Below are 57671 nucleotides of genomic sequence, written 5' to 3' on the forward strand. Positions count from 1 at the left end.
TGACATTCTCGGAGCTATATTCGGTAATGTGGAATACCTCTAGAACAGAACCCCCTGTGGAGGAAACAACACCAAAAACAGGTGGGAATCACGACACCAGATGGACAGTGAAACGGGTCCTACCAGCTGATCCGGCCGAAATCTGCCCGGAGCCTGGCCCCACGGGGAGGGTGGACACACGCAACCCACGTGATGCGCCCCAGCAGCTGCGCCCGGAAATCAGGGTGCCCCTCCCGATTTTGGCTCTCGGGTCCGTGGACGGCGCAGTTGCGCAGCACCGCCTTCAAAAGGTCGAACTCTGATCGGGTGATATTCGTCCGCTCGTTGACCACCACGCCGGTCACGCTCTGCCGCACCCCGGCCGGGTGAATCCTTGTCTTCAAGCCGTTCAGCGCATGGCCCTCGTCCGCCACAATCCGGGCCGCGCCGCGCACAAAGGCATCCGCGCGACGGGCCAGTTCAGCACTCCCGCTGAAGGCAAGGTCGTCTGCATAACGGGTGTACACGGCGTCGAACGCGCCGGCCCAGCCGGAGAGCCGCGAATCCAGTCGGCGCAGCGTCAGGTTGGCCAGCATGGGCGAGGTGGGCGCGCCCTATGAGCAGTGCTGGGTTATGTGCAGTGCTGGTGCGTCAGCGTTGGTGGGGGTGGTGGCTCTCCACAGTCACTGCTCATAATCCTGGTGGATTCTGGTTATGCGGGCCCGGCACCGTGCCGGGCCTTCGTCATTGGAGGTGCTGTGATGGTTGCCGTATCGGAACTGGTTTCTGGCCTGGATGCCGAGCTGGTTCGTCTGGGCTACAAGGATTCAACGATGAAGTGGTATCGGGGCAACTGGGGCCGGCTGGAACGATTTTTCGTGTCCCGCGGGGAGCAGGAATTCTCGCTGGAGACGGCGATGGCCTGGGTCGATGAGAGCTGCGGGGGCTTTTTCATGAAGGAACAGGCTGGCACGCTCAAGGAGACGGAGGTGTACTTGTTCCGGGTCGCGCAGATGCTCGATGATTTCTCGGTGCACGGGGCGGTGCTGCGCCGCTATTCCCGCACCGTGAGCAAACTGTCGGCCGGTGACGCCGATGTCGTTGCCCGGTTCCAACAGTGGCTGCAGGCTCGTGGTTGCGCTGTATCGACGGTGCGTGCCTATGCGACGGTGGCCGTCGAGTTCTGCGGATTCATTGGCACGCGGGGCGCCCTGGCTTCTCTGGATGGCATGTTGGTTGACGCGTTCGTGGCCACACTGGCCGGATATCAAGCCAAGACCGTGGAGCACAAGCTCTGCGCGGTGCGGTCCTTTCTTCGCTTCGCCCAAGGCGCCGGACTGGTCGGTTCGGCGGTGCTGGAGGCAGTTCCCGCTGCCAAGTCAGTCAAAGGGGCCAGGGTTCCCTCGGTGTGGGATCCGGGGGATGTGAGGAAAATCTTGGAGGCGATCGACCGGGACAACCCCTGCGGCAAGCGGGATTATGCAATCATCTTGCTCATCACTCGTCTGGGGCTGCGTGGCATCGACGTGAAGAGACTTGAGTTCAAGGATCTTGACTGGCCGGGAAACAGCATCTCGGTGGTGCAAGCCAAGACCGGCCGCAGGGTGACGCTGCCTCTGCTCAAGGACGTCGGCTGGGCATTGATCGCGTACATTCGCTCCGGCCGGCCCATCACGGATTGCCCGCAGGTGTTCGTGCGGCACACAGCCCCGATAGTGCCGTTTTCCGATCAGGATCATCTGTATCAGATCCTGATCAAACACGCCCGGGTGGCGCATGTGCCGCTTGGGGAGAAACAACGCCATGGAATGCACTCACTGCGACATACCCTGGCCACCCGGCTTCTGGAAGAGGGCACACCCATCGAGGCGATTGCTGAGATTCTCGGTCACCAGTCGGTTGCATCGACCGGTGTGTATTTGAAATCCTCGCTGAAACTCTTGACGCAGTGTGCCCTTGACCCGGACGTACCGGTTAGGGCGGTGACACCATGAACGTCGGCAGCACACTAACCGAGGCGATGGCGGCCCTGGTGGGCCAGAAGCGTGCCGTTGGCTACAAATACCTCGCCGAGGCGCATACGCTGGCCCGGTTCGAGATATTTTCTCGAACCGAGTTTCCCGGGCTGGAGACGGTGAGCGAAGAATCCGTGCAGGCATGGATCGCCGCCGCCCGGCGGCGCGGTGTCAAGCCCTCCACGGTGCAGAGCCTGGCCGCACCCATCCGTGAACTGGCCCGCTGGCTGAACAGCCACGGCACCACAGCGTACGTGTTGCCCGCCGGCATGCTGCCCCAACCCACCCGCTACGTCCCGTATATTTACACCGACACGGAGCTGGCAGCTTTTTTCACACAAACAGACCGGTGCCATTACTGTTCGCAGGTTCCGCTGCGCCACCTCATCATGCCGGTGCTGTTCCGCACCATCTACGCCTGCGGCCTGCGCTGTTCCGAAGCCCGCCTGCTACGCGTCGAAGACGTCGAGTTGACTACGGGCGTGTTGCAAATCCGTGATGCGAAAGGCGGCAAAGACCGGCAGGTGCCGGTCTCCGAGGCGCTGCGCGTCAGACTCGCCGACTACCACGACCGGGCCTCGGCGCACCCAGCCTGGGAAGGTGAATGGTTCTTTCCCGGCCACTCAGGGCGCCCGCTCACGCTCGTCAACGTTTACCACAACTTTCGCCGGTTTCTGTGGCAGGCCCGCATCCCTCACCGCGGGCTGGGCCACGGCCCTCGAGTCCATGACCTGCGGCACGTTTTTGCGGTGAACAATCTTCGGGCATGGTTCGCCCAAGGCCAGGACGTCGCGGCATTGCTGCCGGTTCTGCAAACCTACATGGGTCATTCCTCCATAGCCGACACCGCCTACTACCTGACCCTGACCGCCGAGTCCTACCCGGACATCACCGCCCGGGTGCAGCAGGCCATCGGCGACGTGGTCCCACCTATCACGGAGGAGCAGGGCCATGGCCACTGACTTCGCGATCTATCTGCGCCGTTTCCTCACCGACTACCTGGCAGGAATACGCGGCTACTCGACCAACACGATCCTCTCCTACCGGGACACGTTCAAACTGCTGATCTGCTACCTCCGCGACCAGCGATCCATTCCGCCAGAGAAGCTGACCCTCGAGCAGATCGATGCCCGTGCCATCACCGGGTTCCTTGACTGGCTCGAAACCAGCCGGGGAAACAGCACCTCTACCCGCAACCAGCGCCGGGCGGCCATCGACTCGTTTTTCACCTGGATGCAAACACAAGACCCGACCCGCATGGCCTGCTGCCAGGACATCCTCGCCATCCCCGCCAAGAAAAAGGACCAGCCCGCTGTGGCTCACCTGACCGTCGAGCAAACCCGAGGACTGCTGGCGTTGCCCGACCGGTCCACCCGGCAGGGCAGGCGCGACGCGACACTGCTGGCCACGTTGTATGACACTGCAGCCAGAGTCCAGGAACTCGCCGATCTGAGCGTCGGCGACATCCGCCTGGACGCCCCTGCCATGGTCACACTGACTGGCAAGGGCCGCAAAACCCGCCATGTCCCGCTGACCGGCAACACGGTGGCGCTGCTGGCAGCGTACCTCGCCGAACACCACCTCAACAGTGCAGGCCATGACCAGCAACCCCTCTTTTTCAACCAACACCAGTTCAAACTCAGCCGCGGCGGAATCACATGGATCCTTCACAAATACCAGAGGCGAACAGATAACCCAGAGCTCACCAAAGCCCGCCTCAGTCCGCATATCCTTCGCCACAGCAAGGCCACCCACCTCTACGACGCCGGTGTTCCCCTGCCATATATTCGCGACATACTCGGCCACGCCGACCTCTCGACAACCGAGATTTACGCGCGTGTCTCGATCGAGGCCAAACGCAAAGCACTCGAAGCGGCCTACAGCGAAATCGTCACCACCGACCTACCCGAATGGAACCAGAACCCAGAACTGCTCACCTGGCTCGACAACCTCTAACCCGACAACCGAACATTATGAGCAGTGTCTGAACCGCGCCACCACCCCCACCAACGCTGACGCACCAGCACTGCACATAACCCAGCACTGCTCATAGGGCGGTTTATGCGCAGCTGCGCATAAACCGCCCTGCGGCAAGTGGGACGTGGCAAGGGCCCTGCGCAGGGCAAAGCGGTCCGCGGGGTCGCCGCCGGGCGGCATCTCGGCGATGACGCCCACGGGCACCGCGTGCGTGCACAGGCCGGTCAGCCGCTGGGCCACCGACTCGGTGAACCCGGCCTGCCGGAGCACGCCAAACACCTTGCCCGGGGTGACATGGGCAAAGAACGCGGCAAGGTCCAGGTTGACCACCATCTCGGAGCCGGTATGCAGTGCGGCCCCGCTCACGGCACTGCGGCCGGGCACAAAACCGTGGGCGCAATCATGAAGCGGGATCGGCGCGAGCAGTTCCCGCAGGACCTTTCGTTGGAGCGCACGCAGCCGCGGATGTGGAATCTCCAGCAGCCTCGGCACCCGCCCGGGCCGGCTCCTCCACTGATAGCGGTAGTGCTGCAGCCGCGTGCTCCTGGCAGTGCGGTTCCAGTGCCTGGGGTCGGCAAACCACTCCAGCTCGCCGACGGTCAGGCCAAGGGCATCCACCAGCTCGGCCAGCGTATCCAGCCGGGGGACCTTGGCCTCACGGGCCGTGGCAGGCGACGCTGCGTAATGCACCAGCGTGATTGGCCTGCGTTGCCTGGCGGCCTTTTCAACGGCTTCCCCGAAGGCCCCGCATTCAAGAACGACGGCGGCCAGCTCACGCGGTGCGTCGGCCGGGCATCGGTGGTAGCTGGCGAGAACGTGGGCGGCCAGCGGCCCCAGCCAACGCCGTCGTGCCCCCAAAACGCCAGCCCCGGCGGCGGTCAGGGCCGGTTTGGACCACTCCCCGGCCGCGAGGAAAGCGTGGGACAGGGCTGCGGCAAGCACGTCCGGAGTCGGCCGGGTGGTGCGGGCCAGCACGGCCGCACCGGGCGTGGGCGCCGACGATGTGGGCGGCGGGTGCGGCGGGGCCATGTGTGCAGGATTCATGGGTGCGACGGCTTCATGGATGACCTGTCAGTCTGTTCGGGCGCGCTGCTGCGCGGAGCGCAGAGCCGCGCCCGAGGCGCTTGCTGGAGGCCAGTCTTCGTCCCCCGGGGTATCCCCGGAGAGGGTGGTGCACCGGGGTGCCCGCCCGCCTCATCCCGAAGCCGTCGCATGCAGCCACCCTAACCCACCTGCAGGCGCGGGTGTCAGGGCACTCCGGCGCAAGGCCAAATTCGTGGCGGGTCCATTCGTGCGGGACGAAGCGGCGGGGCCAGCCTGCGGCGGCATGCCGCGCGCCGCAGCCGGGTGCGCCGGATTTCCATGGCAAACGCCAAGGTCGTCCGCGTACGCTGGATTCCGAACAGCCGTCTGGCAGGTTTTGGGTGCGTTCCGACGTGCTGACGGAGAGATAGCGGGCAGGGCAGGTGAATCGCTTGGCGGATGGCGGCCGCAAAATTGGTGGCGGGACGATCCTCGGGATGCTGGCCGTTGTGGCCATGCTGGTGCTGTCCGCCTGCCATGGTGTCCCGGCCGCCACCCCCGGCGCCGCTTCCACCGCCTCTTCTTCCGCGTCCCAGGCAGACAAACAGGTGCACAAGGTGGTGGTGGTTGGCGATTCGCTCAGCACCGGGATGGGGTCCTCGGTGGAGGACGCCTGGCCCAGCCTGCTAAGTGCCGCCCCCCTTGACCCCGAGGACAGTTTCGACGTCGTCAACGCCTCCCAAAACGGCAGCGGCTATGTGCAGGTAGGTTCCAATAATTCAACTTTCGGCAAGCAGGTGGAGCAGGCCGTCACCTCCGATACCGAACTCGTGGTGTTCTTTGGGTCCGAGAACGACATGGGGAATTCGACGGCGGACATCGGCGCCGCGGCAACGGCAGCCTTTGGGGCGGTCAAGGCCAAGTCTCCCCACGCCGTCGTACTGGCAGTTGGGCCCCCTGCGTACACGACCCAGCCGGAGGCCGCACGGCTCGCCGTCAGGGATGCGATCCGAAAGGCCGCCTCCGGAGCGGGCGCCCTGTTCGTGGACCCGATCGAACAGGGCTGGTTCATCGGCGAGGTGGCCGAGCTGGTGGGTCCCGACGGCGTGCACCCCACGGCAGCGGGCCAACGGTACCTGCAGGCGCAGCTGGAAAAGCTCATCAAGGAAGAGATTGTCCCCAATCCAACCGCCGCGGCACCGCCGCTGTCGGATCCTTCCGGCAGCGCCCGGGCGAAGTAGGTGGCGATGAGGGCCCAGGTCGGTCCGGGCACCGGGACCAGCAGCCAGAGGATCACGGTGGGCGGGCGCACCCGCACGTTTTCGATGGCCACGGCGACGGCTGGCCACGGAAATGAACCCGCCGCGCCGTCGGCGGTGCTGTTGGTGCTGCACGGTTCGAGCCAGACTGGGCTGAAGGTGCGGGCCTTTAGCGGGCGCAGCTTTGACTACCTCGCGGCTGGCGGCCGCGTGGCCGTGGTGTACCCGGACGGCCTGAAAAAGGCGTGGAACCATGCTGCCAGGGACGCCCATACCGTGGATGACGTCGCGTTCATGGCGGCGCTGGCTGACCACTTTCACGCGCTGTATGGACCGGTCCCGGTGATTGCGGCCGGCTACTCCAACGGCGGGCAGATGGTGATCCGGCTGATCCACGAGATCCCTGACAGGCTCGACGGCGCCGCCATCGTCAGTGCCACCCTGCCCCGGCCGGGCGGGTTGGCCTTTGCGGATAAGGCACTCCCGCTGCCCGTGCTGCTGATCCACGGCACCCGCGACCGGGTGGTGCCCTACCGCGGCGAAGGCAGGTTTTGGGGCCGGTGGGCCCGCAACCCGGGGCCGTCCGCGCCGGAGACGGCACAGTATTTTGCTGCTCGGAACGGGATCACCGATGCTCCCTCGGGGGCCGTCCTGCCGCACCGGCCCGAAAGCGGCCGAACCTCGGTCCGCGCCCGGCGGTACACGCAGGCGGGCTGCCCCCCGGTGACCCTGTATACCGTGGTGGGCGGCGGGCACGTGGTGCCGAACCGGCGCAAGCGGGCCATTTTTGTCCTGGGCCGGACCACGCAGGACCTCACAGCGGTGGAAGCCGTGGCGGACTTTTTCCCGGTGCTGCGGGGCTGAACCACACCGCGGCCAGCCTGCGAGTCCCGTTGTAAGCCGTGCTGCGGGCCTGAGGCATGGTGGCCGCCGTGATGCCCCTGGCCCTGTTCGGGACACTTCTGGCCGGGACTCCACCGGGGGAGTACGGTGAGGATCCACCGGCAAAACAGCGTTTCTTCCATCCTTACCGCATTTGGAGGCATCGAGGTCATGAAAACCCACAGCCAGGCAGGGGAATACCGCGCCGCCCTGGACAGTGCACATGGGCATGCAAGCGCCTGGCTCGAGTCCCTTCCGAGCCGTCCGGTCGGGCCCAAGGTGGACGCCGATGCGCTCCTGGCCAAGTTCTCGGCGCCCCTGCAGGAGCGGCCATTGGATGCCGCCTCAGTTGTCGACGAATTGGCGCGCCTGGCGGATCCCGGACTGATGGCGATGCCCTCGGGCCGATTCTTTGGCTGGGTCATTGGTGGCACGCTGCCTGCCGCGATGGCGGCGGACTGGCTCGTCAGCGCCTGGGACCAGAACGCTGCCATGCGCTACGCAACGCCGGCCACCGCGGCTGCGGAGGAGGCCGCCGGCAGCTGGCTTCTGGATCTGTTGGGACTGCCGGCCGGGGCCGACGTCGGATTCACCACCGGAGCCACAGGGTCCAACTTCGTCGGACTTGCCGCGGCCAGGGCGCATGTACTCGACGTAGCAGGCTGGGATCTCGCCGCCGACGGCCTGACGGGCGCGCCCAAGGTGAGGGTCTTTGTTGGCGGGGAGCGCCATGCATCCGTGGACCTCGCGCTGAAGTACCTCGGGCTCGGCAGGCCAACCGAAGTGGCCGTCGACGAGCAGGGACGCTTGGTCCCTGGTGCGCTCGCCGAGGCGCTGGAGGCCGGCCGCGGCCCGGCGATCGTCTGCCTCCAGGCCGGCAACCTGCATTCCGGCGCGTCGGACCCCATGGCCGAATCGGCCGAAATTGCCCACCGGCACGGGGCCTGGGTTCATGTTGACGGCGCCTTTGGGCTGTGGGCCGCCGCGAGTCCGACGCACCGCCACCAGCTCTCCGGGCTCGAGGACTGTGACTCGTGGGCCACGGATGCACACAAGACGCTCAATGTGCCCTACGACTGCGGCGTGGCCATTGTCTCGCGGCCCGAGGTGGTGCGCTCGGTTTTTGGCGTGCACACCAGCTACCTCGTGAACGACGACCGCGGCCCCGGCGACCCGTTCGAGAAAGTGCCGGAGTTTTCCCGCCGCGCCCGCGGCGTGCCGGTGTGGGCCGCACTGCGCTCGCTCGGCCGCTCCGGCGTCGCGGCCCTCGTCGACGGACTGGTTGCCCACGCGCAGGCCTTTGCGGAAGGATTGGCGCGCATGCCCGGCGTCGAAGTGCTCAACGACGTGGTCTTCACGCAGGTGTGCGTGAGCTTTGGCTCCGACGAGCGGACCCGGCGCATCACCGCACGGATCATCGCCGACGGCACGACCTGGATGTCTGGCTCGCGCTGGGCCGACAGGGACGTCCTGCGGATCTCGGTAAGCAACTGGGCCACGGACGACGACGACGTGGCGGCGTCACTGGCCGCCGTCGCGCAGGCCATTTCCGCCGAAGACGCGGGCTGAACGGCGCCGCGGCGGCTCTCAAAACCACAGCGGCAGCGACTTGGCCGGCGATCGGCCGGCCCTGACACCGTTGCCGCGACGGTCCTGATCCCGGGCTGACCGCCCGGCCGTAGTGTGCCCGACGCCCGCCGCGGTGCGAACCGCCGCGGGCCAAGGGCCTGGCGAAAACGGAACGCCGAAGATGGGGCAAGTGCCCCATGTGCCGCACACCCTTGCGGCCATAGGATCTCCCTAACAGCGGAGAAGGAGATCGAAATGGTTACGCGGACACCCCAGGAATATGTCGAGGCGGCAGTCTCCGGCGCGGTCTTGACCGCCGGCATGGCAGAACGTTTCGCGGGCTACGCCCTCATGGGCATGCCGTTCAGCTCCGGACACTACCTTGCATTCCGGCATTTTCCCGCCAGCTCAATCGGCCCGGGGTACCGGTCCGTCTGGCTGCGCAGGCCGGACGGCCAATGGACGATCTACGCCGACGCACCGCCGGAGCTGAGCTGCGCACGTTACTTCGGCTCCGCCCTCATCGCCGCACGGGTCGCCGGCGTCACCGAGTCTTGGAAAGGCCCGTATACCGCCGCCGTCACTGTGCCAGGGGTTCTGGAATGGCGGTTTGAGCTGGCGCAGTCATCGGCCACCAGGGCCGTCGGGGCAATGGTCGCGCGGATGCCCGAACGGCTCTGGGGCAGCGGTCCCGTGCTTCGCGGAATGGGAATGATGGCCGGCCCGGTACTCGACGCCGGGAAGCTGAGATTCTCCGGCACGGTCCCCAACGGCCAAACGTTCCGGGCGCAGCCACGGCGAGTGTGGATTGTCCGGTCTGCTTCGGCCACCATTGACGGCGCCGTTGCCGGCCGTCCCGGCCGCCTTCCACAACAGGAACACCTGCGCGATTTCTGGCTTCCGCAACGGGGCCTCTTCGTCGCCGACCTTGGTGTGGCATTCCCCTCCACCGCGGCGGCAGGCAACGGTGCAGCCCAGCCGGCGGAAAGCAATTCGGAAACGAGGACATCATGAACAAGCAACTGAACAAGGCAGTGATCAGCCTGACAACCGGGCTGGAAGATCCTGAGCGTGTCACCGTCGCGTTTCTGGTGGCCGTGGGGGCCGCGGAAAAGGGCAGGGAAACCAGGATGTTCCTGACTAAGGAGGCGGTTCGGCTGGTGCTTGAGGGGTTCGCGCACGTTGTGGCCTGCGATGGGTGCCCGCCACTGCCCGCACTTCTGGAACGGTATGAAAAAGCCGGCGGCCGATACCTGGTCTGTCCCATTTGCCTGGAGGCACGCAAGATCGATCGCTCCGGCTTCATGGCCAATGCCGAAGCGGGCGGCACCGTCCAACTGTGGGAGTGGATCGGCGAGGACCCGGCCGTGACCTTCAGCTACTAGCCCGCACGAGCTTTCATCCCACCTACAAGGTTTCCATTGAGAAGGGGAAGACCATCATGGGCATCGTCGAAACCATTCCCGAGACCCAGGCCACCGGAAAGACTGCCGAGATCTACGCGCAGGACCGGGACGCACTGGGCTACGTACCAAGCCACACCAAGGTCCTGAGCTTGAATCCCGAAGCATTTGCCGCGTGGCGGGCCTTGCAGGGAGCCATCGCCGGATCGATGGACATGCGCCGCTTCGAACTCGTGACCCTCGCCGCGGCCCTTGGCATCGGATCCAGGCATTGCCGACTGGCACACGGGAGCAAGGCAAAGAGATTCTTTGACGAAGGGGAACTGGTCCGGATCGCAAGGGACTACCACGATGCCGGGCTTTCCGAAGCTGAAGTCGCCATGATGGACTTCGCCCAAAAGCTCAGTTCAGATTCCGCTGCCATGACCGACGCCGACACCCTGCTCCTGCGCGGGGCCGGCTTCAGCGACAGGGAGATTGTCGACATCGCGCTCGCAGCCGCGGCCCGCAACTACCTCAGCCGGGCGTTGCAGGCGCTCGTTGTCGACGTGGACGTCCCGCCCGGCCTTAGCGAGACCCTGCGTCAGGCCTTGCTTGATCCACTGAACACCCGCGAGTCCGTAGCCGGCTGATCCGCGCCATGCCAGCCAAGCAGCCGCGGCCCGCCGCCTACCGGCGACTGTCCCGCCGTATACTGGAAGCTGTGACGGAAGCTACGTCGGGTTCAGCGAGTGCGGGCCGGCCTCCCGACGCGCTTGGCGCCGCAGGACCGGTCCCGGTGGGTCATGCGGGCGCCCCGCACCGGACCGAAATTCTGGCGGCACTGTCCCTGGCCATCGACCTGGGACTCGGACAGCCCATGGAGCACATGTTGCGGGCCACGTTGTTGGGGCTGCGCATCGCGGACCGGGCCGGCGTCGACCCGGCGGCCAGGGGGAGAATCTACTACGCAAACCTGCTGGCCTGGATTGGCTGCCACGCGGACTCTTTCGAACTGGCTGCGCTCTTCGGCGATGACATTGGTTTCCGGGCCGACTACTACATGGTCGATGCCCGCGGACTGCCGATGCTTTCGCTCATGCTGCGCCATGCGGGCTCAGGCCTGCCGCCCCTGAAGCGCACCGCCCGTCGGTCGCTGTTTGCGGCCACGGCGGCCACTGCGGTCCGGGCCTTGATCCGGTCCCATTGCACCTCGGCCGGCCACCTGGCATACAGGGTCGGCCTGGATGCGGGCATGCCCGCAATCCTGAGCCACACCTTCGAACGCTGGGACGGCAAGGGGCTCCCGGAAGGCAGGTCCGGCGTCGAAATCCCCCTGGAGATGCGCATTGCGCAACTGGCAGACGTGGCCGAGGTCTTCCTGCGGACCCGCGGACTCGACGCGGCCGTGGCTACCGTCAGGAATCGCCGGGGCACGCAATTTGATCCGGAACTCGCCGACCTCTTCTGCAAGTACGCCGGTGAACTGACGGAATCGCTGCTGGACATCGATCCGTGGCCCGCAGCGCTGGCGCAGGCCCCGGACAACCGCGCGTTGGCGGGGGAGGAACTGGATACTGTGCTCGCGGCCGTCGGCGATTTTGCCGATCTGAAGTCCCCTTACACAGCGGGGCATTCCAGGGCCGTGGCCACGCTCGCGGCTGAAACGGCGGCTGAGTACGGGTTGAAGGCCGCGGAGATAGAGGTGCTCCGGCGCGCCGGCTGGGTCCACGACCTTGGCCGGATGGGCGTCTCCAACGGTGTGTGGGACAAGAAATCCCCACTGTCGTCCATGGACTTGGAACGGATCCAGATGTACCCGTTTTTCGGGGAAAGGATTCTGGGCCGTGTGCCCGGCATGGGGCGTGTGGCCGAGGTTGCCGGGGCACATCACGAGCGCCTGGACGGATCCGGCTACCCGCGCGGGCGAGGGGGTGCGGACCTGGACCCCAGCCAGCGGATCCTGGCGGCCGCGGATGCCTACCAAACGTCCCTGGAACCGCGCCCGCACCGTCCGGAAATGTCGCCGCAGGCTGCCGGACAACGGCTTCGTGCGGAGGTCGGGGCCGGCCGGCTGGAGGAACGGGCAGTCGATGCCGTCCTGGTGGCCGCGGGCCAAAAGGAGCGACGGCGGCGGGTCTGGCCGAAGGGGTTGACCGAACGGGAGGCGGAGGTGCTCGGGCTCCTGTGCCACGGGATGAACAATCGTGAAATAGCCTCAGCCCTGGTCATTTCCCCGAAAACCGCACGCAATCATGTGGAGCACATTTATCTGAAGATCGGTGCGGGTAACCGGGTTTCCGCCACCCTTTTTGCATTGGACCAGGGGCTGTGGGACCGGGCGGCCGGGTAGCCCTGGACCTTTTCATTGTTGCACCGCGGCAGGTCAAGCGAACGAGGAGAAATTGAGGCGATGGCCATGAACGATTTGCGGACACTCCAGGAACCGCTGAAGCAGCGCTACATGGCCGATCCAGCCGCCGCGCTGGTGACCCTGCGGGCGGACGGTGACCTCGGCACCGGTGTGTCCTGTTCGGTGCAGACGGGGCATGCGATGGTGGAAGCAGGCCTGCACCCGGGAACCGGTGGCGACGGCCTGTCGATATGTTCCGGGGACATGCTGTTGCAGGCTCTCGTTGCTTGCGCAGGGGTGACGCTGGGCGCGGTTGCGTCATCGCTGGGCATCGATGTCTCGGGCACGGTGCATGCTGAAGGCGACCTGGATTTCCGAGGCACGCTCGCGGTCGAGAAATCGGTTCCGGTCGGCTTCCGTGAGATCAGGCTGCGCTTTGATCTGGTCTCCGACGCCGACGGGGAAAAGATGGCTGCATTGATTCGTCTGACCGAGCGGTACTGCGTGGTCTTTCAGACACTTGCGGCACCGCCGGCCCTGTCGGTCTCCCTGACACGGCGGCTATGAGGCGGCCGGCCGGGTAGCGAGCCGTGAAAGGTCAAGGCGGTTCGAGGTGCCTGTCTTCCGCAGAAGGTTGGAGATATGCGAGCTCACGGTCTTCTCGCTGATCACCAGGGATGCGGCAATCTCCGCGTAGGTGCGTCCGGCGATGACATATTCGAGGATCTCACGCTCCCGCGGGGTGAGCCCGGGCAGTGCGGCATGTGGCGCCGCCGGTTCGCCGGCGACTGGAAGGACAACCGTGATCCGGGCGCGCGCAGCAAGTTCGCGCAAGTGATCCCGGATCGGCCCGGCCTGGAGTTCTTCGGCAAGGGCGAGCCCGCGGCGCAGAAAGGAGACAGCCAGTCCGCGCTGCGTATGGCCATGCAACAGCAGTGACTCCGCGGCCCGCCAACAGCAGTAGGCCTCCTCCCAGCGTAGGGTTGCCTCATGGCAGGCATCTGCGGCCCGGATCCAGTCCTGCGCGTTGCCTGCACGGTCGCGGGCCCGGCCCACCTCGGCGGCATACATCAGGTCGAGCGCCGCCAGCTGCAAGGTGTACAGCTCGGTCGCTTCGCCCATGTCCCGCAGCGTGGCCGGGAACCGTTGCACCAGCTCGTCGGTGAGGGTTGTCAGCTCGACGGTGGGGCGCCCAGCGTCCTTGGCCAGCTGAATCAGGTCCGCGAGGGAACGGGCGGCAACAGGAACGAGCCATTCGCACATCGTGGGGGAGAGGCCCTCCCCGGTCGCCCCGGACATGGCCGCGGTGTAGGCCGCCTCGGGCCGTCCGACTGCCAGACAAACCTCGGAGCGGATGGCATCGAAGTCAAGGTTGAGGAACGCGGAATTCTGTGCGTACAATTCCTCGGCGCGCGCAAGGTGCGCCTCGGCCTCCCCCAGCCGGCCCTGCCAGGCTGCAAGCCGGGCAGCCGTCAGGCGGGCGGCGACGTCGCCCATCGTGCCGGGGTCCGAACCGAGCGCCACGCGCAGTGCCTGCCTGCATTCCCGCCAGAGGCCGACGGCGAGGTAGCTCTCAGCCTCCGAGGCGGCCATTTTGGCGATGTACACGTGCGGTGCACCAAGCCGCCCCAATTGCTGCCTCCCTGCGCGCATGAGATCGGCAAAAGCCTGGCTGGCCCACGTCTCGGTGGAGTTGCCAAGCCACATCGTGGCATGGACAAGTGCCCAGAATTCACGGGCCTGCGCCGCGGCAGAAATGGCCTCGGCGGCAAAGGCCCGGCCCTCCCGTCCCGACCCCCTGACCAAGGCGGACATCGCGCTCGCCGTCAGTGCATAGGACAGTGCGCGGGGATGGCCCGCCGTGCGGGCAACGTTCAGCGCCTGCGCGGCGTGGCTTTCCGCCCCGGCTTCGTCGTTCCACAGCTCGACATGCGCGAGTTCGGCCAACGCAAGTGCGTACTGCCAGCTTTGCGGCTCGACGTCGGCGAGCCGGACTGCATCGCGCATCTCGCCAATGTCCAGGAAGGAACGCCCCGTGGAAAAGCGCAGGTGCGCCCGCCGCACCAGCAGTTCGGCTGCGTCCAGTGGCCTGGCGCTGACGTCGGTCCCCGCCAACAGCGCCTCCACCGCCTCCAGTTCTTCTTCCATGGAGCCTGTCTCCTCTGCTGCGGCCCGCAGCCTGGACCACAACTCCTGCTCGCTCTCCGCCGCGTCCGGAAGGCTGCGGCGCAGGGCCACTGCACGTTGAAGCAGGCGCAGCATCTCGGCTGCCCCGCCTGCGTGCCCCGCGGCGGCGGAGGCACGCAGGGCCCAGCGGTAGGCGTCGGCAGTGTGGCCCGATGTGAAATGGTGGTCTGCCAGTGCCGCCAGCGACTCAAAGTCCGGGGCTTCCTGGTCGTCCAGCCGGTTCTCCCCGTGGGCGGCAAATGCGCCATGCCACCGCATCCGCACTTCAGCGTCCAACCGCTGCTCGAGGACCTCGGCGATCAGCGGATGGTGAAACCACCAGTGTGATCCTTCCTGGCTGCACTCCACGATACCCGCGTCGGCCGCCTCGTGCAGGAGTGCCAGGATGTCCTCTGGCCTGCCGTCCGGCCGTGCGACGGCGCCGAGGTCCTCCGGCCGCAGAGGGCGGCCACCCACTGCCATGAGCTGTGTGAGCCGCTGCGATGCGGCGGACAGGCTGCGCCAGGAGCGCAGGACCGCACCCTTCAGGTCGGCGGGCAGTTCGACCGGCAAATGGCGTGCCGCGGGTTCCAGGCCTGCCACTACCAGTTGGTTGAGGTACGCGTTTCCGGCAGTGTGGGCGAAGATTTCCTGCAGCAGCGACTGGTGCGGGGGAGCGCCCAGGAGGTGGGTCACCTGGGCCTCGGTGTCCAGGCGGTCCAAGGGTTCCAATCCCAGCCAGTCGATGCGGGGCAGGCGCCTGATGTCGGCCAACCAGCGCTGCAGCGGGTGGTCTTCGGCAACCTCGCCGGTGCGCAGGGTGGCGATGATGGCCAGACGCCGTTTGGGCGGGCCGGCGATGAGATACATCAGCACATCCAAGGTGCTTTGGTCAGCCCACTGCAGGTCGTCAATGACCATCACCACCGGCCGGCGCTGGCAGAGTTCTTCAAGCCAGATGTCAATCGCGACGGGCACATCGTTTGGCGGTTCGCCGGCTTTGGGTAGCATCGGGCGGGCATCGCCCTCGAAGCGGGGAGCGGCGCGGAAGGCCGATCGCAGTGCAAGGAACGGGACCGTCATCGACGCCAGCGGCAGGCAGGCGCCGGCGAAGATCCAGGCCGCGGGGCCGGGGGCATTGCAGGCGTGCTGCACCAAGGCGGTTTTCCCGACACCGGCATCCCCGGAAACCACGAGGGTGCCGGCCGTGCCTGCAGCCGCGCTGGCCAGAAATTGACCAAGGGTGCCCAATTCCGTTGCCCGCCCCACAATGTCCGCGCCGTCAGCGCCCGCGTGTTCACCCACCCTATAAGTTTCGCACCGCCACAGCCGGCGGGCGCGGAATCTCAGGGTTTTCCTTGAATCTCTGAGGGGCGGTTCCGGATGCTGTGCTGCGGGTTCGGGAGGAGTGTGGAGACATCATATCCACACTCCAATGAAAGGCAAGAGCATGTATGTTTTACATCCTGCACCGCGGTGGACGGGTCTTGCCGCCGCCCTGCTTCTGGCCTTCGTCGTCCCTGCCCCTGCCGATGCCAGGCAGGATCCGGTAACGTCGGGGGGAATGGTGCCGGTGGTGACTGGCCAGCAGTGCCCGTTGACACGGATCGACACTCAATTTGTCCGCTGTGACGCCCTCACTGGGGCCGGGGTACCCGCCCCGTCCTGGGTGCCCGAGAGCTGAAAGGGACCGCGCACGCCGCCCGGCAGGGTCGCGTGCGCGGACCCCGAAACGCGCCTGCATTCCATGAGGCCCGCGCGTAAAATTGATCCCACTCTTCACCGAGGCGATACCGAGGCGATGGTGGCAATGTTTCTTTCATCCAACCCGGCAACAACCATTCTTCCGGTCGCGGTCGCGGCCCGTGCCAGAACATATTATGAGGAGTCCCTCGGTTTGGAATTTCGCGGGCAATCGGCCGACGGCAACCTGTTTTTTAGCCTCGCGGGGTCTGCAACGCTCGCACTCATGAAGGACCCCGCCGCGAAGCCGTCCGGGCACGCGGCCCTCAGCTTCGAAGTGCCGGACATCACAGCGGCGATTGGCGACCTGGGCACCTGCGGCGTGATGTTTGAGGACTACGACCTGCCCGGGCTGAAAACCACGAACCACGTTTGCGTCCTCGGGACGGAAAGGCTGCCTGGTTCAAGGATCCGGACGGCAACAGCCTGTGCCTGCATCAAAACACGCCAACCGGGCCGTCCAGCTGGACCAGCCAGGCGGTGGCTTCGGCCGGAAGCAGCCCGTCAGCCAGCGGGACGCTGGTCAGCAAAACGGTTCCCGCCGGCAGCTCAACGGCGGAGGCGCCGAAGTTCGTCACCACGGTCCAGCCGTTGGGGCGCACAAATTCCAGTACGTCAGGGTTGGCATTCTTCACCCAGGAAAGTTCCTCGGCGGCCTGCAGCCGCGGGCGCAGCGCCAGGGCCTTCCTGTACAGCTCCAGCGTGGATGCCGGATCCTGGTCCTGGACCGAGACGGCGACACCGGCAAACCAGTCCGGCTGGGGAAGGTGCGCCGGGGCGTCGCCAAAGCCGAAGGAGACATCCGTGGCGGTCCAGGGCAGCGGCACGCGGCAGCCGTCGCGGCCAATTTCGACGCCGGCGTTGCGGAAGAACGTGGGGTCCTGGCGTTCGGCGTCGGAAATTCCGGCCACTTCGTGCAGGCCCAATTCCTCGCCCTGATACAGGTATGCGGAGCCGGGTAGTGCCAGCATGAACAAGGTGGCGGCCCGCGCGCGGCGCAGTCCGCGTGGGCGGTCCAGCTCTGTTTCGGGGCCGCCGGCCAGCAGCCAGGCCTTGCCGTCCTGGCCCGTGTATCCCTGGCCATCCTCCGCCGTGGAGCCACCAACGGCGCCCTCAACAGTGCCTCCAACGGTGCCCTGGGGCAGGCCGTAGCGCGTGGCGTGCCGGACGACGTCGTGGTTGGAGAAGACCCAGGTGGAGGACGCTCCGCTGGCAGCGGCCTCGGCGAGGTTCTTGGTGACGAGCGAGGCGAACTGGGCGGCGTCGAAGTCTGCCTGCAGCAGGTCGAAGTTGAACGCCTGGCCCAGACCCCCGGTGGTGGCGTAGCGGGCGCGGCGGGACTGGTCCACCCAGGCCTCGGCGACTGCCGTGCGCGGCGGGTTGTACTGGTTGAACAGGGTGCGCCACTCCGCGTAGATTTCGTGGACTTCGTCGCGGTCCCAGAACGGATGGGAGCCGTTGTGGAGCTTCTCCAGGGCGTCGATGGCCGCTTGGGACGGCAGCGGCTCGGTCAGGTCCTTCATGAGCGCGTGCGCCACGTCAATGCGGAAGCCGTCCACGCCGCGGTCCGACCAGAACTTCAGGGTGGCCAGGAAGTCGTCGCGGACCTCGCGGTTGTCCCAGTTGAAGTCGGGCTGTTCCGAAGCAAAGAGGTGCAGGTACCATTGCCCGTCCGGCACGCGCGTCCAGGCCGGTCCGCCAAAAACGGACGTCCAGTCCGACGGCGGGAGCTCGCCATTGGTGCCCAGGCCTTCGCGGAAGATGTAGCGGGCGCGGGCGGCGGATCCCTTTTCCGCCGCAAGCGCCTCCTGAAACCATGCGTGCCGGTTGGACGAGTGGTTCGGGACGATGTCCACGATCAGCTTCATGCCGGCGGCGTGGATGGCGGTTGCCATTTCGTCAAAGTCGTCCAGCGTGCCGAGGCGGGGGTCCACGTTGCGGTAATCGGCGACGTCGTAGCCGCCGTCGGCCAGCTCGGACGGGTAGAAGGGGCTCAGCCAGAGCGCGTCCACGCCCAGCTGCTGCAAGTAGGCAACCTTGGCTGTGATGCCCTTGATGTCTCCAAGGCCGTCGGCGTTGGCGTCGTAAAAGCTGCGGGGGTAGATCTGGTAGACAGCGGCCTGGCGCCACCAGTTGGGGTCGGTGGAGAGACCCCGGGGGCTGCTGGAAGGAAGCGTGGTGGCGGTGGGCGTGGAGGCAGGCATGGGGTCCTTTTCTGGTGCCGGCGGGCAGTGTGGATCTTTTATTTAGAATCTAAATTTATATACTGCTAATATTAGCCCGATTACACGGCGGCACGTCAAGGGGCAATTTTGGCAGCAACGGCAAGCACCCCCCAACAGCTGCGTCACACCAATATGGGCGCGGTGCTCGCCGTCATGCGCCGCAGCACCGCCGTTACGGGAACCGACCTCATCGAGGCGACGGGGCTGGCCCGGGCCACTGTCATTGCCGTGTGCGACGACCTCATCAATGCAGGGTGGGTCCGCGAGCTGCCGGCCCAGCGGACGGCCGTCCAAAAGGGGCGTCCCGCGCGGGTCTTTGAATTTGACGCCCGGGCCGGTGTGGTGGTTGGCCTTGACTTCGGCGTGGCCAAGGCCACCGCCCTTGTTGCGGACCTGCGCGGCGCCGTCCTGGGGAAGGCCACGGAGAGCTTTGGCGGGTTCGTGGAGCCCGTGGCCAAACGCCTGGCCACCATTGACCGGGCCATCCGGGCGGCACTGGCGGCGGCGGGAGTGGGCGCGGAAGCGGTGCTGGTGGCCGGCATCGGAATTGCGGCGCCCGTGGATCGCAACGGCAACATCCCCCACAGTCAGAGGTTTTGGGAACACTTTGACATTGGCATCCGGGAGGAGCTGCGGGGGCGGCATGGCTGGCCCGTGCTGTTGGGCAACGACGCCGATCTGGCCTCCATGGCAGAACATTGGATGGGCGTCGGCGCGGGCGTGGACGACCTCGCCGTCATGCTCGCTGGCGAACGCATCGGCTTTGGCCTGATCGAATCCGGGCGCCTGCTGCGCGGCGCGTCAGGGCGGGCCGGCGAGGTGGGCCAGCTGGACCTTGTTGAGGGCGTGGGGACGCCGGATGGCATTGCCCACCTGGCGCGTGCGCTGGCCGTCACGGACATGGCAGCCCCGAAGGATGTCACCGCAGAGGCCGTGTTTTCCGCGGCTGCCCGCGGCGACGCGGCCGCCGGGCAGGTCCTGGAGCGGATCGCCCGGCGGATGGCCCGTGTGATCGCGCTGCTCGCCACGTTCACTGACCCGGAGCTGGTGGTGATCGGCGGGGCCGTGGCACAGTCGGCGGCCGTGCTGCTCGGACCGCTGGGCGACGAGCTGGCCAAATTCATGCCCACGCCCCCGAGGGTAGCCGTGTCCACGCTGGGCGATGCCATCGTGACGCTCGGTGCCGTCCGCCTGGCCCTGGATTACGTGGAGCAGAACGTGCTGGAGCTGGTCCCACTCCGGTAAGTCCGACTCCTGTCCCGGCGCTGTGGCCGGTGCCCCAAACGCTGGCCCTCCCGTAACGGAGTGGTCATTTGGCATTAACCCACCGAGTGGATCAATCCGGTACCCTATACATGAGTGGCTCCCGTTGGGTTTTGATGAGGCCTCCAGTCGCACTGAGTTCAATGGTTCAGCACACCCAAGGTCAACGGGCAGCATTCGGCCGACCGTGCGGCCCGCCAACAGGTCTCGGCCAACGTGGCAGCGGGGGAGTCCTCCCCATTGCGGCATGGTGGCTGCCACTGAAGACTGGGAAGGCGGGAAGCCTGCCCTGCAGCTGCTGACAGGACGGTCACAGTTACGGCAGTTCACCGGCACGCACGTATAAGTTCACACCCGGCCGCCACCAGCCGGAACAGCAAGGGTCTCTCAATGGCATTGAACGATTTGTTCTCCCGTTCCAACGGCAGGGCGCGCTTCTTCACAGCATCTGCCGCAGTGGCGGTGTCCGCGGCGGTGGTGACCGGCGCCATTATTTACCCCGGCTTCAGCACCGCGGACGTTGACCTCAATGACGGCAGTGTCTGGGTGACCAACCGTTCGGCTGGCCTGGTGGGCCACCTCAACGACCAGTCCAAGGTGCTTGACGGCGGCTTCACGGCCACCACCACCAACTTTGACGTCACCCAAAACGCCAACAATGTGTTTATGGACAGCGACGCCGGCACCCTGCTGAACCCGGTCAACATCCCCATGATGGCCATGGCGTCGGAAACCACACTTGGCGGCGGAATTGACGTTTCGCAGGGCACCGGCATGGTGGCACTGACCGACTCCGGCCGCGGCAAGGTCTGGGCGCTGTCCAACGCGGACGTCCCCTCCTTCAGCGTCCAGGGCACCAAGCCCATCTTGTCCGGGCTGGGCGGCGCCGTCTCTGCCACGGCCCCCGACGACACCATCTACACGGCTGATCCCCAGGCCGGCGAACTGATCACCACCTCCATGGACGACGCCGGCAAGGTTGCCTCCCAGGAGCGGGCGAAAGTTGCGGGGCTGGCCGGGCTCACGGATGTCCAGCTCACCGTCGCCGCGAACCGGCCGGTGGCCTTTTCGCCCAAGGCGGGAAAGCTGTTCCTGCCCGGCGGCAAGCAGGTGGCCGTTGCCGATGCCGAGGGCGCATTGCTGCAGCAGCCTTCAGCGGATGCCGACTTTGTGGCCCTGGAAACGTCCAAGGGGCTGCTGACCCAGCCGCTGGACGGTTCGACGGGCAAGGTCCTGCCGCTGGGGACCACCGGCAAGGCCGTTGCACCGGTGGTGCAGGGCAATTGTGCGCACGCGGCCTGGTCCGGAGCGAACAAGTATGTCCGCGCCTGCGCAGGCAGCGGCAAGGTGGTGGACATCCCCAAGGCAGGGGGGCAATCACTGTTCGTCTTCCGCAAGAACCGGGATGTGGTGGTCCTCAATGACATTAACAGCGGCAATGTGTGGCTGGTCAACCAAAACATGATGCTCGTCAACAACTGGGACGACCTCAAGGCGGACCTGAAGAAGGCCGACAACGCGGACAAGGACTCCGCGGACCCCAACGTGGTCAACACGCTGCCGGACCGCACCAAACCGAACCGTCCCCCGGTGGCCGTTCCGGACACCTTTGGTGTTAGGGCAGGCAACACCACCATCCTGCCGGTGCTTTTCAACGATTCAGATCCCGACGGCGACGTCCTGACCGTCGAGGCCCCCGCTGTTGACCCGCCGGCCGGTTCCGTCCAGGCCATCTACGGCGGCACGGGCCTGCAGATCAATGTGCCGGATGGGAAAAAGGGAGCGGGCACCTTCCAATACCTGGCCAGCGATGGCCGGGGCGGAACTGCGCGCGCGGCCGTCAACATCCGGGTGGTGCCCGGCAGTGAAAATTCCGCGCCCAAGCCGCTGCGCGACACCACGCTCGTCGTTGAGCAGGGCCAGACAGTGAGCTTGAACGTGCTCTCCGACTGGCTGGATCCCGAGGGGGACGACATCTTCCTCACGGGTGCCAAGTCCGACGACGGCACGGCGGCCATCAAGACCAGTCCCGACGGGGTCCTCAAATACACCGACGACGGCGAAAAGCCCGGCATGAAGACCATGACCATCACCGTCTCCGACGGCCAGGCCAGCACCGACCATAAGATCAAGGTCAATGTGAAGCCCGGCGGCAGCGTCCCGCCCGTGGCCAACGCGGACTTTTACCGCGCCCAGGTGGGCGAACCAATCGTCCTGGCACCGCTAAAGAATGACCAGGATCCGGCTGGCGGCAAGCTCCGGCTCGCCAACGTGGCCAAGCCTGGCAACGCCACTGTCTCAAAAATAGCCGATGACGGCACCGTCACTTTCACCGGCACTGCTGCCGGCGCCGTCTATCTTGACTACCAGGTGACCAACGGTCCGCAGAGCGCCACGGGCCTTATCCGCGTTGACGTGATCGCTTCTAGGAACCCGGGCCCGCCCGTGGCGGTCAAGGACCTCGCCATGCTGCCCGCCGGTGGCTCCGCCCTGGTGGACGTGCTGGGCAATGACATGGATCCTGCCGGCGGTGTTTTGGTGGTTCAGTCCGTGACCTTGCCGGACGGTTCCCCGGTTTCCGCGACCATCATCGACCGCAACGTCGTCAAGCTCACCGACGTCCGCGGCCTCAGCGGCACTTTGAGCATCAAGTACACGATTTCCAACGGCACGGCCAGCGCGGTGGGCGAGATATCCGTCATTCGCATCCCGGCGCCGGACAAGGTGCTCCCTCCGCGCGTTGAGCCGGATTCCGCCACAGTCCGCGCCGGGGACGTGGTCAGCATTCCCGTCCTCGAGAACGACGTCGACCCCAACGGTGAGGTGCTCAAGTCCCCTGTCGTGGTGGAAGGGGTGGATAAGTCCATGGGTCAGCTGTTCACGGACCAAAACCAGCTGCGTTTCATTGCCGGGAAAACAGCCAAGACCGTCACGGGCGTCTACAAAGTGGCCAACAGTTCCGGCCAGTTTGCCTCCGCCCCCGTGAACATCACCATTGTTGCTGCGGATCCCGAACGCAATCAGCCGCCGGCACCCAAGAACCTGACCGGCCGCGTCATCGCCGGCGACAAGGTAAAAATTCCGGTGCCGCTGAACGGGATCGATCCGGAAGGCGATTCCGTGGAGGTGGTGGGACTGGACAAGGCCCCCACGCTGGGAACGGCCGAGATCGGCAACGGCTACATTTTTTACACGGCCGGCGGCAGCTCTACGGGTACCGACTCGTTTACCTACCGTGTGCGGGACAGGCTCGGCGCCGAGGCCGTTGCCCGCGTCGACGTCGGCGTGGCGCCGCCGCTGACCGTCAACCGGCCGCCGGTGACCGAGGATGACTTCATCACCATCCGCCCGGGCCGGAAGGTTGCCTTGGACGTGACGCTGAACGATTCGGACCCCGACGGAGGGCAGATCGGCGTGGTGAAGAACGGCTTCCAGGGTCCGTCCGTGATGAAACCGTCCGTTGACCGAACCGGCAACGTGGTGGTGACGAGCCCGCAGGAGCCGGGCACCGCCACCATGCTGTACACGGTCGCGGACAAGTTCGGTGCCAGGGCCACCGGCAACATCCGCATGACAGTTACCCCGGATGCGCCGCTGCGCGCCCCCATAGCCCGGGATGACAGGGTCACCGTAGCGCAAATGCTGGGCCGGAACACCGTGGACGTGCCCGTCCTGGACAACGACGCCGACCCCGACGGTGTGACGGAGACACTGAAGGTGGCCCTGGACACGGTGCCCGGCCAGCCGGCGTCGGACGCCACAGTGACCTCCAAGGGTGCGGTGCGCGTGCCGTTGATACCCACTGATCAGATGATCCCGTATACGGTGACAGATCAGGACGGACTCAAGGCCACAGCCGTCATTTGGGTGCCCGGGCTGGACAAGCAATATCCCATCCTGTCCAAGCACGACGTCATCCGAGTCACGGCCGGGCAGTCGGCAACGCTGAAGCTGGCCGACTACGTCAAGGTCCGCGCGGGGCACACCCCACGCCTGACCGAGGCGTCCAAAATCTCCTTGCTGGGCGCGCCCAGCAAGGACGTCATTACCAGCGACGGCGCCGGCATCAAATACGCCCCGGACCTGAAGTTCTTTGGTCCGGGGTCCATCACCTTCGAAGTGACGGACGGGACGGGCCCGGACGATCCCAACGGCCTGAAGTCGACCCTGACAGTCATGACGCTGGTGGATCCCGCGCCCAACGCCAAAACGCCCAAGGACAAACCAAAAAAGAACACCCCGCCCACGTTCACGGGATCAACGTTGGATGTCCCGCAACAGGAATCTGCCACCCTCGATGTTGCGCCGTTCGCCTTTGACGTTGACCCGGGGGACAAGGCCAAGTTCAAGTTCTCCCTGGCCGGCAACGGCCCGGCGGGGTTCAAGGTGAAACTGGACGGCAGCGTCCTGACCGTTTCCCAAGCCGACGGCACCAAGGTGGGAACAGCGGGCACGGCGCACGTGCAGGTCACGGACGGCACCAATCCTCCCGTGAGCGCCGACGTCGTACTGAAGGCGACGTCCTCCTCGAAACCGCTTCCCGTGGCCAATGACGACGTTGTCACCGACGCCCACGCAGGGCGCGCAGAGGTCGTCAAGGTGTTGGGCAACGACGTCAATCCGTTTCCTGACACGCCCTTGAAAGTGGTGGGAACGTCCGTGGAGACCGGCAGCGCCGGCATCACCGTCACCAACAATGACGATTCGGTGACAGTCAACACGAATGAGAACTATAAGGGCACCGTGGTGGTGCGCTACATAGTCCAGGACAAGACAAAGGACACGGACCGGTATGCCAACGGGCGGATCCGCATCACAGTCAAGGGCCGGCCGGACGCGCCCACCAAGCCGCGGATCTCGGAGGAAAAGGACAAAGCGGTGCTGCTGACGTGGGACACGCCCGCGGACAACGGCGCCCCCATTACGAAGTACGCCGTGGCCTGGCCGGGAGGCTCGCAGGACTGCGGGACCAACACCTGCACCATCACGGGCCTGACCAACGCGAAACCGTACAAGTTCACGGTCACGGCCACCAACGTGGTGGGCACCTCACCGGTTTCTCCGGCCTCGGCAACGGCCACACCGGACCGCAGGCCGGATGCGCCGGCCGCCCCGACAACTACCTTCGGGGACGGAAAGGTTGACCTGAAGTGGGTTGCCCCCGTGGGTGAGTTCTCGCCGGTGAAGACCTACAACGTGCAAATCTCCCCGGCCCCGGCGGGACAGAACGGCCAAAAAACAGCCGTTTCCGGCACGGCGCTCACCTGGCCCGGGCTGAGCAACGGAACTGAATACCAGTTCCGGGTGCAGGCCGTCAACAGTGCGCCCAAGCCGTCGGACTGGGGACCGTATTCGGCGTCTGTGGTCCCGGCGGGGCTGCCCGCCGCTCCGGCGACGCCCACGGTGCAGACGCAGCCGGCCGTCGGTTCCAACAGCCAGGTCAATGTGGCATGGAACGAGCCGTTCATCAATGGCGCCCCCATCACCCGCTATGACCTGGAAGTCTCCGGCGGCGGCAAGGCGAGCCGCATCATCCCGACGGCGGCACGGAACCAGGCGGTCTCCGTGGGCACCTCCACCGCCGGCTACCAGTACCGGGTTCGCGCCACCAACAAGGCCGGGACCAGTGCATGGGGGCCCAAGTCGGCACCCCAGCGGGCGCTCGGCAAGGTGGGGACGCCTTCGGCACCCAGCCTGGCGCTGGTGGGAACCACTGGGGCTGGCGGGGCGGTCAAGGTCACCTTCAACGCGCTCGGCGAAGGCCAGCTCAATGGGTATTCGGCCAGTGAAGTCACCTACTGCGTGAAGCTGTCCACCACGGGCGAGACGTGCAATGTGCAGTCCGGCGTGACGTTGTCATCGCCCAACGGGTCTCCCGTCTATGCCAACGTGGCGGTACGTCCCATCGGCGGCTCGGGCAGCCAAAACGGCGACTACTCCGGGGCGTCCAAAACCGACACGCCCTACGGCGCGCCGGGCACGGCCAACGTCACTGCTACCAATGGCGGCCAGGATGACACCTGGGTCAGCTATTCCTGGAGCACCCCGGGCGGCGTGGATGCCAAGGCCATCCAGGTCCGCATCAACAGCGGGGATTGGGTCACCAAGGCCGCGAATGGCAGCGGGACCTTCAACACCGGCGGCTTCAGCACCCCCGCCAAGTTCGAGGCAAGAACATTGAACTCGGTGGGCACCCCCGGACCCGTGGCCGCGGCATCAGCCACCAGCGGGGCCAAGACGCCCCCGCCGCCGCCGGTCACGCAGTGGAACATGACTCACAACGTTGGGGACAGGACCTGTATGGACGCGTTGGGCGGCACCCACTGGGTGAATGGCGACTGCTCCAGCTCCCAGTATTGGCTCAACCCAGGAAATACGATCGTCACCAACTGCTATGTCAACAGAAGCGGTTCGGTGCCGGGCAAGTGGTACAGGCAGCAAAGCGGCCCGAATGCAGCCAACGACAACTTGTTTGCCCGCTGGGATTCATTCAGCGCGGATCAGCGCAACCAGCCCATCCCGGAATGCCCCCAGCCTCATGGGTGGTAGCCGGCCCCGTCAATGCCCGAGTGCCCATCGCCCCACGGCTGGTGACTGCACCATGGTGCGATGGGGAGAAGTCTCCATTGCACCGGGTGCCGGTTTATTGGCACACTACGTAGGGTGGTCCGGGAGCCGGGTCGCAATTTTTTGCGTGAATCGACTTTCGCGTGAATCGGAAGGTTCGGCGGGTCTTTCGTCAACAGTATTTTCATGTCCGGTCCTGGGGATCGGGTGGGGGTAAGGGTATTCATGGCTTTGCAGCGCTTGTCCAACAGGAGCAGCAGGAAGCAGTTTCTTTCCGTTTCCGCGGCGCTTGCCGTCTCGGCAGCCGTGGTGGCGGGCGCCGTCATCTACCCCGGATTCAACACCGCGGACGTGGACCTGAACGACGGCAGCGTCTGGGTGACCAACCGCAGCATGAACTTGGTGGGTCACCTCAACGCCCAATCTAAGGTGCTCGACGGCGGCTTCACGGCCACCACGTCCGGTTTCGACGTGCTCCAGCAGGCCGGCACCGTGTTCATGGACAACGACTCCGGCACCCTCCTTAACCAGGTGGACGTTCCCTCCATGGCCCTGGGCGAGGACACGGCACTGGCAGGTTCCAAGCGCGTGTCCCTCGGCACGGACCTCGCCGTCATTGCGGACCCGGCCGCCGGCAAGGTGTGGGCCCTGCCCAACTCCGCGGTGCCCTCGTTTAACGACAAGACCAGCAAGCCCATGGTGGCGAAGAAAACCCACGTGCAGGCCGCCGTCGGGCTTAAGGACGACGACGGCGCCAGCGACGTTTTTGTCGTTGACGCGAAGACCGCCGTGCTGACCACCTCCCGGGTCGACGCCGACGGCAAGGTGCTCGACTCCCGGGACGCCACGATTGACGGGCTGCCGGACTCCGGCAATCTGCAGCTGAGCGTCGTGGGTGCCAAGCCCGTGGTGTTTGATCCCGGCAGCGGCACGCTGTTCCTGCCCGGCAACAAGAAGGCCACGGTGCCCAACGGCGCCGACGGCATGCTCCAGCAGCGCAGTGCCGACGGGGACGCCGTCGCCGTGGAGACGGGCCGCGGGCTGGTGGTCCAGCCGCTCGACGGCGGCCAGGGAACCACTGTTGCCTCCGGTGGAACCGGCAAGGCCATCGCCCCGATCCAGCAGGACGGGTGCGTGCACGCGGCGTGGAACGGTGCCAACAAATATTTGCTGTACTGCAAGGGCCAGGACCCCAAGCCCGTCGCCATTCCCAAGGCCTCCGGTCAGTCGCAGCTGGTGTTCCGGAAAAACCGGGACGTTGTGGTGCTCAACGACATGGCCGGCGGCGATGTGTGGCTGGTCAACCAAAACCTCATGCTGGTCAACAACTGGCAGGACCTCACCACGGCCCAAAAGAATGTTGAGAACGCGGACAAGGAGTCCGCGGACCCCAATGTGGTCAACACGCTGCCGGACAGGACCAAGCCCAACCGGCCGCCCGTCGCGGTGCCGGACAGCTTTGGCGTGCGCGCCGGCAGCACCACCCTGCTACCCGTGCTGTACAACGATTCAGACCCCGACGGCGACGTCCTCACCGTCCGCGACAGCGCCGCCGGCATCAAGTCCGGGACCGTGGAAAGGGTGTACGGGGGCACCGGCCTGCAGTTGGTGACTCCCGCGGATGCCCCGGCTGGCACGGAGTCGTTTGCCTACACCGCCGATGACGGCCGCGGAGGCACGGCCAAGGGCGCCGTCACCGTTCGCGTGGTGCCGGAGACCGAGAACGCCGAGCCCGTTTCGCTGCGGGCCACCACCATGGTGGTCGCCCAGGGCCAGTCGATCACCCAGAACGTGCTCTCGGACATGATCGACCCCGACGGCGACGACATCTTCCTCGTCGGCGCCACGGCAGGGGATGCCACCGCGGAGGTGAAATTCACGCCGGACGGCGAACTGACGTATCTGGACAACGGCCAGGAGAGCGGCATCAAGACCGTCACGGTCAAGGTCTCCGACACGCGCGCCATCGTGGAGAAAACCATCAAGGTCAGTGTGAAGCCGGCCGGTGCCGTCCCCCCGGTGGCCAACGCCGATTATCTGCGGGTCGTGGCCGGACAGACAGGGACGGTGGAGCCGCTAAAAAACGACCAGGACCCGGCCGGCGGCGAGCTGCGGCTGGCCAGCGTGGACAAGCCGGCCACCGGCACAGCCGGGCCCATCGCCGACAACGGAACGTTCTCCTTCACGTCCAAAACCGTGGGCGCCACCTACCTGACCTACCAGGTGACCAATGGGCCGCAAAGCGCCACCGGCCTGATCCGCGTGGACGTGGTCCCCGCCCAGGAGGACTCCGCCCCGGTCGCCGTCAAGGACACGGCGCTGCTCCCCGTCGGCGGCTCCACCCTGGTCGACGTGCTCGGCAACGACTCCGACCCGGCCGGGGGAGTGCTCGTGGTCAAGTCCGTCGACGCCCCGGCCGATGCCGGTGTCACCGCCAGCGTCCTGGACCACAACGTCGTCAAGCTCACCGACGTCAGCGATCCGGGCCAGCCCGTCACCATCCACTACACGGTCGCCAATGGCCAGGGCACTTCCACCGGCGCCATCTCCGTGGTGCGCATCCCCTCGGCCTCCACCCTTCAGCCTCCCGTGGCACACCCCGACACAGTCACTGTCCGTGCGGGCGACGTCGCCCGCATCCCGGTGCTCGCCAACGACACCGACCCCAACGGCGACCTCCTTAAGCACCCTGACATCACGCAGGGCCCCGACGCGGACGCCGGCAAGCTGTGGGTGGACCAGGACACGCTGCGTTTCCTGGCGGGCCCCACGGCCGGCAGTGTTTCCGCCGTCTACAAGGTCACGAACGATTCCGGCCAGTCCGACTCCGCCGCCGTGACCATCAACATCATCGCCGCCGACCCCGAACACAACCTGCCCCCCTCCCCGAAAGACGTGCAGGGGCGGGTTATCGCCGGCGGCCAGACGCGCATCCAGATCCCGCTGGACGGCATCGACCCCGACGGCGATTCGGTCCAGCTGGCAGGCATCGACACGGCGCCGTCCCTGGGCACGGCCGTCCAGGGCAACGGATTCATCCTCTATACCGCCGCCGGCAACTCCGCCGGAACGGACACCTTCACCTACAAGGTCCGCGACCGGCTCGGCGCCGAGGCCGTCGGCACGGTGGAAGTGGGCGTGGCCAAGGCCGACTCCACCAACCATCCGCCCCAAGCCGAGGATGACTTCATCTCCATGCGCCCCGGCCGACAGGTGGCGCTGGACGTGGCATTGAACGATTCGGACCCTGACGGCGACAGGCTCGCCGTCGTCAGGAACGGCTTCAACGGGCCCAAGGAGATGGCCGCGCACCTCAGTGACCAGGGCAGGGTCATCGTCACCTCGCCTAAAACGACCGGCGTCGCCACCATGGGCTACACCGTGGCCGACCCCTCCGGGGCAACGGACCAGGCCAGCATCCGCATGAATGTCACCCCCGACGCCCCGCTCCGGGCACCCATCGCCCGTGACGACACCGTCACGACGCAGGAGGCGCTGGGCAGGAACACCGTCAACGTGCCCGTGCTCAAAAACGACGAGGACCCGGACGGCGTGGCCGATGCCCTGAAGGTCACGCTGACGCGTCCGACGCCCACGGCGTCAGTGAACGCAGACGGCACCTTGTCGGTCCAGCATACGAAGGCCCCGCAAATGGTGCCCTACACCGTGACCGACCAGGACAAGCTCAGCTCCACCGCCATCATTTGGGTGCCCGGCCTGGGACAGCAGTACCCGGTGCTGGCCAAGAGCGACGTCATCAAGGTCCAGGCCGGGAACACGGCCAGCCTGAACATCAAGGACTACGTCAAGGTCCGCAGCGGCCACACCCCGCGGGTCACCCAGGCGGACAAGATTAAGCTGGTGGGCGCGTCCGGGAAGGACATGCTGTCCAAGGACGGCGGCACCATCAAGTACAAGGCCAACCTGGACTTTTACGGTCCCGGATCCATCACTTTTGAGGTCACCGACGGCACCGGGCCGGACGATCCCGCAGGCCTGAAGTCCACATTGACCGTCATGACCGACGTCGCTCCGGCACCCGCGAAGAACCTGCCGCCCAAGCTCTCCGGCACCGAGCTGGCGGTGGCCCAGCTCGAAAACACCGAGGCCAACCTGGCCCTGCTGGCCACCGATCCTGAAAAGGACGCCTTGAAGTTCAGCCTCGCCGGGGACACACCCAAGGGCTTGAAGGTGGGGCTCGACGGCGCGAAGCTGGACGTCTCTGCCGGCAGGGACGCGCCGCTGGGCTCCGTTCAAACGGTTGAGATCCAAGTGAGCGACGGGCACAACCCGCCGGTCAAGGCGGCAGTGACGGTGACGGTGACGTCGTCGAACAGGCCCAAGGCCGTGGCCAACAATGATTCAGTGCCGGACGCCCACGCAGGGCGTCTGGAAAGTGTGCCGGTGCTGGCCAATGACACCAACCCGTTCCCGGATACGCCGCTGAAAATTGTGGATGTGAAATTGGTGACCGGGCCCGCCAGTACAGCCCTGGCCGTTGCCGGCGACAAGGTCAACGTCACCGCGCCGGAGGACTTCACCGGCAATGTGGTTCTCACGTACACCGTTCAGGACAAGACGGGGGACCATGCGCGCTGGGTGGACGGCCGCGTTACCGTCAATGTCAAGGGCAAGCCGGGCGCTCCCGCCGCGCCGCGCGTAATGGAGGTCAAAAGCAAGCAGGTCATGCTCAAATGGGCCACTCCTGTGGACAACGGATCGCCCATCACCGGTTACACGGTACTGGGCAATGACGGCACCAAGCAGCAATGCGCCACCAACACCTGCCTGATCACCGGATTGACCAACAACAAAACGTACACGTTCACGGTCAGTGCCAAGAACGCGGTGGGCGAATCCAACTATTCGCCGGCCTCGGCCAAGGCCGTCCCGGACCAGCAGCCGGATGCCCCCGCCGCGCCGAAGGTGGTTCGCGGGGACACCAAGCTGGACGTCAGCTGGAGAACGCCCGTGGGCGAATACTCGCCGGTCAAGACGTTCAACGTTCAAATCTCACCCACGCCGGCCGGGCAGAACCCGCAAAAGACCGGGGTCAAGGGCAACCAGCTCACCTGGTCCGGGCTGACGAACGGGGTGGCTTACACCTTCCGGGTGCAGGCCGTGAACAGCGCCCCCAAGCCTTCGGCCTGGAGTCCTTACGCCGCCACGCCGGTGAAGCCGGCGGGCAAGCCGTTCACCCCTGCGGCTCCCACCACCACGCTGGTGGACACCGTGGGCAGCCAAAACCAGGTGCGCGTGGACTGGAAACAGCCCAACCTCAACGGCGGCGTCCTGAAGGACTACACACTGACCACCTACCTCAACGGGACGGCGCAAGGGTCCCTGACCACCACGGCGCCCACGGCCACGGTCCGCCTGGCCAACGGCACGGGCCGGTACACCTTCAAGGTCACGGCCACCACCGAAGTTGCCGCCTCAAATGCCAGCCCGCCGTCGGCGGCGAGGCGATCCGTCAGCAGGCCCGGCACGGTCGCGAACGTGAGCATCAAGGCTGCCAACACCGGGGCCGCAGGTGGCCGGATCACGGTCAACTTCAACCGGCTCTCCGGTACGGGCACGGGCGGGTCCACCGCGGGCGAACTCACGTACCACGCCCTGGTGTCGGCCACCGGTGCCGATGTGGTGGTGAACCCGGGGAGCCAGGTGGCGGCCCCCAACGGAAAGGCCACCAGGGTCACGGTGTATGCGAAATCCTCGGCGTTTGCGACGGCCGGCAACGCCTCGGCGCCGTCGAACGCGGTGACGCCGTACGGCGTGGCGGGAACGCCTGGGGTTTCCGCCAAGGGAAGCTCCAAGGGCGACAAGAACGCGTACTACAACTGGAGCGCGCCATCGGGGTCGGTGGACTCTGCCGGAGTCAGGATCAAGGAAGGCAGCGGCGGCTGGAGTGGTTGGAAGACGGCCGGTTCCGGCAGCGGCTCCGTTGGCACCGGAGGCTACTCAACTGGCATAGTCATCCAGGTCCAGTCCCGGAACTCGGTGGGCACCGCCGGTCCCATCAACAAAGTGACGGCCAGGAGCGGAGTCAAACCTGACCCGCCCAAACCCAAGAACGAGGTACGCGTCACGCAGTCCACCAACAGGTCGTGCACCCAGGCCACGAACCAGGGGGACATCTTCCGGCAGGGGCCCCCGAAGACGTGTGGCGGGAAGACATCCGGCGGCTCGTGGCTCTCCTACTCCGACGGATACGTTCCCGTCGGCAAGTGCGGCAGCCCGTGGGGGACCAGCGGCTGGTACCAGATGACCGGCGGACCGCAAAATAACCGTTGGGTGCGGGCGGATACCGTCAGCGTCAAGGGAAACCTGCACTGCTGATGGCCGGGAAATACCGGGTAACGCCACTTACTGGATAAACTAGTCCAGGTTTTCACGCAGTGAATTGCACGAACCAAACACGAATGAAAGAGGAAGCACATGTCCATGACGCCGGAACAGGCCGCTTGGTTCGCTGGAACCTTTGAAAAACTGGTTGCCAATGTGGGCCAGGCGGTCCTGGGCAAGTCGCACGTGATCAGTCTGACGCTCTCCGCCATGCTGGCCGAAGGCCATGTCCTGTTTGAGGACGCGCCCGGCACGGGCAAGACCATGCTGGCGCGTGCGCTCTCCGCCACGGTGAAGGGCACGCATTCGCGCATCCAGTTCACCCCGGACCTGCTGCCCTCCGACGTCACAGGCGTGACCATCTACGACCAGAAAACGCAGATCTTTGAGTTCCACAAGGGACCCATCTTCGCCACGATCGTGCTCGCCGATGAAATCAACCGCGCCTCCCCCAAGACACAGTCCGCGCTCCTGGAGGTCATGGAGGAGTCCCGGGTCACCGTGGACGGCACCACCTACGAGACCGGCCGCCCGTTCATGGTGCTGGCCACCCAGAACCCCATTGAGCAGGCGGGCACGTACCGCCTGCCCGAGGCGCAGCTGGACCGCTTCCTGATCAAGACCTCCATCGGCTACCCGGACCACGCCTCCACCGTGCAACTGCTCTCGGGGTCCAGCCAGCGGGACCGGACGTCCACGCTGCAGGCCATCATCACTCCGGCGGCCATCGCCGAAATGGCTGATTTGGCCGCGACAACGCATACCGACGCCGCGGTGCTCGAATACGTCTCGCGCCTGTGCGAGGAGACCCGCAACGCCCCGGAAACCCGGTTGGGAGTTTCCGTCCGCGGCGCCATTGCCATGGTCCGCATGGCCAAGGTGTGGGCTGCAGCCAAGGGGCGCAACTATGTGTTGCCCGATGACGTGAAGGAACTTGCCCCCTACGTCTGGACGCACCGCTTTGTCATGGACCCGGAAGCCGAATTTGCCGGTTCCACCCCGGAAGTGGTGCTCAGCCGCGTCCTCGCCGAGGTTGCCGCGCCGCAACAACGCGCCACGGCCTGACCATCACGCCGCGGCACACCACACCACGCGAGACGAAACGTCCGCCGGCCCCGCCACGGGCCGGCGCACCACGAGGGAGACCATGAGCATCAAATCCAGCGCAGGAAGGGCCGGTGCCGTCCTGGCACGGCCGTTCCACCGCGACGGAGCCCCCACCCGCCTGCACCCCACCTCCCTGTGGGCGGAAGGCAGCAAGGTGGCCACGCTCTATGTCGGCCCCGCAGCGGGGAAGGTCCGCGCCTGGCTGGACCGGTGGGTCCGGCCTGCCCTGGCCACTGTCAGTGCGCTGGGCGCCGTGGTGATTGGCGCCGTCGTGGTCCTGTGGATAACGGGCGCAGCCTTTGGCTGGCAGGAGGCCAAGGTCGCAGCGCTGCTGGCCACCCTGCTGGTGCTGATCGCCATCGCCTTCATCCTGGGCAACTCGATGTACGCCGTGAAGCTTGATCTCGCCCGCACGCGCGTGGCGGTGGGTGACAGCGCGGTGGGCAGCATTGCCGTGACGAACGCCTCGACCCGCCCCGTGCTGCCCTCCGCCCTCGAATTGCCGGTGGGTGCCGCCACGGCCTTGTTTCACCTGCCCCGCATGGGGCCCGGGCAGGTGCACGAGGACCTGTTCACCATTCCCACCACCCGCCGCGCCGTGATCACTGTGGGCCCGGTCCGGTCCGTGCGCGCCGACCCCCTGCACCTGCTGCGCCGCCAGCTGATGTGGACCGAGCCGACGGACCTGTTCGTCCACCCCAGGACGACGGCGCTGGATGGTCCCGCGGCCGGCTTCCTGAAGGACCTTGAGGGGCTGCCGACCACCGAGCTGTCCAGTGCGGACGTCGCCTTCCATGCCCTGCGCGAGTATGTTCCGGGCGACGACCGCCGCCACATCCACTGGAAGACGACAGCCCGCACGGGCAAGCTGATGGTGCGCCAGTTCGAGGAAACCCGCCGCGCCCACATGGCCGTGGCACTGTCAGTGAACACCGATGAGTACGAGCGCGAAGAGGACTTTGAGCTGGCCATTTCCGCCGCAGCGTCCCTGGCCCGCCAGGCCATCAAGGAGGCCCGTGAACTGAGCGTGGTGACCCAGCGCGGCCCCGTCCGCTGCGAGACCGGCAAGAACATGCTCGATGACATGACCAGGCTGGCCGGGCATAACCGGCGCGGCACCGCCGTCGACCTGGCCCGTTCGCTGTCCGACGCCGTGCCCAACGCCTCCGTCGTGTTTTTTGTGGTCGGCTCCAAGGTCACCCCGTCGCAGCTGCGCAGCGCGGCCGCTTCGGTGCCCCCGGGCGTTCGGGCCTTTGCCGTCCGTTGTTATTCCGGCGCGAAGTCCGCCCGGGCCAACATCGCCGAGCTGACCGTCTTGACCCTGGGTGACTTGACCGACCTGGCGGCAGTACTTCGAAAGGCAGTTGCATGAGCGGCCGTAGAAACGCGGCGGCACAGGCCCGCCCGGCGGGAAGCAGCCCGGTTGAGCCCCGCCCCGTGGCGCCCCGGAAGCCGTCCGCGTTCGCCGGCGGCCGGCCGTGGTGGCACTTTGCCATTGACGCCGGCGCGCTGGCCGTTTTGCTGGGCCTTGGCGTGCTCGGCTTTGGCCCCACGTTTGGGCACGACCCCCGGTATTTGATCGCCGGGTTCGGTGCCATCGTGATTGGCCTGGGCGTTGCCGCGGCCGGCGCGCACTGGCGCCTTGGCCTGGTCACCCTGGCCGGCCTGGCGCTGGCCGTGTACCTGCTGCTGGGCAGCGCCCTGGCAGCCCCGGGGGAGGCAATCCTGGGATTCATCCCCAGCCTGGCGTCCCTTCGCGGGCTGCTGCTGGGCATCATGCTGTCCTGGAAGCAGCTGCTGACCCTGGCGCCGCCGGTGGGCACCAGCGTCGAGGTCATGGTGGTCCCGTACCTGTCCGCCTTTGTCGCGGCCGTGATGGCCGGCACGCTGGCGTGGCGGCTGCGCCGCGCCTACTGGGCCGTGCTGCCGGTGCTGGCGCTGTTCGTCACCGGCATTGCCTTTGGCACGGCGGCAGTCTTCCTGCCCGTGCTGCGAGGTTCACTGCTGGCGGCGGGCGCCGTCGGCTGGCTGGCCTACCGGCATGAAATGCTGCGCCGCGAATCCGCGGGTGCCATTTCCGCCAACCAGCCGGTGCAGGACGTGGCGGCTGAGCGCACGTCCATCCTGCGCCGCATTGGCCTGGCCGCAGGTGTCGTCCTGGTCGCCGGCGCCGTCACCATGGCCGCCGCCCCCGCCCTGACCACCAGCTCCAGCCGCGATGTGCTGCGTGACTCCGTGGTCCCGCCGCCGGACCTGCACAACCTGCCCTCGCCGCTGACCAGGTTCCGCGACTATGTCAAGAATGAGAAGGACGAGGCCCTGTTCACCGTTGACGGGCTGCCGAAGAACGGACGCGTCCGCATCGCCGCCATGGACAGCTACGACGGCGTCGTGTTCAACGTCGACCCCAACAGCTCGGCGTCCTTTTCCCCGATCGGGGACCCCAAGGCATTGAACCAGGCGGCGGGAGGGGACTCGTCCGCCGTCGGCGTTGACATTGCCGGCTACACGGGGCCCTGGATCCCCAGCATGTCGGTGGCGCAGAGCCTGAGCTACCAAAGCCCCAGCGGCCCCAATCCCACGCTGTACCTGAACAAGGATTCCGGCACGGCGCTGAACCTGGCCGGCGTGGCAAAAAGCGACAAATACACGATGGACGTCACGGTGCCGCAGGTGGACGCCAAGAAGCTGGCCGGCTCCGACTTCGGCTCCGTGGCGCTGCCCAAGCTCGAAAACGTGCCGCAGGTGGTCACCACCAAGGCCAATGACATTGTGGGTGAGGCGGACACGCCGCTGAAAAAGGTGCAGGCACTGGAAGGGGCCCTGCAGCGCGAAGGAAAGTTCAGCAACGGCCTGGAGGGGCAGGTGCCCAGCACCTCCGGCCACAGTGCCGCCCGCATCACCAAGCTCCTTTCCGGCAAGCAAATGGTGGGCGACGACGAGCAGTACGCCACCGCCATGGTCCTCATGGCACGCCAGCTGGGCATCCCGGCCCGCGTGGTCATGGGCTTCTACCTCGATGAGAAGGATCCGGCCAACGGCGCCCAGTCCGTAACGATGAAGGGCGACGACGTCCACGCCTGGGTTGAGGTCAACTTCGCCGGGGCCGGCTGGGTGCCGTTCAACCCCACGCCGGACAAGGACCACGTGCCGAACCCGCCGGAGCCGCAAAACGCGTCCAAGCCGAAACCGCAGGTGCTCCAGCCCCCGCCGCCCCCGCAGGAACCGGCCGACCTTCCCCCGGACACCGCCCCCGATGCCCTGGACACCGACGGCAGGAAGAACAATCCGGCAGGCATCCTCGGCGCCATCTTGATGATCCTGGGGGTGGCCGCCATTCCGGTGCTGGTCATCGCCATCCCGCTGATCCTGATCGTGGTGCTGAAAACCCGGCGCCGGAACAGGCGCTTCACCACGGGCCTGCCGTCCGACCGGGTGGGCGGCGGCTGGTCCGAGGTGATGAGCCTGGCCACCGACCTCGGCGCGGGCGTGGATTCAAACGGCACGCGCCGGGAGACGGCCGCCGCGCTCTACGGCGAGTTCCCGGACAGCCAGGGCACGACGGCGGTGCTTGCCGAACGGGCCGACGCCGCCATCTTTGGCCCGGGCCAGCCGAGCGAGGAGGAAGTCGCCGAGTACTGGACGCATGTGGACCATTCTGTGACCGACATGAAAGGGTCGGTAGGATTCTTCAAGCGGCAGCGGGCAAAGTTCTCCCCGCGTTCGCTGCTGGTCGATGCGAGGGCACGGGCCAAGCGCAGGGCCGGCAGGGACCGGGCCGCGGGCGACCCGGCGAATCCCCAACAACGGTCCAGGCTGGCACAGATGATGAACAAGACCCGAAGGGGTGCAAAGTAAATGGCGCGTAAAGTGGCGGAAGCCTGCCGTAATTGTGGGGCGGAGCTGGCCCCCGGCTCGGCATTTTGCACCTTGTGCGGGACCGCGGTGGCGAACCGCGCAGCGGCCCCGGCGCCGGACTCCGTGCCCCTGGGAGGGCCGGGCGGGCCATCCCGATCCGGTGCAGGCAATGCTGCCGGCCATGCCGGCGGGTTGGGTGCCGGCCATGGTGCGGCGTCGCCGGTGAAGGCCGTTCCCGGGATCATTCCGGTGGGCGTGCAGCCCGGCGGGCCGCTGGTGGCGCCGGTCCGGGTCGGCGATGACCCGCGCCTGGCCGCCGCCATGGTGTTGGTGCCTGGGGGTGCCGGCCGGCGCCTCGTGGCCATGATCGTCGACGGCGTCCTCCCCGTCATTCTCCTGGGTGCGGCCGTGGGCGTGGGAGCCGCCCTGACCACCGTCAAGGTTTCCGGCGACTACAAAACCATTGATTTCACCTGGCTGGCAGTCCTTGCCAGCATCGCATCGGTGCTGTCCCTGGCCTACGGGCTGTGGCTGTGGTTCTGGGAAGCCAGGAGCGGCAAGACGCCCGGGAACATCCTGACAGGCCTGCGCACCACCAACATGGACGGACTGCCGTCCGGAGTGCTGGCCATCTTCCTGCGCAAGCTGATCATCGGACTTGGCTCGTTGGTGTTCTACGTAGGCGCGATCGTGGTGATCATCTCCAACTCCTGGGATCCCAACGGTAAAAGGCAGGGCTGGCACGACAAGCTGGCCCACACCCTGGTGTTCAACGTCAAGATGGGCCGCGACCCCCTGGAAACCGGCGGCATTGCGGGCCGTGAATCCTATGCCCCTGCCCAGATGCCGGCCATTTCACCGGTCAATTCCCCGATGCCCGCAGCTCCGGCGCAGGCGGCCGGCAACTCCGCAGTGACGGCGCAAACCGTTGTTCCGGGGCAGTCCGGCCAGTTCGAGAGTGCTCCGGCACAGTCAGCCCCGGCTCGGACAGTCCAGGTACAGGCTGCTCCGGTACAGACAGCTCCGCTTGGCCAGGGGGCGCCACCCCAGCAGGAGTGGACAGCCAGCCCCTTCGCCCCGCCGGCGGTTTCGCAACCGCCCCAGGGCGGCCAGGCCCCGGGACCCATCACCGGCGTGCCGACCCCGGCCCGGCCGCCGGCTCCGGTCAACAGCTTCGCCCCGCCCTCCCAGCAGCAGGCTCCCCAGCACGCGCCACAGCAGGCTGTGCAGCAAAACCAGGCCCAGTACAATCCTGGGCAGCACAATCCTGCCCAGCACAATCCTGGACAGCACAATCCTGCCCAGTACACGCCACAGGGCGGCGGGCCGCAAGGCGGTCCGGGCCCCGGCCCAGCCGCGGCTGGCGGCGAGGAGATGGGCGAAACCCGCGTCCGCCCGGCGGACGTGGCCACAGGGCTCCGCCTGACCTTCGACGACGGCAGCGCGGAAGACATCGCCACCGTGGCACTCATTGGCCGCAACCCCGCCGGATACGATGGGGAGATGATTGAACGCCTCGTTTCTGTCCGGGATTCCAGCCGGTCCGTCTCCAAGACCCACCTGCACGTCAGGGTTGCACGGGAGGGCCTGTGGGTGACGGATCGAAACTCCACAAACGGCAGCGCCATCGCCGTGGCCGGCGGCCGCAAGTCCGCGCTCCAGGGCGGCACGCCTGCGTTGGCCGAGGTTGGTGCCACGGTCCACTTTGGCGACCGCTACTTTCAAGTGGGCCGCGCATGAGTGTTGAGGCAGGGGCGGAAGGCTCCCACAACAATGAGCCGGACGGCCATCCGGGGGAGGAGCCGGCGTCGGACGGTCCGCTCGGGGTCACGCTTGCGTTTGGCTTCGGCTCGGACCGCGGCCTTCGTCGCGAGTTGAACGAGGATGCGTTCCTGGCCGCGGACCCCATCTTTGCGGTGGCCGACGGCATGGGCGGCCATGAGGCCGGTGAAGTGGCCAGCCGGGAATGCATCAGCGTGCTCAGCCAGCAGGCTGTGCTGGCCGCAGGCTCCCGCACAGCCACGGCCGTGGACCTGCAGCAGGCGCTGCGCCAGGCCGATGCCAGGATTCGAGAGATTTCCAACGCCCGCGCGGGCACCACCGTCACGGGCGTGGCGGTGGTGGAGGAACGCGGAGTGCCGTACTGGCTGGTGTTCAATGTCGGCGATTCCCGCACCTACCGCTTGAGCCAGGGCAGTTTCGGCCAGGTCAGCGTGGATCACTCCGAGGTCCAGGAACTGGTTGACGGCGGCTACATCACCCCCGCCGAGGCGCTGGTCCATCCGCGCCGCCACGTGGTGACGCGGGCGCTCGGCACCGGGACCGACACGGAAGCGGACTTTTGGCTGATCCCCGTCGAGGAGGGGGACCGGATGCTGGTCTGCTCCGACGGCCTGACCGGGGAGGTCAGCGACGACGGCATCCACCGTGCCCTGAGCACGCTGAGCCACCCGCAGGACGTGGTTGATTCGCTGATCCAGTCCGCGCTGCGCTCCGGCGGCCGCGACAACATCACCGTGGTGGTGGTCGACGCCAGCCACGTGGAGGGCTCCGATCCGGAAACCCGGACCAGGCCTTCGGCGGCGCCGGCCGAGGAAGACACGCTGCCGCGCCTGCCCGGGGAAGCCCCGGAAGCTTCCACGCAGGAGCCTGCCGCGACGACTGAACTGACTGCCCCCGACACCGCTAGTGAACCTTTCAACAGCAGTGAAACCGTGGAAGCCACCCCCAGTGAGGGCCCCGCGAATCCCGTCCCGCATGAGGAGAACCATGGTTAACACCACTTACCGCACCGGCCCCTGGATTGGCATTGTGCGATCCGGCTCCGTCATAGTGCTGGAGGCCTCCACCGACCCCGCCGTCGTGACTGCCCTGTGGGAGTACCTGGGCAGAGACACCCCCACCATCCACGGCGTGCTCAACGCCGTCACCTCACATTTCGGCACGGATCTGACGGGCATGCCGCAGTTTGGCATTCTGGTCCACTCCGACCGCCTGCACGTCATACTGCGCGGCGGAATTTCCCTGGCTGTGCAGACTGCCGGTGCGGCGGATACGGTTTCCGGGCGCGACGTCGCCACCTGGAGCGAGCGCTCCCTGGCACTAACGGATTCGCTCGTGCTGACCCTCGACGCCGAAGGGGCGGCGGAGGGCGCCTCTCCGGCGCTGCCCCTGGGGGAGGCCGTGGTGTTGCTGTCCGAGCTGAGCCAGGGACTTCCTGTTTCAGGTGGCGCGGTCTTCGGTGCTGCCGGGTCAGGTGACGCTGCCTCCCGTGGCACTGCCGCCGACGGCGCGGTCTTCGGTGCTGCCGGCTCAGTTGCTGCGCGTGCCGGGACTGCGGGTGCGTTCCTGGGATCGCACGACGCCGGTACCTCCCCGTCTCTTGGCACGGGCGGTTTGTCCGTGGCCGGGGACGTGTCCGCCGGAGCCTCCGGCACAGGCTTCGCGTCAGGCACGGGTTCCGACCCATCCATCGGGTCCGGGCACTTCGTGAATCCTGAATCGGGAACCAGCGTCGGAGATGGCCTGGAGTCGGGCAGCGCCGCCGAAACGGAGGGGGCCGGCCACGGTCGGGACACCCGCGACGACGGCACCGGCGAGGACAGTCAGAACGCCGGCGACGCCGTGGGGCTGGGCGGCGTGGGACACGGTGCGCCGGAAAATAAAGACACCGGTCTTCGCGGCTCGGGTTTTGAAAGTCGCGACTCCGCCAGCGCCGGTTTTGACAGCTCCCGCTCGGACAGCGCCGACTCGGACAGCGCCGACCAGCACAACTCCGACTCGGACAGCACCGACTCGGACAGCGCCGACCAGCACAACTCCGACTCTGACAGTGCCGACCACGACAGCGCCACACACGACGAGGCGGATCTTGGTGACACCATCCACGGCGGTGCCGCGGACGCCGCCGGGGACGAGGACGCCTATGCCGGCTTTGCCTTGGCCGCGGACGCGGAGTGGAACGCGGAGCTGGCCGAGGCCCCGGGCACCGACCCGGACTCCGGCGACGGATCCGCAGTGGAATCCGTCGATGGTGGGCCGCACTGGCAGTCTTCAGCTGATGAAGGCGACCTGGGGCAGACCATCTATCCGCATCTGGGCTTCGATGATGACGAGCCGGCCGTGTCCTCGTCCGGGGCCGGTGAATCCGGCGTTGGGGAGGAAATCGATGATTCTGCGGAAGCGGCCGGCTTCCATGGCATCACCGGCTCCGGCGCAGTTTCGGAACCGGACGGTGTGGACCCGGCCGAAGACGGCAATACCACCGACTACGACCACCTCTTTGGCGCCACGGAACTGCGCTCGGTGGAAGACGCCGCCATCCGCCTGGACGAGAACGGCCATGAACTTCCCAAGGAGGCCACCGGGCAGGTGGCCGCCAACATCCCGCCGCAGCCACCCATGCCACCCATCGCCGGCCAGCGCATCGACGGCGGGGATGGTGACGTTGCCGAGGGCGACTCGGCCAGTTCGGCCGAGGAGTCAGCACCGGCGCCCGCGTGGCAGCCGCCGTCGGGCCTGCTGATCGACTCGGTGCCCTGGGGCAACAGCAGCACCGGCGGACCCCCGGCCAGCCCACAGGTCACTGCTGATGCTGACACGGCCGGCGATCCGGACCACGACGGCCACACCGTGATGCGCAGCGCCCTGGCCGGGGAGGCCCCGGTCGCGGAGCCGCTGGAGTCGCGCCCGCCCACCGGACCCATGGTGCTGGCGCGGCTGTGCCCGGCGGGCCACGCCAACCCGCCGAGCCGTTCACAGTGCTCCGAATGCGGTGCCGCCATCGATTCCGAGCCCCGTGAAGTGGGGCGGCCGCGCCTGGGCCGCATGCACATCTCCACGGGCGATGTCCTGGACCTGGACCATTCCCTGGTCATCGGCCGCCAGCCGTCGGTCTCCCGGGTCATGGGCGGTGTCATGCCGCGGCTGGTCCAGGTGCACAGTGCCAGCGGGGACATTTCCCGCTCCCACGTGGAAGTCCGCCTGGACGGCTGGGATGTGCTGCTCGTGGACCTGAAGGCCACCAACGGCACCGTCCTGGTCCGCGAAGGGCAGGCCCCGCGCCGCCTGGGCCAGGGCGAGCAGGCCATCCTGCTCAACGGCGACATCGCCGAGCTCGGGGACGGCGTGTCGCTGCTCTTTGAAGGACTTCTGTGAGCAGCAGGCGACCCCCCGCGCCGCCACCGGACATCCCCGGGTACAACTTCCTCTCGGTCCTTGGATCCGGCGGCTTTTCGGATGTGTACCTGTACGAACAGGACAGGCCGCGCCGCAAGGTTGCCGTCAAGGTGCTGGTCGCAGACCTGAAGACCGACGGCGCCCGCCGCCGCTTCGAGTCCGAGGCCAACCTGATGGCCCAGCTGTCCACCCACCCCTATATCGTGACCATCTATGAAGCCGAGATCACCGACGCCGGGCACTCCTACCTGGCCATGGAATACTGCTCCCGGCCCAGCCTTGACGTGCGCTACCGGCGCGCCCGCTTCAGCGTCGACGAGGCGCTGAGCGTGGGCATCCAGGTTTCCTCGGCCGTGGAAACCGCCCACCGGGCAGGCATTGCGCACCGCGACATCAAGCCGGCCAACATCCTGGTCACCGACTACAACCGCCCCGCCCTGACAGACTTTGGCATCTCCGGCACCATGGATGCCGCGCAGGACGACGACGCCGGCATGTCCATTCCGTGGTCGCCGCCTGAATCCTTCACCGCCGGGGCCACGGACGGCGTCAAGGTCGATATTTGGGCGCTGGGCGCCACGCTCTACACGCTGCTGGCCGGCCATTCCCCCTTCGTCATCCCCGGCGCGGACAACTCCCAGCGCGAGCTGATCAACCGCATCAATTCCGCGCCCCTGCCGCGGCTGGGCCGCGCCGACGTGCCCGAGGCCCTGGACCTCGTGCTGGCCACGGCCATGTCCAAGTCTCCGGCCTCCCGCTACGCTTCCGCGAAGGCCTTCGCCCGCGCCCTGATGCGCATCCAGGCGGACCTGAACCTGTCCGTCACCCCGTTTGAAGTCCAGGAGGAGGTGCCGCTGGAGGAAGCGGACCCCGACGCCGGCTTTGAGGCGACCCGGGTGCGCAGCGTGCTCTCGATCGACCCGGACTCCCACCCGTCCGGCCCCACGTTCCCGTCGGTGTTCCGCCCCGACACGACCGGCCCGTTCACGCAAAGCCCGCGGATCAACAGCATCCCCGGCATCACCGGCAGGACGCAGGGGTCCACCACGGGGCTGACGCAAAATGGTTCCACCGTGCCCTCCGGCGACCTCGCCGCACCCGGGCAGGCCGGGCCGGACGCACCCGGCAACATCGACACCGCTGCCAGACCGGCGGCCCCCGGCCCGTCAGGCGGCGGCTATTCGTCCATGCTCTCCCCCACGCAATGGGCGGACCCGGTGCCGCGCAACGGTGCCGAGGCGCCCGAGGCACACCTGGCCTCCACGGTGCACCGCTCCGACATTGCATCCAAGGGGCCACACCAACTCGAACACTCCATGCCGGGGCCGGCCGGCCCGCCGCCGTCCAGGAAACGCCTGTGGCTGGGGCTGGGGGCGGGCGCAGTCCTGGCGGCCGCCGTCGTGGTCGGAATTGTGGTCTTCAACACCGCAGGGTCGCCGGACCCCGTCGACCCCGACCAGGCCGGGAACACCACGCCGCCGCCGGCGCTCATCGTCGGCGCCGACGTCCCGCCTGTGACCAAGCTGAAAGCCGCGGCGAGCAACGGCGGCGCGGTCTGGTCCTGGTCCAATCCGGCGCCGGAGGCCGGGGACGTGTACCTGTGGGCGGCCGTCAGTGCCGTCGACTCCGGCGAGTTCAAGCCCGTCAAAGAGGCCAGGGTGTTTGTCACGAACAACTCCAACGACCAGTCGTGCGTGTCCGTGAAACTCGTCCGCAAGAACGGCAGCACCTCGGCTGAAACCAAAAAATGCTTTCCCTGACGGGAAAATACCGCAGCAACACCGGGCTTTGTAAAACTGATCATTGGAAGGAAAGTGGGCACCATGGGGGAATTGGCCATCGATTTTTGTGGTGAATGGTACGAACCGTCGCCGGAATCCGTCTTCAGCATCGGGCGCGAAGGGGACCTGGAGATTGACGACAACCCGTACTTGCACCGCAAGTTCCTGGAAGTTAGCCGCTACGACGGAATTTGGTGGCTGACCAACGCCGGCACCATGCTCTCAGCCACCATTGCCGACGCGGCCGGCGGCATGCAAGCCTGGATGGCGCCCGGTTCCCGCATACCGCTGGTCTTTGCCCACACCAATGTCATCTTCACAGCCGGTCCCACCACCTACGAATTTTCCGTGCACCTGAAAGCACCTTCATTCATGGCGCAAAGCCGGGGCGAGGACTCCGCCGGGTCCACCACCATCGGCCCCGTCGTGTTTACCGACTCGCAAAAGGCCTTGATTGTGGCCCTGGCCGAACCCATGCTGCGCCGCGACGGCACCGGCTTCAGTTCCATCCCGTCCTCGGCGCAGGCCGCCAGGCGGCTGGGTTGGGCACTGACCCGGTTCAACCGCAAGCTGGACAATGTCTGCGACAAGCTGGACCGCGTCGGCGTGGTGGGGCTGCGCGGTGGCGGCGGAAAGCTGGCCACCAACCGCCGCACGCGCCTGGTGGAACACGCCGTCAGCTCACACCTGGTAACCGCCGATGACCTCCCCCTGCTGGACTCTCTGCCCGGAAAGGACGACGAGTGAGGATACGCCTTACCCTGCGGCGGTCTCCGCAGGAAGACAAGAACCTGGCCGTTACGGTTGATGGCCTTGCCACGGTGGGGGACATCGCCACCGAACTGTACCTCTCCGATCCCTCCCGCAAGGGTGCCGCGGCCCCGCCCAACCTCTCACTGACGGTGGAGGAATCCGTGGTGGGCGGCGTCCGGGGGCGGACACTGCCGCCGGACGGGAACCTGCTCGAATCCGGGCTGCGCCCCGGCGCCACGGTGTCCCTGACCCAGGTCAGCGACACCTTCCACCTGCCCCATCAGGACAGGGGGCCGGCCGCCGCCACCTTGCGCGTCATCGCCGGCCCGGACGCGGGCAGGGAATTCGCCCTGCCGCTGGGCACCAGCTATGTGGGCCGGAACTTTGACGCCGACGTGCGTCTGAGCGACCCCATGACCTCCAAGCGCCATGCCCGCATCACGGTCGGGGAGACCGTGGAAATTGCGGACACCGGCTCCGCCAACGGACTGATGATGGACGGGATCGCCATATCCCGCGCCGTTCTGGGCTCCTCGGACGAGGTCACGCTGGGCGAAACCACCATATCGGTGGTCAGCCTGGGCCGGGGCGCGCAGTCCGGGCCCACCAGCCCGCTGGTTGAATTCAACCGTTCCCCGCGCGTGGTGCCCCGCTTCAAGGTCGAGGAGCAGACCATCCCCAGCGGCCCGCAGCGGCCCAAGCGCCAACGCTTCCCGCTCGTGATGATGGTTGCCCCCATCATCATGGGTGCCGTCATGTTTGCCGTCACCAAGAGCCTGTTCAGCATCATGTTCATGGCCATGATGCCGATGATGATGCTGGGCAGCTACTACGATCAAAAGTCCCAGATGAAGAAGGACCTGCAGGAAAACATCGAGCACTTCCGCGCGGCCGTGGCGGAGTTCCGGCGCCAAATGACCGCCCGCCAGCAGGTGGAGCGGGCCGTGCGGCTGGCCGAAAGCCCGTCCGCCAGCGAGACGGTGGACGCCATCTACAAGCTGGGGCCGCTGCTGTGGACACACCGCCCCGAGCACAAGGCGTTCCTGTCGCTGCGGCTGGGTGTGGGCCGCCAGCCCTCGCGCACGCCGGTCAAGTCGTCAAACGAGAACAACACCCTGCCGGAATTCATGGCCGAGATCGATGACCTGAAAACCGAGTTCGGCGACATTGACGCCGTCCCCGTAGTGGCGCAGCTGCGCCACAGCGGCGCGCTGGGCGTGGCCGGACCGCGGGGCGTGGTGGACGACGTCGCCCGGGCGCTGGTGCTCCAGGCCGTCGGGCTGCATTCGCCCGCCGAACTGGCCGTGGCCGCCATGACCTCCATGGAATCCAAGGAGCGCTGGGAATGGCTGCAGTGGCTGCCCCACGCCGGTTCCGTGCACTCACCCCTGGCCTCCGGCCACCTCGCGGCCGGCACGGGCGCCGCCAGTGTGCTCCTGGCGGCGCTGGAAGACCTCATTGTCACGCGCGGGGCAAAGCTTGCCGCCAACTCCGCGGCCCACCGCGGGGCACTGGACGCGGACAACCCGGAGCTGCCGGCGCCCCTGGTGCCGGCACTGCTGGTCGTCGTGGAGGACGACGTCAAGGTGGACCGGGGCCGGCTGAGCCGGTTGACCGAACATGGGGCCGACGTCGGCGTGCACGTGCTCTGGGTGGCCGGCTCCATCGAAGCCCTTCCGGCGTCCTGCCGCGACTTCATTCGGGTTGAGGAGACAGCCACCACCGGGCAGGTCCGCCTCGGCGGCCTGACGTTTCCGGTCAGCTGCGAAAGCGTCGATGCCGACCTTGCCGCCACCCTGGCCCGCATGTTGGCGCCCGTGGTGGACATTGCCAAGCCCGTCGACGACGATTCGGACCTGCCCCGCAGCGTCTCCTATGTGACGCTGGCGGGGCACGACCTGGTGGAAGGCACCGCGGGCATTGCCGACCGCTGGCTGGAAAACAACTCGGTGTCCACACGCGCGGTGAAAAACCGCAAGTTCCAGGGCTCGCTGCGCGCCCTGGTGGGGTCCAAGGGTGTTGAGCCGATGTACCTTGACTTGAAGACCGAGGGGCCGCACGCACTGGTGGGCGGGACCACCGGTGCCGGAAAGTCCGAGTTCCTGCAGGCCTGGGTGCTCGGCATGGCCGCGGCCTACAGCCCGGACCGGCTCTCCTTCCTGTTCGTGGACTACAAGGGTGGCGCAGCTTTTGCCGACTGCGTGCAGCTGCCGCACACCGTGGGCCTGGTCACCGACCTCTCCCCGCACCTGGTGCGCCGCGCCCTGACCTCGCTGCGCGCCGAACTCCACTACCGGGAGCACCTGCTCAACCGCAAGAAGGCCAAGGACCTGCTGGCCCTGGAGCGGGAAGCCGATCCGGAGGCGCCGCCGTCGCTGGTCATTGTGGTGGACGAATTTGCCGCCCTGGCCAGGGAAGTGCCGGAATTTGTCGACGGCGTGGTGGATATTGCCGCCCGTGGACGCTCCCTGGGCCTGCACCTGATCCTGGCCACCCAGCGCCCCTCCGGCGTCATTAAGGACAATCTGCGCGCCAACACCAACATGCGCATCGCCCTTCGCATGGCCGACGTCGACGACTCCCAGGACATCCTCGGCGATGCGACGGCTGCGTACTTCAGCCCGTCCATCCCCGGGCGCGGTGCGGCCAAGACCGGCCCGGGCCGCATCCAGGGCTTCCAGACCGGCTATGCCGGCGGCTGGACCACCAAGACCCCGCAGCGTCCGCGCATTGACATCGTGGAGATGGACTTTGGCTCCGGCGCCGCCTGGGAGCAGGAGGTGGCGGCCGTGCCCGTGGAGGATTCCGCCGGGCCCAATGACATCGCCCGCGTCGTGGCCAATGTCTCGCTGGCCGCCGTCGAGCTGGGAGTCAAACCACCGCGCAAGCCGTGGCTGAGCGAACTGCCGGACAGCTACGACTTCTCCAAGCTGCCCAACCCCCGCACGGACGAAAAGCTCCTGCTGGGCGTCATGGACGACCCCGAGCACCAGGCCCAGCCCACCGTGTTCTTTGAACCGGACCGCGATGGAAACATGGCCATTCTCGGGGCCAGCGGTTCCGGCAAGTCGGCGGCGCTGCGCACCATCGCCATCGCCGCGGCCATCACCCCGCGCGGCGGTCCCGTGCAGGTCTACGGCATCGACGCCGCCTCCAACGGGCTGGCGATGCTTGAGGTGCTCCCGCACGTGGGCGGCATCATCAACGCCGAGGACAACGAACGCGTGGGCCGGCTGCTGCGCCACGTGCGTGGCGTCATTGAAGAACGGGCGGAGAGCTTTGCCGCCGTGAAGGCAGGCACCATCGCCGAATACCGGCGGCTGGCGAACAAGCCCAACGAGCCGCGCATCATCGTCATGGTGGACGGCCTGGCCACGTTCCGTGAGATCTACGAGTTCCGCGTGGGCATGTCACAGTTTGAAACCCTGCAGCAGATCGCCACCGACGGCCGACCCATGGGTGTGCACATTGTCATTGCCGGCGACAGCACCAAGTCCCTGCCGGCGTCGTTGGCGGCCTCCGTGCAGCGGATGCTGGTGCTGCGCATGGCCACGGTGGACGACTACTCCAACCTGGGAATCCCGCGCGATGTGCTCAACGCCGCGTCGCCCCCCGGCCGCGGGCTAATCGACGACGGCGAGGTGCAGCTGGCCATTTTTGGTGGCAATGCGAACCTGGCACTGCAGGCCCGGCAGGTGGAAAAGTTGGCCGAGGCCATGCGCCGCCAGGGCGTGCCGGAGGCGCCACGGATCGTGTCGCTGCCGGAAACCCTGGACCTGAACGTGCTGCCCGCAGCCGCCCCGGGACAGGCAATCATTGGCGTCGACGACTTCAATCTCGAGCCCGCCGGCCTGGCCGCCAACGGAGCGCTGATGCTTACCGGCCCGCCCGGGTCCGGGCGCACCACGGCCCTGGTCACCCTGGGGGAGGCACTGAAGCGTTCGACGCCGGCCACCCGGCGCGTGTACCTCGGCTCACGGAAGTCCGCGGTGGCCAGCATGCCGGTGTGGGACGAGGCGTTCACCACCAACAACGGGGTGGAGCCGGAACTGGCCCGGCTTCTTGAACTCGTGGAGTCCGAGACCCAGGAGGTGGCGCTGTTCATTGAGGGGGTCACCGAATTTGCCGATTCCATGCTGGAGATGGACCTGGTGAACCTGATCAAGGCTGCCGTCAAGCTCAACGCCCTGGTGGTGGGCGAGGCCGAATCCTCCACCTGGTCAGGGGCCTGGAACTTCGCCGGGCTGTTCAAGGCCGGCCGCCGCGGCCTGCTCATGAACCCGGGAGACCTGGAAGGGGACACCTTGATGAACACGCCGCTGGGGCGCACGTACAACAACAAGTTCATCCCGGGACGCGGGTACATTGTGGGCCGCGGCAAGGCCGTTAAGCTCCAGGTCGCCAGCACCATGGACCACGAACGGTAATGACACCCCTACGGCACTGAGGATGCCGATGTGGTTATTTGAGCATGAATTATCGGGTTCAAATCACCACGTCGACATCCTGGGCGGCCGTCATGACCCGCATCTTGCCCGTACGGTTTCAAGGCCGGGCCCGGTGAGCTCGCCGCAGTAGGCGCCGCGCCCTGCCATCACCATCGTCAACGCCAAGGTGGACCCCGAGACGAGCGCGCCGCCACCGCCTGCCACGAAGGGGCCGTCGGTGGCTTCGAGGCGCAAGCCTTCGATGGCCCCGCGGCTGTTCACCGTGAAGTTTCGGCGGGCATAAAAGGTGGCAACGGCGGTGACCACGTCGATGGGCACCGTGCGCTCAATCCCGAGAGGACGGCGGATGTCTTCGCCGTGGACAACCACTTCACCGAGCCATGCCTCCGTGGGCCCGGGAGGGGAGATGGAACTGTCCACGACGGCGCGAAACCGCGAGAGCGTTTCGGCGGGGGTGGCGCCGAGCTGCTCCGCCAGGCGCCGGTCATTATGCAGGTCGAAGTCGAATCTGGCACCGAAAACGCTGGAGAACCAGCGCAGGGGACCGAGGCTTGCGGCTGCGGTGAGATGGGCGGTGACTTCCTCGATGGTCCACCGGCTGCACAGGGAAGGCAGTGGCCACTGACCGCTGTCGAGCCTGGCAAGGTCGTGGGCGAGTGCGGCTCGCTCCACATGGGCGGCCCTCCAGAGGCTGCTGCGCGTGGAGTTCTGTGGCATGGCTTCTCCGGCGTTGATGGAGCGGCGGTGGTTGCAGGGACGGTGTTGTCGGGGGACGGGGAATCGAAGGCAACACGGCCCCCGCACTCTCAATTTATAACGTACAGGAGGGCTCGCCGCAAAGCCCCGGGTTTGGAACATAATGGGTGGCCGGCGTCAGGATCCACGGAACCTGGCGGCTGGCCGGGCGCATGGTGCCAACCGCTGCACCCACCCCGGAAAGGAGCTGAAGGCGTGCCCCTTGCCACCAGCGCATTCAACCTTCCGGACCACCTCACAACCATGTAAACTTGTCTTAGCCGTAGTGGGAAGGTGCAGCCATGACTATTTCGATTCGACTCACAGCCGAGGAAGAAGCCCGTCTTGACGGTCTTGCGCGGCGTACCGGCCGATCGAAGAGCTTTTACGTCAGGACCGCGCTTCATGCGTACCTGGCGGACCTCGAGGATGCGTTCGCGGCCGACTCTGCGATCGAGGATTTCGAATCAGGTGGCCGTCGCAGCCGCCCACTAGCTGCCTTGAAGGCCGAGACTGAGCGGTGACGCCCCGGCGCGGCAAGGGTCTTACCGCCAACCACGCAGGTGTCTGGCGCTACCGGGTAGGTGGCTACCGCCTCCTCACCCAAATCATTGACAGCACGCTCACCGTTCTGGCGGTTCGGGTGGGCCATCGTCGCGACATATATTGAAGGGCCGGATGAAGCACACACCGGGTCGATTTCGGTCCATCTCCCTGAGCCGGCAGGAAATTGCCTTGATCGCGATCACCACCGTCTGGGGCGGGACGTTTCTGGCAGTTCATGTTGCCATGCGGCATAGCGGGCCGATGTTCTTTGTGGGGCTTCGATTTGTGGTGGCGGGACTGCTGGCCTGCATCCTTTTTCGCCGGGTGTTGCGGGGCATGACGTGGAAGGATGTTTGTGCCGGGGCAGCAATCGGCGTCATGATCTTCTTCGGCTACGGACTGCAGACGTACGGCTTGCAAACGGTAAAAAGCAGCACTTCCGCGTTCCTGACCGCCCTGTATGTGCCGATGGTGCCGTTCCTTCAGTGGGCGGTTTTCAGGAAGCGGCCGGGTGCCATGACTTTCATCGGCGCCGCACTTGCGTTCGTCGGGCTGGTTCTGCTGGCCGGCCCCGCCGCGGTCCGTGTGGGTTTGGGGCCGGGGGAGATCGCCACCTTGGTCAGTACAGTGCCGATAGCCGGCGAGATCATTTTGATCAGCTTGTTTGCCGGCAAGGTCAACTTGGGCCGCGTTACGGTGGTGCAGTTGCTGGTCTGCGGCGTCATCGGATTCATTGCCGTGCCGGTGGTAGGCGAGGGCATTCCCAGCTTCTCGTGGGTCTGGGCCGCCACCGGGGTGGGCTTGGGAGCTGCGAGCTGCGTTATCCAGGCGACGATGAACTGGGCGCAAAAGTCCATTTCGCCCACCCGGGCCACGATCATTTACACGGGCGAGCCCGTCTGGGCTGGAATCTTCGGACGCCTCGCCGGGGACCGGCTCCCGGGTGTGGCGATCGTGGGCGCAGTGCTGATTGTGGTCAGCGTTCTGGTCAGTGAAATCAGGCCACGTTCAAACCCCCGTCCGCGAACCCCCAAGGACACCATGGCGGTGGCATTGCCGCGCACTGAGCAGGGGCTTCACGAATGAGTGGCCGCGGGGAGAACCTGATTCCGCACGGCTTGGGGCGAGAGTGTGACCGGCCAGGGGCGCTGCCTCTCTCGGCGATCACCAATCCGTCGACGCCCGGTCACGGTCAACGGTCCTTCACCTGAAGGTGCGCAAGTCGTTCCCCTTTGGGGAAGGCTCAGTCTCCCGCTGTTTCCAGGGCGCGGGCGGCCTTCTGGACTCGTTGAAACCGGAGCCCATGCGTGGCCGCGATGATCTTGTTCACGACTGCCTGATCAGCTTTTTCCGGGGATCCATTGTCGAAGGGTGGTGCGGGATCGTACTCGATGGCCAGCTGGATGCTCCTGGCAATTTCGTCGCCGAAGAGTTCGGCCGCCAGAACGAACGCAAAATCGATTCCCGAGGTGACACCGGCCCCGGTAATCCTGTTCCGGTCACGGACAACTCGATTACTGACTGGCAGCGCTCCGAACGTGTCGAGCATTTGCAGTGAAGCCCAATGGCTGGTCGCCCGGTAGCCGGTCAGGAGACCGGCGGCGGCCAGGGTGAAGGAGCCCGTGCAAACAGAGGTAACCCAGCGGGCCCCTTCGGCCTGGCGTCGCAGAAAGTCCAGCACCACAAGGTCGTCAAACACGTCGAACGCACCGTTGCCGCCAGGTACGAAGAGCACGTCCGCTCGTGGACAGTCGTCCAGGGTTACCGTCGGGACGATGCACCAACCCGCATCGGTCGGCACGGGGTCAAGGGTATGCCACGCCAGGTGAACTTCGGTGTTGGGGAACTTCGAGAAGACCTGGGCCGGGCCTGTGAAATCCAGCTGGGTGACGTTGGGGAACAACAGGACAACTATTTGCAATGGAGCATCAGCCATGCCATCACTTTACGGTGCTGACGCTCTCCGCAGGCTGGACCCAAATGGTCCTCCATCGGGATGACGCCAATCGGGGTGGTGCGCCATGACGACGGGGTCGCCGGGAATGCCGCCATGTAGTCGAGTTTTGCGAACGTCATCGGGCGGAATGGGAGTCGCGGGGTCCAGGTACATACCTTTCACGAAGGAACCGCGCTCAATTCGGAACGCGGGCGGCACGGTCTTGGCGGAGAGGTCTTAGTCGGGGCGGACGGCGGTAAGGCAAAAGGGGTGTCCGGCAGGGTCAGTAAGCACACGCCATTGCCCGGGGGCCGGCTGGTGTTCGGCGAGTGCAGCACCCAGTGCGACGGCGGACTTGGTTGAGTTCTCCAGTTCCTCCACGGCCACATCAAGGTGCATCTGCTGTTGTTGGGGACCACCGGGCCAAGCCGGAGGGACGTGGCCGTCGACGCGCATCAGCGTCAGCATTGGTCCGGCTCCTGCAAGGGCAATGACTGCCCGGTCTGGAGTGGCAAAAGCCTCTTCGAGGCCCAGAAGCCGGGTATAGAAGGCTGCCAGCAGATCGGGGTCGGGGCAATCGAGGGATATGGAGGCAAGGTGTCCAACGCGTTCTGTCATGCTCATAAAGCTACCAAGAGGGGCGGACAACCGTGGGCTGAACCGCACCGTTCCCTGACAACGGGCCCTACCGCCACTCCATTGGGGACATTATGGCGGGGAATGACTATGCACGGGGCGCGAACCCGAGCTTCAGGTTCGCGCGGATCGCGGGAAGGTTTTCGCGGTGGTGGAAGGTTCGGACGGCGGGGGCGCCCGCCGCACGTGCGAAGCGGAGCGCGAGAACCTTCATTGCCAGGGCGATGCCGCGCTTCCGGTACTCGGCCCGCACTCCGGTCATTTCCCCGAACATGTATCCCTCTGCGAGGTGGTCGGAGAGCGCGCACATGCCTACCCACTCATCGCCGTCGAGCGCGATGATGACGCCGTCGGGCATGAACGAGGGCACCTCAATGCGCTGTGCCACGTACTCCTGCAAGGTTTAGAACTCTCCGCGGTTCGGGATGTCTCGGGAACAGGCTTTGTTGAGTTCATGCAGCCTGCGTCGGTTTTCATTGCTGTCGCCGAGGTGGGTGAAGTCTTCGAAGCGGAGCCCGGCCGCCAGATGGCCTTCGAGGGTGGCCCGGAACGGCGTTTCATCAAAGGATTCGAGGTCCAGGCTGAGTTTGCACCAATCGTCGTCTGCCATGGGGTTATCGTCCCATGCCGCCGGTCCGGCGACCTCACTTCCGTCGGACGCCGGCGCGCTGGAGCCGCTCAGATGCTTGTTCAGTAACGGCGCTGAGGGCCACAGACTCGGAATGAAAAAGGGACTCGCCACGGGCGTTGTGGAGCGCCGGCCAGAGGCTCGCGGCCCAGGCAACTTCATGCTCGTCTTCGGAAAACAACCTCCCCCGTGCCTGTTCGTAGCAGGCAATGAATTCCTTCGAGTCCTCAACGGAAGCAAGCGACGGGAGGGCGGTGCTGGCAAAGGCACCGGCTGCTGCACCGACGATGGCCGCCTCCGGAAGGGCAACGAGGCTGTCCCAGTCGTGCACGGCCCAGGCGCGCTTGCCTTTCCAGCGAAGGTTCTGGCTCTCCCAGTCGCCGTGGCCGACAACTACCGGCAGCGCGGTTCGGCCGAGCCGCTCCGAGACGGCCCGGGCAATGGTGTGCACATGGCGGGGAACGAGATCCTGGTCCTTGTCATCGACTGCTCGGTTTGGCGGCCACAGGCCACCCGTTGGTGGATTCCAGTGCATCCACGGCGGCGGCGTGCCCAGTCCGGCAGGGGACTGGGATTGAAGAATTCCGGCAAGCTCCGCCAAAAGCCTTGCGGACCGTTCGGCAAAAGGCAGTCCGCCGCCGGTGTGCATTTCGCCGCCCGGGAGCCATTCTTCGGCACTGGCCACCCACCCCGGACCGAGCGGCTCAGCGTTGACAACGGGCCGGGCGCACGGAAACCCGGCGTCTTTTGCGATCTTGTGAATTTGAAGGCACCGGTTGATCCTGGCGGCCGACTCCGGGCGGACCTTGACGGCTACGGCTCCGTGTTCCTCGGAGTCGTAGCGGAACGGGGTGGACATCTGGCCACCGGCAACGGCCTGCAACGAGGTGAGGGATCCGGGACCGAGCGCGCGAACACACCATGCCTCGACACGAGCGGATAATTCGGCCGTCACCATCGTTCGATTCTACAAAGGGATCCTACTTCTCCTGCAGGTTTGCGGTGCCAAACGCCTCACGCGACTTGTTGCTGTAGATCGTGACACTGTGAATCTCGGGCAAGCCGTCAATCATGCGGGTCAGGTCATAATTTTGTGTTCCCGTACGGGACGCAAGCGGCGCCACCTGAAACTGGTTGGGATTTTCGACGACGTCGTCCCCGGCGGAGTTGCGCGTCATGGCTCCGGGATTCAGATTGATGTAAAGGTCGTCCCCGGCCCCCGTGGAGAAGTCCTTCAACGTCAGCACCAGGCTGCCGGGTTTTTCAGCGAGTGTCACCTCGCCGTTGGTTGGGGCGGCCTGGGAGACAAACGTGCCAGTGAGAATTCTCGACGGCGTCCCGGTGGCGGTAGCCAGGGAACTGGACGGCGCCGTCGTCGGGCTTGACCTGGATTCGGCGGGAGCCGTGGCGGTGCAGCCCGATACGGCCAGCGCTACAGCGGCCGCACCAACCAACAGGCGTGCAAAATTCATGATCCCCACTTCATATATCCGGCCATGGCAGACACCGGGGCCGTTGCTTGAGCAGTGCAGTTGTATCCTAACCCGGCAAAAATGGACCTGGATGGATTATCGGCTGACTACTCGGATAGTCAAGCCACCGGCCGCACTGAGGTGATGCTCGACGATCGGCCATCAGTGCCGTTCGGACAGCCCGGCCAGTCCCCGTTCAGCACTGAACCAGTCGCCATCCACTACTGGCTGAGCCTCGCCGGTGACCAGGTATACCGGCACGTGCGCCCACGGTGACGGGTACCCGAAGCCCGCATCGGGACTGGGGGCCACGTTGCGAATGAATCCAACACAACGGGTGGCCAGGTCGGTGCGCCCGAACACGTCGCGCATGAGGAACGAACCGCCGTCGGCCGGGCTCTCTTGGGCATCGTCAGCCCACAAATAGCGTGTCGGCAGGTTTGGCCCCTTGGACGTCGGACGGCAGACGAATTCCACTACGTCGCTTGGACTCCGCCGGACCAGCAGCAACCGTATGACAATCACCGATTCCGGGACTGTGCAATCTTGCCCAACCCAAGCCTCCGCGGAACTGCCCGGCGGCAGCCAAGGGGCATCGCGGGTAGTTGCAATTCGGTGTTCGCCGGCCGTCTGCCCATGCTGCGAGGGGACACTTCCGTCTGCCGGATCCGAGGGTGTCGGCGTCACTGTGCCATGGCGTTTCGGAGTACGACGGCGTCGTGGTCGTCCAGCGGTATGAGGCCGCGGCGCAGCTGGTAACCCCAGTTGGCTTCGGCGGTGAGGTGCAGCTGGTCCCGCACAGCCACCAGTGCGACGGGCGTTGCGTCCAGGTAGCGGACGCGCCGTCGGAAGGGTTTAAAGGTGCCCTCGTCCGCCTGCCAGATTTCGTCGTCGGCGATGTCCCCGATGGCAGTGAACTGTTGGAGTGGGGTGCGGTCTCCGGTTTTCTCGACGGGGGAGTAGTAAACGAGGGTGTCGCCGGTGCGCATGCGTGCCAAGCCCGGCCGTTTCCCGTGTCCGATCTGCCCGATGCCCAAAGCGACTCCACGGCGGACGTGTTCGGCGGATATGACGCCTAGCCATGCATTCACGTTGACTCCTGGATTTCCTGGGCAGCTGTGGCACGCATCCGGACGGCGACGCCCTCCCCGGGTTGTAGAACCAAATCGATCCGATTGGCATGAGCGCAAAGAGCGCCCTGTCCTTATCGGCAAACTACTGGTGAACACCGACCGGGCCGCATTGAGGATGGCCTGGCGCTTGGCTTCGCTTCTGCGATCGGCGGTGCCCTACTCGCGATGGGGTTGCATCCGATATCCTTCCGGTACTGAACGGTACCGTACCATTTTTTAAAGTGATGCCAGTCACCCGAATAAAATCCGAGTGCGAGGAGCTTGAACGATGTCATTCCAGGCGTATCTTGACACCATCGAAAACAAGGCAGGCCTCACCCCGAGGGAACTCCTCGCGTTGGCGCATGATCGTGGATTGGATGAGCCACCGGTCCAGGCCGGCGCCATCATTGACTGGCTGAAAGAGGAGTACGGACTCGGACGGGGCCATGCAATGGCCATGGTGCACATCGTGAAGAACGGGCCCACCATCAGCGAAAAGCATGTTGGCACCGACGGGACGCACCGGGATGAATCCACTGAACTGTGGCTTGATGGTAAGAGCAGCCGCCCCAAATAGCAGTCTTGGAAGACGGCGGAACGAAAGGTTACCGACGCGTGGCCAAAAAATGAGGAGTCGCAGCCTACGTGAATCTTGAAAGCGATCCAGATCGGGCGTCGCAACTTTGCTTCGAAGCGCAGGCACGTCTATTGGACCGAGTCGCAGAGTTGA

At 66.4% G+C, this 57671-nt stretch carries 41 protein-coding genes (1 of these 41 running past the window's edge); 28 read left to right on the forward strand and 13 right to left on the reverse strand.

The window, feature by feature from the left end; genetic code table 11:
* Nucleotides 1-119: 119 nt before the first annotated feature.
* The gene (locus tag CVV68_RS12725) at nt 120-575 is read right to left on the reverse strand and encodes an RNA-dependent RNA polymerase family protein (protein WP_110501390.1); all 456 of its coding nucleotides are present in this window, start codon (nt 573-575) and stop codon (nt 120-122) included.
* 165 nt (nt 576-740) lie between these two features.
* Here CVV68_RS12725 and CVV68_RS12730 point away from each other — a divergent pair, with 165 nt between their 5' ends.
* Genes CVV68_RS12730 through CVV68_RS12740 form a run of 3 tightly spaced genes read left to right on the forward strand, consistent with a single transcriptional unit; the run spans nt 741 to nt 3950 of the window.
* On the forward strand, nt 741-1973 hold the full coding sequence (locus CVV68_RS12730) for a site-specific integrase (protein WP_211320826.1): 1233 nt from the start codon (nt 741-743) through the stop codon (nt 1971-1973).
* A 26-nt stretch (nt 1974-1999) separates the two neighbouring features.
* Nucleotides 2000-2956, forward strand: a complete 957-nt coding sequence (locus tag CVV68_RS12735; protein ID WP_211320827.1) for a tyrosine-type recombinase/integrase — start codon at nt 2000-2002, stop codon at nt 2954-2956.
* Nucleotides 2946-3950 carry a tyrosine-type recombinase/integrase gene (locus tag CVV68_RS12740; RefSeq protein WP_110501392.1) on the forward strand — a complete coding sequence of 335 codons (1005 nt, stop codon included), beginning with the start codon at nt 2946-2948 and terminating at the stop codon, nt 3948-3950. The genes CVV68_RS12735 and CVV68_RS12740 overlap by 11 nt, the downstream gene beginning before the upstream one ends.
* A 15-nt stretch (nt 3951-3965) precedes the next feature.
* On the opposite strand, the gene CVV68_RS23885 is transcribed toward CVV68_RS12740, so the two are convergent.
* Nucleotides 3966-5000, reverse strand: a complete 1035-nt coding sequence (locus CVV68_RS23885; RefSeq protein WP_110501393.1) for an RNA-dependent RNA polymerase family protein — start codon at nt 4998-5000, stop codon at nt 3966-3968.
* A 491-nt stretch (nt 5001-5491) separates the two neighbouring features.
* Between CVV68_RS23885 and CVV68_RS12750 the strand changes: the two genes are divergently transcribed.
* From CVV68_RS12750 to CVV68_RS12785, 8 genes are all read left to right on the forward strand, one after another.
* On the forward strand, nt 5492-6235 hold the full coding sequence (locus CVV68_RS12750; protein ID WP_211320828.1) for an SGNH/GDSL hydrolase family protein: 744 nt from the start codon (nt 5492-5494) through the stop codon (nt 6233-6235).
* Nucleotides 6236-6241: 6 nt separating this feature from the next.
* Nucleotides 6242-7117, forward strand: a complete 876-nt coding sequence (locus CVV68_RS12755; protein ID WP_110501395.1) for a CE1 family esterase — start codon at nt 6242-6244, stop codon at nt 7115-7117.
* Between the two features lie 189 nt (nt 7118-7306).
* Complete coding sequence (locus CVV68_RS12760; RefSeq protein ID WP_110501396.1) at nt 7307-8704, forward strand: pyridoxal phosphate-dependent decarboxylase family protein; 1398 nt, start codon at nt 7307-7309, stop codon at nt 8702-8704.
* Nucleotides 8705-8959: 255 nt separating this feature from the next.
* Nucleotides 8960-9718 (forward strand): hypothetical protein, encoded by a 759-nt coding sequence (locus CVV68_RS12765; RefSeq protein WP_211320829.1) that lies wholly within the window; start codon nt 8960-8962, stop codon nt 9716-9718.
* Nucleotides 9715-10089, forward strand: coding sequence for a DsrE family protein (locus tag CVV68_RS12770; RefSeq protein ID WP_110501397.1), 375 nt, complete (start codon nt 9715-9717; stop codon nt 10087-10089). Before CVV68_RS12765 ends, CVV68_RS12770 begins: the two co-directional genes overlap by 4 nt.
* A gap of 56 nt (nt 10090-10145) precedes the next feature.
* A complete protein-coding gene (locus CVV68_RS12775) occupies nt 10146-10739 on the forward strand; it encodes a carboxymuconolactone decarboxylase family protein (RefSeq protein WP_110501398.1) in 594 nt (197 codons plus the stop codon).
* A 71-nt stretch (nt 10740-10810) separates the two neighbouring features.
* The gene (locus CVV68_RS24615) at nt 10811-12439 is read left to right on the forward strand and encodes an HD domain-containing phosphohydrolase (RefSeq protein WP_281268289.1); all 1629 of its coding nucleotides are present in this window, start codon (nt 10811-10813) and stop codon (nt 12437-12439) included.
* Between the two features lie 66 nt (nt 12440-12505).
* Nucleotides 12506-13006 (forward strand): OsmC family protein, encoded by a 501-nt coding sequence (locus CVV68_RS12785; protein WP_245933515.1) that lies wholly within the window; start codon nt 12506-12508, stop codon nt 13004-13006.
* On the opposite strand, the gene CVV68_RS24620 is transcribed toward CVV68_RS12785, so the two are convergent.
* Nucleotides 13001-15910 carry a helix-turn-helix transcriptional regulator gene (locus tag CVV68_RS24620; RefSeq protein ID WP_110501401.1) on the reverse strand — a complete coding sequence of 970 codons (2910 nt, stop codon included), beginning with the start codon at nt 15908-15910 and terminating at the stop codon, nt 13001-13003. The genes CVV68_RS12785 and CVV68_RS24620 overlap by 6 nt on opposite strands.
* Before the next feature lie 875 nt (nt 15911-16785).
* Nucleotides 16786-18552 carry a glycoside hydrolase family 13 protein gene (locus CVV68_RS12805; protein WP_110501403.1) on the reverse strand — a complete coding sequence of 589 codons (1767 nt, stop codon included), beginning with the start codon at nt 18550-18552 and terminating at the stop codon, nt 16786-16788.
* 108 nt (nt 18553-18660) lie between these two features.
* Here CVV68_RS12805 and CVV68_RS12810 point away from each other — a divergent pair, with 108 nt between their 5' ends.
* The 12 genes from CVV68_RS12810 (at nt 18661) to CVV68_RS12865 (ending at nt 49852) form a co-directional block, all read left to right on the forward strand.
* Nucleotides 18661-19818 carry an ROK family protein gene (locus tag CVV68_RS12810; RefSeq protein WP_306415693.1) on the forward strand — a complete coding sequence of 386 codons (1158 nt, stop codon included), beginning with the start codon at nt 18661-18663 and terminating at the stop codon, nt 19816-19818.
* 408 nt (nt 19819-20226) lie between these two features.
* A complete protein-coding gene (locus tag CVV68_RS12815; RefSeq protein WP_110501405.1) occupies nt 20227-26385 on the forward strand; it encodes an Ig-like domain-containing protein in 6159 nt (2052 codons plus the stop codon).
* Nucleotides 26386-26628: 243 nt separating this feature from the next.
* Entirely contained in the window at nt 26629-32742 is a 6114-nt protein-coding gene (locus CVV68_RS12820; RefSeq protein ID WP_110501406.1) for an Ig-like domain-containing protein, read from the forward strand.
* 99 nt (nt 32743-32841) lie between these two features.
* On the forward strand, nt 32842-33813 hold the full coding sequence (locus CVV68_RS12825) for an AAA family ATPase (RefSeq protein WP_110501407.1): 972 nt from the start codon (nt 32842-32844) through the stop codon (nt 33811-33813).
* 82 nt (nt 33814-33895) lie between these two features.
* Entirely contained in the window at nt 33896-35227 is a 1332-nt protein-coding gene (locus tag CVV68_RS12830; protein WP_110501483.1) for a DUF58 domain-containing protein, read from the forward strand.
* Nucleotides 35224-37713, forward strand: coding sequence for a transglutaminaseTgpA domain-containing protein (locus CVV68_RS12835; protein ID WP_110501408.1), 2490 nt, complete (start codon nt 35224-35226; stop codon nt 37711-37713). The genes CVV68_RS12830 and CVV68_RS12835 overlap by 4 nt, the downstream gene beginning before the upstream one ends.
* Nucleotides 37714-39453, forward strand: a complete 1740-nt coding sequence (locus CVV68_RS12840) for an RDD family protein (RefSeq protein WP_110501409.1) — start codon at nt 37714-37716, stop codon at nt 39451-39453.
* Entirely contained in the window at nt 39450-40490 is a 1041-nt protein-coding gene (locus CVV68_RS12845) for a PP2C family protein-serine/threonine phosphatase (protein WP_110501410.1), read from the forward strand. Before CVV68_RS12840 ends, CVV68_RS12845 begins: the two co-directional genes overlap by 4 nt.
* Entirely contained in the window at nt 40483-42870 is a 2388-nt protein-coding gene (locus tag CVV68_RS23890) for an FHA domain-containing protein (RefSeq protein WP_245933516.1), read from the forward strand. Before CVV68_RS12845 ends, CVV68_RS23890 begins: the two co-directional genes overlap by 8 nt.
* The gene (locus CVV68_RS12855) at nt 42867-44651 is read left to right on the forward strand and encodes a serine/threonine-protein kinase (RefSeq protein ID WP_110501411.1); all 1785 of its coding nucleotides are present in this window, start codon (nt 42867-42869) and stop codon (nt 44649-44651) included. Before CVV68_RS23890 ends, CVV68_RS12855 begins: the two co-directional genes overlap by 4 nt.
* A gap of 63 nt (nt 44652-44714) precedes the next feature.
* Complete coding sequence (locus CVV68_RS12860; RefSeq protein ID WP_110501412.1) at nt 44715-45419, forward strand: FHA domain-containing protein; 705 nt, start codon at nt 44715-44717, stop codon at nt 45417-45419.
* On the forward strand, nt 45416-49852 hold the full coding sequence (locus tag CVV68_RS12865; protein ID WP_110501413.1) for a type VII secretion EssC family protein: 4437 nt from the start codon (nt 45416-45418) through the stop codon (nt 49850-49852). The genes CVV68_RS12860 and CVV68_RS12865 overlap by 4 nt, the downstream gene beginning before the upstream one ends.
* Before the next feature lie 90 nt (nt 49853-49942).
* Here CVV68_RS12865 and CVV68_RS12870 read toward each other — a convergent pair whose 3' ends face one another.
* Nucleotides 49943-50590, reverse strand: coding sequence for a maleylpyruvate isomerase family mycothiol-dependent enzyme (locus CVV68_RS12870; protein ID WP_110501414.1), 648 nt, complete (start codon nt 50588-50590; stop codon nt 49943-49945).
* A gap of 320 nt (nt 50591-50910) precedes the next feature.
* Here CVV68_RS12870 and relB point away from each other — a divergent pair, with 320 nt between their 5' ends.
* Genes relB through CVV68_RS12885 form a run of 3 tightly spaced genes read left to right on the forward strand, consistent with a single transcriptional unit; the run spans nt 50911 to nt 52240 of the window.
* Nucleotides 50911-51132, forward strand: a complete 222-nt coding sequence (gene relB / locus CVV68_RS12875) for a type II toxin-antitoxin system RelB family antitoxin (protein ID WP_110501415.1) — start codon at nt 50911-50913, stop codon at nt 51130-51132.
* The gene (locus tag CVV68_RS12880) at nt 51129-51278 is read left to right on the forward strand and encodes a type II toxin-antitoxin system RelE family toxin (RefSeq protein WP_110501416.1); all 150 of its coding nucleotides are present in this window, start codon (nt 51129-51131) and stop codon (nt 51276-51278) included. Before relB ends, CVV68_RS12880 begins: the two co-directional genes overlap by 4 nt.
* 8 nt (nt 51279-51286) lie before the next feature.
* Nucleotides 51287-52240, forward strand: coding sequence for a DMT family transporter (locus CVV68_RS12885; RefSeq protein ID WP_110501417.1), 954 nt, complete (start codon nt 51287-51289; stop codon nt 52238-52240).
* Nucleotides 52241-52397: 157 nt separating this feature from the next.
* On the opposite strand, the gene CVV68_RS12890 is transcribed toward CVV68_RS12885, so the two are convergent.
* From CVV68_RS12890 to CVV68_RS12925, 8 genes are all read right to left on the reverse strand, one after another.
* On the reverse strand, nt 52398-53090 hold the full coding sequence (locus CVV68_RS12890; RefSeq protein WP_110501418.1) for a DJ-1/PfpI family protein: 693 nt from the start codon (nt 53088-53090) through the stop codon (nt 52398-52400).
* 237 nt (nt 53091-53327) lie between these two features.
* Nucleotides 53328-53708 carry a VOC family protein gene (locus CVV68_RS12895; RefSeq protein ID WP_211320830.1) on the reverse strand — a complete coding sequence of 127 codons (381 nt, stop codon included), beginning with the start codon at nt 53706-53708 and terminating at the stop codon, nt 53328-53330.
* Between the two features lie 106 nt (nt 53709-53814).
* The gene (locus tag CVV68_RS12900) at nt 53815-54114 is read right to left on the reverse strand and encodes a GNAT family N-acetyltransferase (protein WP_110501420.1); all 300 of its coding nucleotides are present in this window, start codon (nt 54112-54114) and stop codon (nt 53815-53817) included.
* Nucleotides 54115-54129: 15 nt separating this feature from the next.
* The gene (locus tag CVV68_RS12905; protein WP_110501421.1) at nt 54130-54336 is read right to left on the reverse strand and encodes a hypothetical protein; all 207 of its coding nucleotides are present in this window, start codon (nt 54334-54336) and stop codon (nt 54130-54132) included.
* A gap of 34 nt (nt 54337-54370) precedes the next feature.
* On the reverse strand, nt 54371-55312 hold the full coding sequence (locus tag CVV68_RS12910; protein WP_110501422.1) for a phosphotransferase: 942 nt from the start codon (nt 55310-55312) through the stop codon (nt 54371-54373).
* Between the two features lie 22 nt (nt 55313-55334).
* Entirely contained in the window at nt 55335-55826 is a 492-nt protein-coding gene (locus CVV68_RS12915) for a DM13 domain-containing protein (protein ID WP_110501423.1), read from the reverse strand.
* Nucleotides 55827-55988: 162 nt separating this feature from the next.
* On the reverse strand, nt 55989-56303 hold the full coding sequence (locus tag CVV68_RS12920) for a hypothetical protein (RefSeq protein ID WP_146238885.1): 315 nt from the start codon (nt 56301-56303) through the stop codon (nt 55989-55991).
* 206 nt (nt 56304-56509) lie between these two features.
* Complete coding sequence (locus CVV68_RS12925) at nt 56510-56917, reverse strand: EVE domain-containing protein (RefSeq protein WP_110501425.1); 408 nt, start codon at nt 56915-56917, stop codon at nt 56510-56512.
* Nucleotides 56918-57227: 310 nt separating this feature from the next.
* On the opposite strand from CVV68_RS12925, the gene CVV68_RS12930 reads away from it, so the two are divergent.
* Both CVV68_RS12930 and CVV68_RS12935 read left to right on the forward strand, forming a co-directional pair.
* Nucleotides 57228-57518, forward strand: coding sequence for a DUF4287 domain-containing protein (locus tag CVV68_RS12930; protein WP_110501426.1), 291 nt, complete (start codon nt 57228-57230; stop codon nt 57516-57518).
* A 68-nt stretch (nt 57519-57586) separates the two neighbouring features.
* Nucleotides 57587-57671: the beginning of a maleylpyruvate isomerase N-terminal domain-containing protein gene (locus tag CVV68_RS12935; protein ID WP_110501427.1), read on the forward strand. It continues 539 nt past the right edge of the window; 85 of the gene's 624 nt are visible here — the first part of the coding sequence; the start codon lies at nt 57587-57589; its stop codon lies off the right edge, out of view.

This window comes from Arthrobacter livingstonensis, assembly GCF_003219815.1.
GTDB classification, from domain to species: Bacteria; Actinomycetota; Actinomycetes; order Actinomycetales; family Micrococcaceae; genus Specibacter; species Specibacter livingstonensis.

What these genes read in the sequence shown, in the direction of transcription:
- CVV68_RS12725 (WP_110501390.1), bottom strand. Translation starts at nt 575, where the DNA reads ATGCTGGCCAACCTGACGCTGCGCCGACTGGATTCGCGGCTCTCCGGC.
- CVV68_RS12730 (WP_211320826.1), top strand. Translation starts at nt 741, where the DNA reads ATGGTTGCCGTATCGGAACTGGTTTCTGGCCTGGATGCCGAGCTGGTT.
- CVV68_RS12735 (WP_211320827.1), top strand. Translation starts at nt 2,000, where the DNA reads ATGGCGGCCCTGGTGGGCCAGAAGCGTGCCGTTGGCTACAAATACCTC.
- CVV68_RS12740 (WP_110501392.1), top strand. Translation starts at nt 2,946, where the DNA reads ATGGCCACTGACTTCGCGATCTATCTGCGCCGTTTCCTCACCGACTAC.
- CVV68_RS23885 (WP_110501393.1), bottom strand. Translation starts at nt 5,000, where the DNA reads ATGGCCCCGCCGCACCCGCCGCCCACATCGTCGGCGCCCACGCCCGGT.
- CVV68_RS12750 (WP_211320828.1), top strand. Translation starts at nt 5,492, where the DNA reads ATGCTGGCCGTTGTGGCCATGCTGGTGCTGTCCGCCTGCCATGGTGTC.
- CVV68_RS12755 (WP_110501395.1), top strand. Translation starts at nt 6,242, where the DNA reads ATGAGGGCCCAGGTCGGTCCGGGCACCGGGACCAGCAGCCAGAGGATC.
- CVV68_RS12760 (WP_110501396.1), top strand. Translation starts at nt 7,307, where the DNA reads ATGAAAACCCACAGCCAGGCAGGGGAATACCGCGCCGCCCTGGACAGT.
- CVV68_RS12765 (WP_211320829.1), top strand. Translation starts at nt 8,960, where the DNA reads ATGGTTACGCGGACACCCCAGGAATATGTCGAGGCGGCAGTCTCCGGC.
- CVV68_RS12770 (WP_110501397.1), top strand. Translation starts at nt 9,715, where the DNA reads ATGAACAAGCAACTGAACAAGGCAGTGATCAGCCTGACAACCGGGCTG.
- CVV68_RS12775 (WP_110501398.1), top strand. Translation starts at nt 10,146, where the DNA reads ATGGGCATCGTCGAAACCATTCCCGAGACCCAGGCCACCGGAAAGACT.
- CVV68_RS12785 (WP_245933515.1), top strand. Translation starts at nt 12,506, where the DNA reads ATGAACGATTTGCGGACACTCCAGGAACCGCTGAAGCAGCGCTACATG.
- CVV68_RS12805 (WP_110501403.1), bottom strand. Translation starts at nt 18,552, where the DNA reads ATGCCTGCCTCCACGCCCACCGCCACCACGCTTCCTTCCAGCAGCCCC.
- CVV68_RS12815 (WP_110501405.1), top strand. Translation starts at nt 20,227, where the DNA reads ATGGCATTGAACGATTTGTTCTCCCGTTCCAACGGCAGGGCGCGCTTC.
- CVV68_RS12820 (WP_110501406.1), top strand. Translation starts at nt 26,629, where the DNA reads ATGGCTTTGCAGCGCTTGTCCAACAGGAGCAGCAGGAAGCAGTTTCTT.
- CVV68_RS12825 (WP_110501407.1), top strand. Translation starts at nt 32,842, where the DNA reads ATGTCCATGACGCCGGAACAGGCCGCTTGGTTCGCTGGAACCTTTGAA.
- CVV68_RS12830 (WP_110501483.1), top strand. Translation starts at nt 33,896, where the DNA reads ATGAGCATCAAATCCAGCGCAGGAAGGGCCGGTGCCGTCCTGGCACGG.
- CVV68_RS12835 (WP_110501408.1), top strand. Translation starts at nt 35,224, where the DNA reads ATGAGCGGCCGTAGAAACGCGGCGGCACAGGCCCGCCCGGCGGGAAGC.
- CVV68_RS12840 (WP_110501409.1), top strand. Translation starts at nt 37,714, where the DNA reads ATGGCGCGTAAAGTGGCGGAAGCCTGCCGTAATTGTGGGGCGGAGCTG.
- CVV68_RS12845 (WP_110501410.1), top strand. Translation starts at nt 39,450, where the DNA reads ATGAGTGTTGAGGCAGGGGCGGAAGGCTCCCACAACAATGAGCCGGAC.
- CVV68_RS23890 (WP_245933516.1), top strand. Translation starts at nt 40,483, where the DNA reads ATGGTTAACACCACTTACCGCACCGGCCCCTGGATTGGCATTGTGCGA.
- CVV68_RS12860 (WP_110501412.1), top strand. Translation starts at nt 44,715, where the DNA reads ATGGGGGAATTGGCCATCGATTTTTGTGGTGAATGGTACGAACCGTCG.
- CVV68_RS12870 (WP_110501414.1), bottom strand. Translation starts at nt 50,590, where the DNA reads ATGCCACAGAACTCCACGCGCAGCAGCCTCTGGAGGGCCGCCCATGTG.
- relB (WP_110501415.1), top strand. Translation starts at nt 50,911, where the DNA reads ATGACTATTTCGATTCGACTCACAGCCGAGGAAGAAGCCCGTCTTGAC.
- CVV68_RS12885 (WP_110501417.1), top strand. Translation starts at nt 51,287, where the DNA reads ATGAAGCACACACCGGGTCGATTTCGGTCCATCTCCCTGAGCCGGCAG.
- CVV68_RS12890 (WP_110501418.1), bottom strand. Translation starts at nt 53,090, where the DNA reads ATGGCTGATGCTCCATTGCAAATAGTTGTCCTGTTGTTCCCCAACGTC.
- CVV68_RS12895 (WP_211320830.1), bottom strand. Translation starts at nt 53,708, where the DNA reads ATGACAGAACGCGTTGGACACCTTGCCTCCATATCCCTCGATTGCCCC.
- CVV68_RS12905 (WP_110501421.1), bottom strand. Translation starts at nt 54,336, where the DNA reads ATGGCAGACGACGATTGGTGCAAACTCAGCCTGGACCTCGAATCCTTT.
- CVV68_RS12910 (WP_110501422.1), bottom strand. Translation starts at nt 55,312, where the DNA reads ATGGTGACGGCCGAATTATCCGCTCGTGTCGAGGCATGGTGTGTTCGC.
- CVV68_RS12915 (WP_110501423.1), bottom strand. Translation starts at nt 55,826, where the DNA reads ATGAATTTTGCACGCCTGTTGGTTGGTGCGGCCGCTGTAGCGCTGGCC.
- CVV68_RS12930 (WP_110501426.1), top strand. Translation starts at nt 57,228, where the DNA reads ATGTCATTCCAGGCGTATCTTGACACCATCGAAAACAAGGCAGGCCTC.